This is a genomic window from Pseudomonas sp. GM79 (assembly GCF_000282495.1).
GTDB lineage: Bacteria > Pseudomonadota > Gammaproteobacteria > Pseudomonadales > Pseudomonadaceae > Aquipseudomonas.
In genome coordinates this window covers 1-56,343 of the sequence record NZ_AKJE01000057.1, presented here as the reverse complement: position 1 = coordinate 56,343, position 56,343 = coordinate 1, and the positions used below count along the sequence as shown (strand labels likewise).

45 protein-coding genes are annotated in these 56,343 nt (G+C 60.1%); 18 read left to right on the top strand and 27 right to left on the bottom strand.

The features are described from left to right. Nucleotides 1–77: 77 nt before the first annotated feature. Complete coding sequence (locus PMI36_RS13120) at nt 78–374, top strand: winged helix-turn-helix domain-containing protein (protein WP_007894945.1); 297 nt, start codon at nt 78–80, stop codon at nt 372–374. A gap of 126 nt (nt 375–500) precedes the next feature. Here the strand turns inward: PMI36_RS13120 and PMI36_RS13125 are convergent, their stop codons facing one another. Then, the gene (locus PMI36_RS13125) at nt 501–953 is read right to left on the bottom strand and encodes a GNAT family N-acetyltransferase (protein ID WP_008072553.1); all 453 of its coding nucleotides are present in this window, start codon (nt 951–953) and stop codon (nt 501–503) included. 259 nt (nt 954–1,212) lie between these two features. Between PMI36_RS13125 and PMI36_RS13130 the strand changes: the two genes are divergently transcribed. Continuing rightward, entirely contained in the window at nt 1,213–1,950 is a 738-nt protein-coding gene (locus tag PMI36_RS13130; RefSeq protein ID WP_008072552.1) for a substrate-binding periplasmic protein, read from the top strand. Nucleotides 1,951–2,100: 150 nt separating this feature from the next. On the opposite strand, the gene yccS is transcribed toward PMI36_RS13130, so the two are convergent. The 9 genes from yccS to betI all read right to left on the bottom strand — a co-directional run bounded on the left by yccS (nt 2,101) and on the right by betI (nt 16,101). Further along, nucleotides 2,101–4,284, bottom strand: coding sequence for a YccS family putative transporter (gene yccS / locus PMI36_RS13135; protein ID WP_008072551.1), 2,184 nt, complete (start codon nt 4,282–4,284; stop codon nt 2,101–2,103). Between the two features lie 264 nt (nt 4,285–4,548). Further along, nucleotides 4,549–5,727, bottom strand: coding sequence for an NAD(P)/FAD-dependent oxidoreductase (locus PMI36_RS13140; RefSeq protein WP_008072550.1), 1,179 nt, complete (start codon nt 5,725–5,727; stop codon nt 4,549–4,551). 159 nt (nt 5,728–5,886) lie between these two features. Then, nucleotides 5,887–7,224 carry an ATP-dependent RNA helicase DbpA gene (dbpA, locus tag PMI36_RS13145; protein WP_238542572.1) on the bottom strand — a complete coding sequence of 446 codons (1,338 nt, stop codon included), beginning with the start codon at nt 7,222–7,224 and terminating at the stop codon, nt 5,887–5,889. 133 nt (nt 7,225–7,357) lie between these two features. Then, nucleotides 7,358–8,785, bottom strand: a complete 1,428-nt coding sequence (gene mdtD, locus PMI36_RS13150) for a multidrug transporter subunit MdtD (protein WP_008072549.1) — start codon at nt 8,783–8,785, stop codon at nt 7,358–7,360. Between the two features lie 190 nt (nt 8,786–8,975). Continuing rightward, a complete protein-coding gene (locus PMI36_RS13155) occupies nt 8,976–10,325 on the bottom strand; it encodes a TldD/PmbA family protein (protein ID WP_008072548.1) in 1,350 nt (449 codons plus the stop codon). Next, a complete protein-coding gene (locus PMI36_RS13160; RefSeq protein WP_008072547.1) occupies nt 10,325–11,767 on the bottom strand; it encodes a TldD/PmbA family protein in 1,443 nt (480 codons plus the stop codon). Before PMI36_RS13160 ends, PMI36_RS13155 begins: the two co-directional genes overlap by 1 nt. 283 nt (nt 11,768–12,050) lie before the next feature. After that, nucleotides 12,051–13,754: a choline dehydrogenase gene (gene betA, locus PMI36_RS13165; RefSeq protein WP_007907490.1), complete on the bottom strand. Its 1,704-nt coding sequence runs from the start codon at nt 13,752–13,754 to the stop codon at nt 12,051–12,053. A gap of 170 nt (nt 13,755–13,924) precedes the next feature. Next, a complete protein-coding gene (gene betB, locus PMI36_RS13170; protein WP_008072546.1) occupies nt 13,925–15,397 on the bottom strand; it encodes a betaine-aldehyde dehydrogenase in 1,473 nt (490 codons plus the stop codon). Between the two features lie 110 nt (nt 15,398–15,507). Next, a complete protein-coding gene (gene betI, locus PMI36_RS13175) occupies nt 15,508–16,101 on the bottom strand; it encodes a transcriptional regulator BetI (RefSeq protein WP_008072545.1) in 594 nt (197 codons plus the stop codon). A gap of 379 nt (nt 16,102–16,480) precedes the next feature. Between betI and PMI36_RS13180 the strand changes: the two genes are divergently transcribed. Further along, complete coding sequence (locus tag PMI36_RS13180) at nt 16,481–18,430, top strand: BCCT family transporter (RefSeq protein ID WP_229768770.1); 1,950 nt, start codon at nt 16,481–16,483, stop codon at nt 18,428–18,430. Between the two features lie 212 nt (nt 18,431–18,642). Here the strand turns inward: PMI36_RS13180 and choV are convergent, their stop codons facing one another. From choV to PMI36_RS13195, 3 genes are all read right to left on the bottom strand, one after another. After that, the gene (choV, locus tag PMI36_RS13185; RefSeq protein WP_008072544.1) at nt 18,643–19,821 is read right to left on the bottom strand and encodes a choline ABC transporter ATP-binding protein; all 1,179 of its coding nucleotides are present in this window, start codon (nt 19,819–19,821) and stop codon (nt 18,643–18,645) included. Then, nucleotides 19,818–20,663: a choline ABC transporter permease subunit gene (gene choW / locus PMI36_RS13190; RefSeq protein WP_007907521.1), complete on the bottom strand. Its 846-nt coding sequence runs from the start codon at nt 20,661–20,663 to the stop codon at nt 19,818–19,820. The genes choV and choW overlap by 4 nt, the downstream gene beginning before the upstream one ends. A gap of 65 nt (nt 20,664–20,728) precedes the next feature. Beyond that, nucleotides 20,729–21,676 carry a choline ABC transporter substrate-binding protein gene (locus PMI36_RS13195; RefSeq protein WP_008072543.1) on the bottom strand — a complete coding sequence of 316 codons (948 nt, stop codon included), beginning with the start codon at nt 21,674–21,676 and terminating at the stop codon, nt 20,729–20,731. A 437-nt stretch (nt 21,677–22,113) separates the two neighbouring features. Here PMI36_RS13195 and PMI36_RS13200 point away from each other — a divergent pair, with 437 nt between their 5' ends. After that, entirely contained in the window at nt 22,114–23,490 is a 1,377-nt protein-coding gene (locus PMI36_RS13200) for an L-serine ammonia-lyase (RefSeq protein WP_008072542.1), read from the top strand. 533 nt (nt 23,491–24,023) lie between these two features. Continuing rightward, nucleotides 24,024–25,127 (top strand): GlxA family transcriptional regulator, encoded by a 1,104-nt coding sequence (locus PMI36_RS13205; protein ID WP_008072536.1) that lies wholly within the window; start codon nt 24,024–24,026, stop codon nt 25,125–25,127. Between the two features lie 105 nt (nt 25,128–25,232). Here the strand turns inward: PMI36_RS13205 and PMI36_RS13210 are convergent, their stop codons facing one another. From PMI36_RS13210 to PMI36_RS13235, 6 genes are all read right to left on the bottom strand, one after another. Beyond that, nucleotides 25,233–25,496, bottom strand: coding sequence for a hypothetical protein (locus PMI36_RS13210; RefSeq protein WP_007907528.1), 264 nt, complete (start codon nt 25,494–25,496; stop codon nt 25,233–25,235). 386 nt (nt 25,497–25,882) lie between these two features. Further along, a complete protein-coding gene (locus PMI36_RS13215; protein WP_008072525.1) occupies nt 25,883–27,046 on the bottom strand; it encodes a gamma-butyrobetaine dioxygenase in 1,164 nt (387 codons plus the stop codon). Between the two features lie 13 nt (nt 27,047–27,059). Then, nucleotides 27,060–27,536 carry a thioesterase family protein gene (locus tag PMI36_RS13220; protein WP_008072524.1) on the bottom strand — a complete coding sequence of 159 codons (477 nt, stop codon included), beginning with the start codon at nt 27,534–27,536 and terminating at the stop codon, nt 27,060–27,062. A gap of 164 nt (nt 27,537–27,700) precedes the next feature. Then, nucleotides 27,701–28,666, bottom strand: coding sequence for an L-carnitine dehydrogenase (locus PMI36_RS13225; RefSeq protein ID WP_008072523.1), 966 nt, complete (start codon nt 28,664–28,666; stop codon nt 27,701–27,703). A gap of 138 nt (nt 28,667–28,804) precedes the next feature. Continuing rightward, nucleotides 28,805–29,692, bottom strand: a complete 888-nt coding sequence (locus tag PMI36_RS13230) for a 3-keto-5-aminohexanoate cleavage protein (RefSeq protein WP_008072522.1) — start codon at nt 29,690–29,692, stop codon at nt 28,805–28,807. Between the two features lie 75 nt (nt 29,693–29,767). After that, nucleotides 29,768–30,712, bottom strand: coding sequence for a choline ABC transporter substrate-binding protein (locus PMI36_RS13235; RefSeq protein ID WP_008072521.1), 945 nt, complete (start codon nt 30,710–30,712; stop codon nt 29,768–29,770). 223 nt (nt 30,713–30,935) lie between these two features. Between PMI36_RS13235 and PMI36_RS13240 the strand changes: the two genes are divergently transcribed. Further along, nucleotides 30,936–31,895, top strand: coding sequence for a GlxA family transcriptional regulator (locus PMI36_RS13240; RefSeq protein ID WP_008072520.1), 960 nt, complete (start codon nt 30,936–30,938; stop codon nt 31,893–31,895). A gap of 137 nt (nt 31,896–32,032) precedes the next feature. Here PMI36_RS13240 and PMI36_RS13245 read toward each other — a convergent pair whose 3' ends face one another. The 4 genes from PMI36_RS13245 to PMI36_RS13260 all read right to left on the bottom strand — a co-directional run bounded on the left by PMI36_RS13245 (nt 32,033) and on the right by PMI36_RS13260 (nt 33,657). Beyond that, nucleotides 32,033–32,449: a DUF3010 family protein gene (locus tag PMI36_RS13245; protein WP_008072517.1), complete on the bottom strand. Its 417-nt coding sequence runs from the start codon at nt 32,447–32,449 to the stop codon at nt 32,033–32,035. Between the two features lie 32 nt (nt 32,450–32,481). Further along, the gene (locus tag PMI36_RS13250) at nt 32,482–32,805 is read right to left on the bottom strand and encodes a helix-turn-helix domain-containing protein (protein ID WP_007907539.1); all 324 of its coding nucleotides are present in this window, start codon (nt 32,803–32,805) and stop codon (nt 32,482–32,484) included. Next, on the bottom strand, nt 32,789–33,043 hold the full coding sequence (locus PMI36_RS13255; protein ID WP_008072515.1) for a type II toxin-antitoxin system RelE family toxin: 255 nt from the start codon (nt 33,041–33,043) through the stop codon (nt 32,789–32,791). The genes PMI36_RS13250 and PMI36_RS13255 overlap by 17 nt, the downstream gene beginning before the upstream one ends. A 212-nt stretch (nt 33,044–33,255) precedes the next feature. Beyond that, nucleotides 33,256–33,657, bottom strand: coding sequence for a lysozyme inhibitor LprI family protein (locus PMI36_RS13260; protein ID WP_008072513.1), 402 nt, complete (start codon nt 33,655–33,657; stop codon nt 33,256–33,258). A gap of 245 nt (nt 33,658–33,902) precedes the next feature. Between PMI36_RS13260 and PMI36_RS13265 the strand changes: the two genes are divergently transcribed. From PMI36_RS13265 to PMI36_RS13295, 7 genes are all read left to right on the top strand, one after another. Beyond that, complete coding sequence (locus PMI36_RS13265; RefSeq protein WP_007907542.1) at nt 33,903–34,880, top strand: dipeptidase; 978 nt, start codon at nt 33,903–33,905, stop codon at nt 34,878–34,880. Nucleotides 34,881–34,958: 78 nt separating this feature from the next. After that, nucleotides 34,959–35,489: a DUF5943 domain-containing protein gene (locus tag PMI36_RS13270; RefSeq protein WP_007907543.1), complete on the top strand. Its 531-nt coding sequence runs from the start codon at nt 34,959–34,961 to the stop codon at nt 35,487–35,489. Between the two features lie 15 nt (nt 35,490–35,504). Then, nucleotides 35,505–37,565 carry a dimethylglycine demethylation protein DgcA gene (dgcA, locus tag PMI36_RS13275; protein WP_008072498.1) on the top strand — a complete coding sequence of 687 codons (2,061 nt, stop codon included), beginning with the start codon at nt 35,505–35,507 and terminating at the stop codon, nt 37,563–37,565. A gap of 170 nt (nt 37,566–37,735) precedes the next feature. After that, nucleotides 37,736–39,685, top strand: coding sequence for a dimethylglycine demethylation protein DgcB (dgcB, locus tag PMI36_RS13280; RefSeq protein WP_008008116.1), 1,950 nt, complete (start codon nt 37,736–37,738; stop codon nt 39,683–39,685). Continuing rightward, on the top strand, nt 39,685–40,905 hold the full coding sequence (gene etfA / locus PMI36_RS13285; protein WP_008072488.1) for an electron transfer flavoprotein subunit alpha: 1,221 nt from the start codon (nt 39,685–39,687) through the stop codon (nt 40,903–40,905). Before dgcB ends, etfA begins: the two co-directional genes overlap by 1 nt. A gap of 15 nt (nt 40,906–40,920) precedes the next feature. Beyond that, nucleotides 40,921–41,691, top strand: a complete 771-nt coding sequence (gene etfB / locus PMI36_RS13290) for an electron transfer flavoprotein subunit beta (RefSeq protein ID WP_008072487.1) — start codon at nt 40,921–40,923, stop codon at nt 41,689–41,691. Between the two features lie 187 nt (nt 41,692–41,878). Next, complete coding sequence (locus tag PMI36_RS13295) at nt 41,879–42,445, top strand: GNAT family N-acetyltransferase (protein WP_008072486.1); 567 nt, start codon at nt 41,879–41,881, stop codon at nt 42,443–42,445. Between the two features lie 401 nt (nt 42,446–42,846). Here PMI36_RS13295 and PMI36_RS31480 read toward each other — a convergent pair whose 3' ends face one another. After that, a complete protein-coding gene (locus tag PMI36_RS31480; RefSeq protein ID WP_157214958.1) occupies nt 42,847–43,077 on the bottom strand; it encodes a hypothetical protein in 231 nt (76 codons plus the stop codon). A 501-nt stretch (nt 43,078–43,578) separates the two neighbouring features. On the opposite strand from PMI36_RS31480, the gene PMI36_RS13300 reads away from it, so the two are divergent. From PMI36_RS13300 to PMI36_RS13310, 3 genes are all read left to right on the top strand, one after another. Continuing rightward, nucleotides 43,579–47,037: a GMC oxidoreductase gene (locus PMI36_RS13300; RefSeq protein ID WP_008072485.1), complete on the top strand. Its 3,459-nt coding sequence runs from the start codon at nt 43,579–43,581 to the stop codon at nt 47,035–47,037. A 192-nt stretch (nt 47,038–47,229) separates the two neighbouring features. Continuing rightward, on the top strand, nt 47,230–49,098 hold the full coding sequence (locus tag PMI36_RS13305; protein WP_008072484.1) for a hypothetical protein: 1,869 nt from the start codon (nt 47,230–47,232) through the stop codon (nt 49,096–49,098). Nucleotides 49,099–49,124: 26 nt separating this feature from the next. Beyond that, nucleotides 49,125–50,369: a metallophosphoesterase family protein gene (locus PMI36_RS13310; protein ID WP_008072483.1), complete on the top strand. Its 1,245-nt coding sequence runs from the start codon at nt 49,125–49,127 to the stop codon at nt 50,367–50,369. A 123-nt stretch (nt 50,370–50,492) separates the two neighbouring features. Here PMI36_RS13310 and gbcA read toward each other — a convergent pair whose 3' ends face one another. Then, nucleotides 50,493–51,788, bottom strand: a complete 1,296-nt coding sequence (gene gbcA, locus PMI36_RS13315; RefSeq protein WP_032830499.1) for a glycine-betaine demethylase subunit GbcA — start codon at nt 51,786–51,788, stop codon at nt 50,493–50,495. A gap of 283 nt (nt 51,789–52,071) precedes the next feature. On the opposite strand from gbcA, the gene gbcB reads away from it, so the two are divergent. Next, a complete protein-coding gene (gbcB, locus tag PMI36_RS13320; protein ID WP_007907554.1) occupies nt 52,072–53,172 on the top strand; it encodes a glycine-betaine demethylase subunit GbcB in 1,101 nt (366 codons plus the stop codon). A gap of 105 nt (nt 53,173–53,277) precedes the next feature. Here gbcB and PMI36_RS13325 read toward each other — a convergent pair whose 3' ends face one another. After that, entirely contained in the window at nt 53,278–54,102 is an 825-nt protein-coding gene (locus PMI36_RS13325; RefSeq protein WP_008072481.1) for an SDR family oxidoreductase, read from the bottom strand. A gap of 204 nt (nt 54,103–54,306) precedes the next feature. Further along, complete coding sequence (locus PMI36_RS13330) at nt 54,307–55,347, bottom strand: threonine aldolase family protein (protein WP_008072479.1); 1,041 nt, start codon at nt 55,345–55,347, stop codon at nt 54,307–54,309. A 131-nt stretch (nt 55,348–55,478) separates the two neighbouring features. Here PMI36_RS13330 and PMI36_RS13335 point away from each other — a divergent pair, with 131 nt between their 5' ends. Further along, a complete protein-coding gene (locus PMI36_RS13335) occupies nt 55,479–56,195 on the top strand; it encodes a TraX family protein (protein ID WP_008072476.1) in 717 nt (238 codons plus the stop codon). Nucleotides 56,196–56,343 lie beyond the last annotated feature (148 nt).

Genomic DNA, 56,343 nt, shown 5'->3' with positions numbered 1-56,343 from the left:
GCCTTCGGCAGCTCCTACGCGCCTGCGGGCGCTGCCGAAGGCTGCGATCTTTTGATCTTCTAATAAGGAGCGCATGGATGGACGTGAGCAAGACCAAAAGCAGCTTCTACCGCCGGTTGTACGTGGCGTACCTGATCGATAGCGGATTGGCCAGCAGCGTCCCGGCGTTGACTGAAGTCACCGGCATGCCTCGGCGCACGGCCCAGGACACCATCGCGGCATTGGCGGATCTGGATATCGTTTGTGAATTCGAGCAGGAAGAAGGCGCGCGCAACCATGCGGGGCGCTATCGGATTCGCGAGTGGGGGGCGATTGATCGGGGGTGGATCGAGCGTAATCTGCGGCAGATCAAAGCGGTGTTGGAATATCCCTGAGATTTTGTGGGGTTGCGGCTGACGCCTTCGCGAGCAAGCCCGCTCCCACCCTGGATCGCCCGTGAATACAAAATAGGTGCATATCGCAGATCAAATGTGGGAGCGGGCTTGCTCGCGAAGAGGCCCTCAGGAACGACGCATCCCTATGTGCGGAATGTCATCCTCCAGGTATTCCTCACCCACCACCACAAACCCGTACCGCCCGTAGTACCCCTGCAAATGCGCCTGGGCCGAGAGGTAGACCGGCACTTCGGGCCAGCGTTTGGCGGCCTGTTTCAACGCCTGGCTCATTAATTCATGCCCAAGCCCGGTGCCGCGTGCAGCGGGAGCAATGATCACCCGGCCAATCACCACGTCACCGCCCTGTAGCTCCGGGTCGAGCAAGCGCAGGTAAGCCACCAGACGATCCCCGTCCCAGCCCATCAAATGGCAGGTGTCACCTTCCAGGTCCTGACCATCGATGTCCTGATAGACGCATTTCTGTTCGACGACGAACACTTCGGCGCGCAGCTGCAGAAGGGCATACAGCTGCTCTTTACCCAGATCGCTGTGGTGCTTGCAGACCCAATCGATTGTCATCTTCAGATTCCTTGAACAACGTTGCTCCGATACTAAGCGTCCTGAGGCGGGATGTCTTTATGGCAACGAAATCTGTGACAAGGGCCAAAATGCCATCATTCATTTCTCGCGAGATTGTCTTCTTTGTGTAATCTGCGATGCAGCGCTGTGCAATGTCGTCGATAAGCTAATGTTAGGACCTGGGTTTCGCCGCTAAAGGGGCCTTGGAGTTTTGGCTGAAAAACACGTCGGGCAGCCCGCCCGCTAAGGATTTTCTGGCATGCCGCGATTGCATCGAGCGTTTGCTTTGATTGGATTGCTGTTGCTGACACAGAGTGCGGCAGCGCAAAAACTGCGTCTGGTAGCCGATGCCTGGCCACCCTTTACCGACGCCACGCTGGTCAATGGCGGACTGGCCACGGACATTGTCAGTACTGCTCTGGCCCGGGCCGGTTATGCCAGTAATTTCGAACAGGTGCCATGGGCACGAGCCTTGTTTGGGGTGGGCGAGGGGCGTTACGACGTGCTGGTCAACGCTTGGTACACCGATGAGCGCACGAAGCTGGGGCAGTTTTCCGGCGAGTACCTGCTCAATCGCGTGCGCTTTCTCAAGCGCAAAGACACGCCGATCGAATTCAACAACTTGCAACAACTGCATACCTTCCCGATAGCGGTGGTACGTGGTTATGCCTATTCGCACGAGTTCGATGACGATGTGTCGTTGCAGAAAGTACCGGTGCATAGCTTCGCCATGGCCGTGCGCATGGTCGCGGCCGACCGGGTCAAGCTGACGCTGGAAGACGAGTTTGTCGCTCGGTATTACCTTTCTCGGGAGTCATCCAAAGTGCGCAATGCCGTGGAGTTTTTGCCCAAGCCGTTGAGCGAGAACAGCCTGCATATTCTGGTGAGCCTGAAGAACCCGCAGCATGAACAGATCGTTGCCGGGTTCGACCGTGAGATTGCGGCGATGAAGGCTGATGGGAGTTATGAGAAATTGCTCAAGCAGCATGGGATGTAAGTGCCGGGTATTGTGGTGTGGCCGATGACGCCTTCGCGAGCAAGCCCGCTCCCACATTAGATCTGCGGTGAACATTTATTTTGTGAACACCACAGATCAAATGTGGGAGCGGGCTTGCTCGCGAAGAGGCCGGCCCGGTCACTAAAAATCTCAAGCCTCGCTCGTATCCTTGATCAAATGCGCCGCCAACGTCCGCAACGGCCCCAGCTGCCGGCAAATCAACGCCAGTTGCGTCTGCACCAACCGCTGCCCTTCGTCGATCTCATCCGGCATTTGTTCCAGCCCATTGGCCAGCGCTTCTTCCTCATCACTCTGAATCGCAATCGGCTGTTTGCTCGCCAGGCCTTGGGCGATTTCGTCGAGGCTGGCAGCCAGGCTCACGCCGGCGCCGTCGATCAAATGCTCGCGCACCTCCGTTGGTAGTTGGGTTTCGCGGTGTGCCCCCAGCCCCGACAAATAGCTGAGCAAGGTATGCGACAGCACCAGGAAACGAAACCCGACGTCCGCTTCCTTACGAAAGTGCCCCGGCTCCATCAGCATATTGGCCAGCGTCGTCGACAACGCGGCATCGGCGTTGTGCGCGTTGCGCCGGGCCAGGCGATAAGCCAGGTCGTCGCTTTTGCCGGCGGCGTATTGCTGCATGATCTGGCGCAGGTAAATGCTGTTGCAGGTGAGGGTGTTGGCCAGCACTTTGTTCAGGCGTCGACCTTGCCAGTCCGGCAGGAACAGGAACACTGCCAGCCCAGCAATCAGACTGCCGAGCAAGGTATCGAACAGTCGCGGCAGAAGCAGTCCATAACCATCGCCCACCTGGTTGAAGCAGAACAGCACCATGAGCGTGATCGCGGCAGTCGCCAGGGTGTAGCGGGTGGTGCGGTTGGTAAAGAACACGACCCCGGCAACGATGGCGAAGCACGATTGCACCAACGGATTCGGAAACAGATCGAACAACGCCCAAGCCACAGTCAGGCCGATGGCGGTGCCGATAATCCGCTGCCCGAGTTTGCGGCGGGTGGCGCCGTAGTTTGGCTGACAGACAAACAGCGTGGTGAGGATGATCCAGTAGCCTTGCGACGGGTGGATCAAATGCACCATGCCGTAGCCGATGCTCAATGCCAGGGGCAGGCGCAGGGCATGGCGGAACAGCAGTGAGGTCGGCGTCAGCTGCGTGCGCAAGCGTATCCAGACATCCTTGAGGCTGCGTGGCGAACGGTCGAGCAAGCTGCTGTCGGTGGCGTCTGCGAGCGCATCGGGATTGCTGGCGTCGCTGAGCAGACGGTCGAGTGTGCCAAGGTTGGCGGCCAGCGCTCGCAACGAACGCAGCAGACCGCGCCAGGCCGGATTGCTCTGGATACGCAGGTGTTCGAGGGACGCGTGCAGGTCGCTCAGGGCCTCGGCGAAGCTTGCGTCGTAGGTGAACGGCTGGCGCATCTGGATCGATTCGGCCAATGCGCGGCAAGCCTTGCCTTGCTGGCGCAGCAGGCGCTGACAGCGGAACAGCACGTCGCTGTGGAAGAACGCTTCGGCCAGCGCGTTGTAGGGGTAGTGCGAGGAACTGGCGCGCTCGTGGATGTCCTGGGCGAGGAAGTACAGCTTCAGATAACGGCTGACTTTCACCCCCGGCCGACCGTCGCCGACCCGGTGCAGAATGATTTCCTTGGCGGCGTTCAGGGCTGCCACCACCCGACCATTCTGCTGGGCCAGTTCCAGGCGCTGCGCTTGCACGTCCATCTGCCGGATCGGTTCGAATAGCGACGATTTCAGCTTCAGGTAATAACCCAGTTCGCGGAACAACCGCGCCAGGCTTTGCTGCACCGGCTGGTTGGAAAACAGCGCCTGCCACAGCACCGAGAGCAAGCCGTACCAGGCCGCACCGGCCACCAGCAGCACCGGTTCGTGCCAGAAATCAGTGACCGCGCCACCGCGCTGGTCCACGCCGATCATGGTGTAGACCGACAGAATCAGTGTTGCCGAAGCAATCGCGCCATACCGTTCGCCCAGCGCACCGAGCATGGTCAGGCAGAAGCTGGCCAGGGCGAAGGCGATGATAAAAAGGACGGGGTAGGGGAAGAGCAGTTCGACGGACAGGGCCGCGACCATGAAACACACCAGCGTCACTGCGAGCGCGTTGAGGCGACCTTGCCAACTGTCGTCGGTTTCAGCCAGGGCGCTGGCGATGATCCCCAGGAACAACGGGATCAGCAGCCCCATTTCATCTTGATACCAACACAGCGCCATGCTGCCGGTCAGGGCGATGAATACCCGCACGCTGTAGCTGAACTTATCCAGCGCCCAGAGGCGGCGCAGAGACTGCCGAAATGTGGTCGATGACATGAAGTGCGAAGGCCTTCCGAGGCAATGACGCTAAATTGAGCCACTAATGACGCCGACGCAATGGCGCCGATCACATCTGACAGCAAAATCTGTTCCTTGGAGTACGAGGTATCTGTTGCCGATCACAAATTTTGTGGTTGGCAGAGAAACCTGTGGGAGCGGGTTTGCTCGCGAAGAGGTCGGTACATTCAACATCTATGTTGACTGTCAGGCCGCCTTCGCGAGCAAGCCCGCTCCCACATTTAATTTGTGTACACCCGTTAGTTAGGCGTACTGCGCGGCGGCGTAGCCTGAAGCCCAGGCCCACTGAAAGTTGAAACCACCCAAGTGCCCGGTAACGTCGAGCACTTCACCGATGAAATACAGCCCTGGGCTCTTCAGCGATTCCATGGTCTTGGACGACACTTCGCGCGTGTCGACGCCGCCCAGGGTCACTTCGGCAGTGCGGTAGCCTTCAGTGCCGGCCGGCACGACTTTCCAGTTCGCCAGTTTTTCGGCGATGCCTGCCAGTTCGGCGTGGGTGTACTGCTTCATCGGTTTGGAGGCGAACCAGTTGTCCGCCAGCAGATTGGCCATCTTCTTGGTGAAGATTTCACCGAGCAGGGTTTTCAACTCGCTGTTGGGACGTTCGGCCTGCTGCTGTTGCAGCCAGGTCGGCACGTCGTGATCCGGCATCAGATTGATTTCCACCGTGTCGCCGGATTCCCAGAACGACGAAATCTGCAAGATCGCCGGCCCACTGAGGCCGCGGTGAGTGAACAGGATGTTTTCGCGGAAACTCTGGTCGTTGCAGCTCACCAGGCAATCCACCGACGTACCGGACAGCTCGGTGCAAAGCTCCTTGAGCTGATCGGTGATGGTGAACGGCACGAGGCCGGCGCGGGTCGGCAGCAGGTCATGACCGAACTGTTTGGCCACTTGATAACCGAAACCGGTGGCACCGAGGGTCGGAATCGACAAACCGCCCGTGGCGATCACCAGGGATTCACACGTGATCTGGCCCAGCGTGGTATCCAGCAGATAACCGCTTTCAAGCTTCTCTATGGTCTGAATCGAGGTGTCCAGGTGCAGGCTGACGCCGACCTGATTGCATTCCTCGAGCAGCATTTCGAGGATGTCGCTGGATTTGTTATCGCAGAACAACTGGCCGAGTTTCTTCTCGTGGTACGGCACGCCGTGTTTGGCCACCAGACCGATGAAATCCCACTGGGTGTAGCGCGCCAGCGCGGATTTGCAGAAGTGCTCGTTCTGCGAGAGAAAATTGCCCGGTTCGGTGTACATGTTGGTGAAATTGCAGCGGCCACCGCCTGACATGAGGATTTTCTTGCCGGCCTTGTTCGCATGGTCAAGCAACATCACCTTGCGCCCGCGCCCGGCGGCGGTCAGCGCACACATCAACCCTGCGGCGCCAGCGCCAATGATCACGACTTCGGTAGAGCGCAAAACGGTGTCCTCACACAAATTTTAAATTCATCGGCAAACCAATGTGGGAGCGGGCTTGCTCGCGAAGGGGTCAGTACATTCAACATAGATGTTGTCTGTCAGTCCGCTTTCGCGAGCAAGCCCGCTCCCACATTTGATCTTTGTCAGCCAGACGATCGCTTACAAAATGCGCACGCGCAGCGAGCGGCCTTTGATTTTACCGTCGTTCAGGCGCTGCAAGGCTTGCTTGGCGATCCCGCGCTCCACGGCCACATAAGCCTGGAAGTCGAAAATCGCAATCTTGCCGACCTGGGCACCCGGGATGCCGGCATCGCCGGTCAGTGCGCCGAGAATGTCGCCCGGACGGACCTTGTCTTTTCGGCCTGCACCAATGCACAGCGTGCTCATCACAGGCAACAGCGGTGCGCCGCCCTGGGATTTGAGGTTGCTCAGTTGATCCCAGCTCAACGGCGACTTCTGCAGTTGCTCGATGGCTTGGGCGCGGTGGGCTTCGGACGGGGCGACCAGGCTGATCGCGATGCCTTTCTCCCCGGCGCGGCCAGTACGGCCGACACGGTGGATGTGGATTTCCGAGTCACGGGCCAGTTCGACGTTGATCACCATGTCCAGCATATCGATGTCCAGGCCGCGCGCGGCAACATCGGTGGCGACCAGTACCGAAGTACTGCGGTTGGCGAACATCGCCAATACCTGATCGCGGTCACGCTGTTCCAGGTCACCCTGCAGACCGACGGCGGAGATGCCTTTGGAGGTCAGGTGATCAACGGTTTCCTGAACCTGCTGCTTGGTGAAGCAGAAGGCCACGCAGGAAGCTGGGCGGAAATGCGCGAGGACTTTGACCACCGCGTCCATACGCTCTTCCGGGGAGATCTCGTAGAAGCGTTGCTCGATCTGCGTATCGTCGTGGAACGCCTCGGCCTTCACGATCTGAGGGGTGCGCATGAATTTCGACGCCAGTTGCTTGATGCCCACCGGGTACGTGGCGGAGAACAGCAGGGTCTGGCGGCGCTCCGGGGTCTGGGCGATGATTTCTTCGATGGAATCGTAGAAACCCATGTCGAGCATGCGGTCAGCTTCGTCGAGGATCAGCGTGTTCAGGCCATGGAGCACCAGCGAACCCTTGCGCAGGTGCTGCTGGATACGCCCCGGGGTGCCGACGATGATGTGCGCGCCGTGCTCCAGGGAGCCGATCTGCGGGCCGAAGGACACGCCGCCACACAGGGTCAGGACCTTGATGTTGTCTTCGGCGCGGGCCAGACGACGGATTTCCTTGGCGACCTGGTCAGCCAGCTCGCGAGTCGGGCAAATGACCAGCGCCTGGCAACCGAAGAAGCGCGGATTGATCGGGTTCAGCAGGCCGATACCGAAGGCGGCGGTCTTGCCGCTGCCGGTCTTGGCCTGGGCGATCAGGTCCATCCCCTTGAGGATCACCGGCAAGCTTTGCGCCTGGATCGGCGTCATCTGGGCATAACCGAGGGAGTCGAGGTTAGCCAGCATGGCGGCGGACAGCGGCAAAGTATTAAAAGCGGTGGCGATGGTGGTCACGGGACTGGCCTGCAAAACAAAATGTCGCGCAGTGTATCAGTCTCATGGCCATTCGCCTGAAGTTTCCGGACGAGAAGTCGTAGGGTCAGTGCTCGATATCGTGCTCGCGGCTGACCATCCGTCGGCCATCCTTGGGTGAAAGCTGCGAGAAGATCGTTGCAGCCAGCATCGCCATGATTCCGACCGTCACAAACGTCAGCTGGAACGCGCCCAGAACCGTGTCCACGCCGTCATTACCGATCTCTGCCGTGAAGCCACCGAGCAGGGCGCCGGCGCAGGCCACTCCGAGGCTCAGGGACAATTGCGCGACCACCGACAGCAAACTGTTGCCGCTGCTGGCGCTGGCGTCGTCGAGGTCGATCAGGGTGACGGTGTTCATCGCGGTGAACTGCAAGGAGTTGATCGCCCCCAGAATCGCCAACTGAGCCAGCAGCAGCCAATACGGCGTCTGCTCGCTGACCAGGCCCATGCTGGCCAGCATGATTCCCAGCGCCAGTGTGTTGCCGGTCAGCACGGTGCGGTAGCCGAAGCGTTCGATCAGCGGCCGCGCCACCGACTTGGCGACCATCGCGGCCGCGGCCAGGGGCAGCATGCTCATCCCTGCCTGTGACGGCGAATAACCCAGCGCCACTTGCAGCAGCAACGGCACCAGAAAGGGCAGGGCGCCGCTGCCGAGGCGAGCGAACAGGTTGCCGAGAATGCCCACGGCGAAGGTTCGGGTCTTGAACAGCGAGGGCGCAAACAACGGATTGTCGATGTGCCCGGCCCGCAGCCAATACGCCGCCAGACAGGCCATGCCGCCAAACAGCAGCAACATTACCCGCAAGTGCGGCAGGTGCAGTTCGCCGAGGCCTTCCATGGCGATGGTGATCAATACCATCGCCGCGCCGAACAGCAAAAAACCCAGGCTATCAAAGCGCGTGCGTTCGCTGCCGCGCAGGTCAGGGATGAATTTCCACACCGCGTAGCAACCGAGGACGCCCACCGGCAGGTTGATCAGGAAGATCCAGTGCCAGGTCAGGTATTGCACCATCCAGCCGCCCATGGTCGGGCCGATCAGCGGGCCGAGCAGGCCGGGAATGGTAATGAACCCCATGATCCGCACCAGCTCCGAGCGCGGATACGCGCGCAGCACCACCAAACGCCCGACCGGCAACATCAACGCACCACCGAGGCCCTGGATCACCCGCGCGCCGATGAGCATGCTCAGGGTGCTGGACAAGGCGCAAAGCAATGAGCCGAAGCTGAACAGGAGGATCGCGCCGAAGAAGATTTTCCGGGTGCCGAAGCGATCGGCGATCCAGCCGGAGGCGGGGATCAGTAAGGCGACGGTGAGCATGTAGGCGATGATGACGCCCTGCATGCGCAGCGGGTCTTCGGCCAGGTCCCGGGCCATGGCGGGGAGGGCGGTGTTGAGGATCGTCCCGTCGAGGGACTGCATGAAGAAGGCAATGGCCACAACCCACGGTACCCAGCGGGCGGTGACGGCGTCGAGAGGTGGGCGGTTGGGCATGGGACCTCTTGTGGGTTAATGCAGATTCATGGTCGACGTTGAACCCTGTGGCGAGGTAGCTTGCTCCCGTTCGGCTGCGCAGCAGTCGTAAGTCCGGCGAATGCGGTATGTCTGATAGAACGCGTTTGCCGATCTAGAGGGCCGCTTCGCAGCCCAGCGGGAGCAAGCTCCCTCGCCACAGGTTTTGTGTTTACAGCGTCAACGTAAGTCGGCTGACGAGCGCGCCCGGCAACAGTGCCGAAGCAGTCGCTCGCTGACTGTAGGTGCTGGCCGAAAGCAGCAATTCACGCTCCTCGGTCAACGCTTCCAGCTGCGAACCGAGCAGGCTGTAGACGCTGTCATCAAACCGCATGGTGCTGACCGGTGCCTGAATCTCGCCGTTCTCGACCCAGAAGGTCGCAAATCGCGTCATGCCGGTCAGGCGCGCCGCCGGTTGGTCCGAGTAGTTCAGGTACCACAGGTTACTGATGTAGAGCCCGGTGCCGAGGCGCTTGAGGATGTCCGCCTGCTCCAGATTGCCGCCTTGCATGACCAGCGCCGTCGGGTATTCATGGCTGCTCGCGCCGTTGGCAGTGAGGTCGTATTCGGCAGCGCTGCGGGAGTTGATCAGTCGGGCATTGGCCATGCCTTTGGCGATCAACCCCAGGTCATCGCGGGGATAACCTTCGTCGGAAAACGCCGGGCTCAAGGAACCGCTGACCTGCTCACTCAACCATACGTTGGGGCTGAAGCAGGCTTCGCTGGCGTAGAACTTCTGCAACGGGCTCTGTTTGCTGGCAATCGCCTGGGCCGAAAACCCGCCCCAGCTCAGCATGCCCATGATTTCTTCCAGCGCTGCCGGCGCCAGGTAGGCGCGGTATTCGCCGGGCGGCAGCGTGCGCAATGGCCGACCCAGAAACGCCAATTGCTCGCGGGCCTGCTGGAAGCGCCTGGCAAAGCCTTCGCTGCTCCAGTCGTGTCCGGCATAGCTGGCTTTCACCGCCTGACCGTTTTCATGAAACAGGCTGAAATCGAAGTTGAAGCTGTTGGCCTGATGCCAGCCGAACGCGCCCGAGGAACTGGCGAAACCGCGACTGATCGGCCCGGCGGCATAGAAACCGACCAGGTCCAGGCCCTCGGCAGCCTGGGTGATTTCAGCGACCACTTGCTCGGTGTCCGGCAGCGGATGCTCCTGCACGTTGTTGCTCTGCCAGTCGTTATGATTGAGCTGCAGGTACGGGTCCTGAGGCAACAGTGGCAAGGTTTCGCGCAACTGTTGCAGACCTTCGGCCAGACGCTGAAGATCAACTTCGTGGTCGCCCGACAGGGTGATATTCAGATCGGCATGACGACCCTCGTTAATCAATTTGAACCCGACACTCGCTTGCTGCACCTGCCCGGCCTGACGGACCTTGGCGTGGTTGAAACGCACGAAAGCCGACGACTCGGCGGCGTAGCTGAGGGTGAATTGCTCCGGTGTGCGCAGCGCATCGCGCAACCAGTTGACCAGGGTCTTGAACGACTCGGCCTGGCTATTTGAAGTGCTCGTGGCAGTACTCATCAGGCATCTCCCCCAAACACATCCACATTGCTGAACACACAGGCCGGCGACGCGTGACCGACGCGGATCACCTGGTTCGGTTCGCCCTTGCCGCAGTTCGGCGTGCCCAGCACTTTGACGGTGTTGGCATCGCCGACGGCGCTGAGGCTTTTCCAGAATTGTGCGGAAATCGCCCGGTAGTTCGGGTTCTTCACCACGCCTTTGAGTTCGCCGTTTTCGATCAACTGACCCCATTCGCAACCGAACTGGAATTTGTTGCGCGCGTCATCGATGGACCACGAACGGTTGGTGCTCATCAAAATGCCGTGCTCGATATTGCCGATCAACTGCTCCAGCGGCTGATCGCCGGGCTCGATGTTGAGGTTGGCCATGCGGTCGATTGGTGGACGGTTCCAGCCGCAGGCGCGGCTGTTGGCAACGCCATCCATGCCAGCACGGAATTGCGACAGCGCACCACCGAGCGGACGCAGCAACAAACCTTCTTTAATCAGGAATTGCTTGCTGGCAGCGCTGCCGTCGTCGTCATGGCCGTAGCTGGCGAGTTGCTCGGGGATGTCCGGGTCGAACGTGACGTTGAGCAGTTCGGAGCCGTATTGCAGGCTGCCGAAGTCTTCTGCCTTGACGAAACTGGTGCCGGCGTAATTGCGCTCATCGCCCAGGATGCGGTCCAGTTCCAGCGGGTGACCGATGGACTCGTGGATCTGCAGCATCATCTGGTCGGGCATCAGCAGCAAGTCGCGCGGGCCTTGCGGGGTGTTTGGCGCCAGGAGCAATTGCAGCGCCTGATCGGCGACTTTCGGGCCGGCACCGATCAGGCCGCAACGGCTGATCACATCAAAGCCGCCCTGCTGGCCGAAGTTCTCGCGGCCCAGGCTACGGGTCTGGCTGTCGCTGCCGTCGTAGGCGGTGACGTCCACGCTCGGGTAGACGAAACGCTGGGCCTGACGCAATTCGGCACCGGCACTGTTGAGGTAGATTTGCTCGACGTTGGTGATGCCGATGCTCGCCTGCCAGTTCACCAGTCGCTCGTCCTTGGGCACGGCGGCAGATTCGGCACCGAGCAACTGGTAGCAATCGCTCAGGGACGGGAAGGGCTGGTCGAAGTTGGGTGAGAAATAGTCGGCGCGGTCGCTGGAAACGGCTTGCTCGCGCAGGTCGAGCAGGGCGTGAGGCTTGAGTCGACGGGCTTGCTGCTCAGCTTTCTCCAGCGCGGCTTGCAGGCCGGATTGGGACAGGTCGTTGGTGGCGGCATAGGCTTCGACGCCGTTGACCCGAACGGTCAGCATCGCGCCTTCGTCGCGGCTCAGGCTCGGCGGTTCGGCGACGTTCTTGCGCACCGACAGGTACTGGCCGGACTCGCGCACATAACGCAGCGAAAAGAATTCAGCGCCCGTGCGCAAGGCAGCGAAGCGCTGCTTGAGCTGGGGGTGGAAATCGAACATTCGGGAACCTCCTTGGTATGGAGTTGCGATGTATCGGTATTGCGAGGGGATGAAACGTTTGCGTGGCGCTAGATTAGGCCTGCATGGGGGGAGGATCAAGGGCATAGCGGTGTAGGAAGGGGTTACGCCGGGTGAGTCAGGAAGTTATGTACTGTTTGGTGGGGCCCCTTCGCGAGCAAGCCCGCTCCCACATTGGATCGGTAGTGAACACAAATTTTGTGAACACCAGAGATCAAATGTGGGAGCGGGCTTGCTCGCGAAGGCCGCGCCTCGGTATTACGCCTTACTGAGCAGTCAGGCTCACATCCCGCAACGGCTTGCCACGCACCGGCGCATCGCCGGCCACGAAGTAGGCAGCCTTGCTACGCGGCAATGGCTTGCGACCGCGGATCTTGTCGGCGATTTTCTCGGCCATCATGATCGTTGGTGCGTTCAGGTTGCCGGTGGTGATGATCGGCATGATCGAGGCATCGACCACACGCAGAGCCTGCATGCCATGCACACGACCTTCGCCATCGACCACGGCCATCTCGTCGGTACCCATCTTGCACGAGCAGGACGGGTGGAACGCGGTTTCGGCGTGTTCGCGGATGAACTTGTCCAGCTGTTCATCGGTTTGCACGTCGATGCCCGGGCTGATTTCGCGGCCACGGAAGGCGTCCAGCGCTGGTTGCTGCATGATTTCACGGGTCAGGCGGATGCCATCGCGGAATTCCTGCCAGTCCTGCTCGGTGGCCATGTAGTTGAACAGGATGCTCGGGTACTCGCGCGGATCCTTGGACTTGGCCTGGATGCGACCACGGCTTGGCGAACGCATGGAGCCCATGTGCGCCTGGAAACCGTGCTCTTTCACACCGTTACTGCCGTTGTAGTTAATCGCCACCGGCAGGAAGTGGTACTGAATGTTCGGCCAATCGAATTCCGGACGGGTGCGGATGAAGCCGCCGGCTTCGAACTGGTTGCTGGCGCCGATACCGGTGCCGTTGAACAGCCACTCGGCACCGATGGCCGGCTGGTTGTGCAGCAGCAGCGACGGGTACAGCGAGACCGGTTGGGTGCACGCGTATTGCAGGTACAGCTCAAGGTGATCCTGCAGGTTTTCACCAACGCCTGGCAGGTCGTGGACCACCGGGATGTCGAGTTTCTTCAGCAGTTCGGCCGGGCCGACGCCGGAGCGTTGCAGAATCTGCGGCGAAGCGATGGCGCCGGAGCACAGCAGTACTTCTTTGCGGGCGCGGGCTTCAACGCGCTCTTCAGCGGCGCCGATCAGGTAACGCACGCCGACCGCACGCTTGCCTTCGAACAGGATCTTGTCGGTCAGGGCATGGGTGACGATGGTCAGGGTCGAACGCTTCTTGGCGACGTCCAGGTAGCCGCGAGCGGTGCTGGCGCGACGGCCGTTCGGCGTCACGGTGCGGTCCATCGGGCCGAAACCTTCTTGCTGGTAGCCGTTGAGGTCTTCGGTGCGTGGGTAACCGGCTTGCACGCCGGCTTCAACCATCGCGTGGAACAGCGGGTTGTTGCCGGCTTTCGGTGTGGTCACGCTGACCGGACCGTCGCCACCGTGGTAGTCGTTCGGGCCGATGTCACGGGTTTCCGCCTTGCGGAAATACGGCAGGCAGTCGAGGTAGGTCCAGTCTTCCAGACCGGGCAGTTTCGACCAGTTGTCGTAGTCCATGGCGTTACCACGGATGTAGCACATGCCGTTGATCAGCGAAGAACCACCCAGGCCCTTGCCGCGACCGCATTCCATCCGGCGACCGTCCATGTGTGGTTCTGGATCGGTTTCGTAGGCCCAGTTGTAGCGACGACCTTGCAGCGGGAACGCCAGGGCGGCCGGCATTTGCGTGCGGAAGTCGAGACGGTAATCCGGGCCGCCTGCTTCGAGCAGCAGGACGGTGACGCCTTCGTCTTCAGTCAGACGGGTCGCCAGGGTGTTACCGGCCGAGCCGGCACCGATGATGATGTAATCGAATTCTTGGGACATTGAATGCACCCTCTTTGAAGTTGGTCAGGTCGGCGAGTGCTTCGCACTCGATCGCGGGCAAGCCACGCTCCCACAGGGATCGGGGGCACCGCAGATTTGGCGAACGGCGCCAAACCTGTGGGAGCTGGCTTGCCTGCGATAGCGATCTCGCAGGCGAAGCAAATACCGCCTTAGAAAACCGAGGCGTAATCGCCCAGTTCGACCTGTACCGATTTGATGCGTGTGAAGTTGTTCAGCGAGCTGATGCCGTTCTCACGACCCACACCCGACTGCTTGTAGCCGCCGACCGGCATCTTGGCGTCGGACTCGCCCCAGGCGTTGATCCAGCAGATACCGGCTTCCAGTTGATGGATCACACGGTGAGCGCGGTTCAGGTCTTTGGTGACGACACCAGCGGCCAGGCCGAACTCGGTGTCGTTGGCGCGACGGATCACTTCTTCTTCGGTTTCGTACGTCAGGATGCTCATCACCGGGCCGAAGATTTCTTCGCGAACGATGGTCATCTCGTCGGTGCAGTCGGTGAACACGGTCGGTGCCACGAATGCGCCTTTGGCGAATTCGCCGTCGGTCAGACGATCGCCACCGCACAGCAGGCGGGCGCCTTCTTCCTTACCTTTGGCGATGTAACCCAGCACGCTTTCCATGTGGGCGAAGCTGACCAGCGGGCCGAAGTTGGTGTTTTCGTCTTGTGGGTTACCGACGCGAATGCGGGCAACGCGCTCAACGATCTTGGCTTCGAACGCAGCTTTCAGGTGGCTCGGCACGAACACGCGAGTGCCGTTGGTGCAGACCTGACCGGAGCTGTAGAAGTTGGCCATCATCGCGGTGTCGGCGGCGCGATCGAGGTCGGCGTCGTCGAAAATGATCAGCGGGGATTTGCCGCCCAGTTCCATGGTCACGTCTTTGAGCGACGAGGCGGAAGCGCTGGCCATCACCTTCTTGCCGGTGTCGGTGCCGCCGGTGAAGGAAATTTTTTCGATGCGTGGGTGCTCGGTCAGCCAGGTGCCGACTTCACGGCCACTGCCGGTCAGAACGTTGAACACGCCGGCTGGCAGGCCTGCTTCGGTGTAGATCTCGGCCAGTTTCAAGGTAGTCAGCGAGGTGACTTCGCTTGGCTTGAAGATCATCGCGTTACCGGCCGCCAGGGCTGGCGCGGATTTCCACAGGGCGATCTGGATCGGGTAGTTCCACGCGCCGATACCGGCCACGATGCCCAGCGGCTCGCGACGGGTGTAGACGAAAGAGGTGGTGCGCAGTGGAATCTGCTCGCCTTCGATGGCCGGTACCAGACCTGCGTAATATTCCAGCACGTCAGCGCCAGTGACGATGTCGACGTAACGGGTTTCGGAGTACGCCTTGCCGGTGTCCAGGGTTTCCAGGGCGGCCAGCTCATCGTTGCGCTCGCGCAGGATGTCGACGGCGCGACGCAGGATGCGCGAACGCTCCATGGCGGTCATTGCAGCCCAGATTTTCTGACCCTTTTCGGCGCTGACCACTGCACGCTCAACGTCTTCCTTGGTTGCACGTTGTACGGTTGCGAGGACTTCACCGTTAGCCGGGTTGATGGCTTCGAAGGTGGCGTCGCTGCTGGCGTCGGTGTAACCGCCGTCGATGTAGAGTTTTTGCAGTTCGAAACGGGCCATAGTGTCCTCGCAAGTGCATTAAGTGGTTGGCGTTGACCACTGGGCGTGCCGTGTAGCCTGGGCGACGCTGGTCAGTGGCGGTTCAGGGGCTGAGCGGTTTTATGTGTGCTCTAACTCACCTGCTTGGCCAGTTGGAAATCCATGTATTCGTAAGCGATCTGGTGCGCCTGCCCGGTGTCGAAAGCATCTCCCGACAGCGCGCCGCGCAACCACAAACCGTCGATGAGAGCTGCCAGACCTCGAGCTGCACTGCGCGCGTCATCGAGCGGCAATACACGGCGGAACTGGCAGCACAGGTTGGAATACAGACGGTGATCGTTGATCCGCTGCAACCTGTGCAAAGACGGGTGGTGCATGCTGGTGGCCCAGAAGGCCAGCCAGGTTTTCATTGCCGGGCCATTGACCTGGCTGGCGTCGAAGTTGCCTTCGATAATCACCTGAAGGTGAGCCCGTGGGCTGGTGTCCTCCAGCGCCTGACGGCGCGCGGTGACGTTCTCGCTGAGGACACTCATCAGATACTGCGCCGTGGCGGCGATCAGGCCGTTCTTGTCCTGAAAGTAGTGACTGATGATGCCATTCGAGACACCGGCCAAACGGGCGATCAGCGCAATGCTGGCGTCCCCCATGCCGACCTTGTCGACAGCCTGTAGCGTGGCTTCGATCAATTGCTGGCGGCGGATGGGTTGCATACCGACCTTGGGCATCTTGCACATCTCCTTAGGCCTTCCGGCGGACGTAAAACGTCTATCGGATTGAAGGCCAGTCTATTTTGTTTTGATTGAACGTTCAATCAACAAAGAATAAGATCTGCGACAATTCGTCGCTGCCTACAGGTTTTTCCTACACGTAGTTGGCGGAAAAACGACATCTGAAAATGCTCGAAACCCACACGCTCAGGCGTTCAGGGGTTTCGGGCTTTTTTCGGGCTGTCTTTATATCACCCGCTGGTCGGCTGCCAACTAACCGAATGGTCGGGTAACGCGTTGCCTTGTGTTTTTCTCTCGCACTGCCTGGAGCATCTGTGCCATGAGTTCTGCCTCTCTAATAAAGACCCCACCCGAGAAGGTGACGGTCAACGGTTGGGTGTTTTACACCTCTACCGCGTTGATTCTGCTATTGACCGCCATTCTGATCATCGCCCCGCAAGAGGCCGGCAGAATGCTCGGCATTGCCCAGGCCTGGTTGTCCCGCAGCTTCGGCTGGTACTACATGGTGGTGATCGCCGCCTACCTGGTTTTTGTGGTTGGCCTGGCGTTTTCGTCCTACGGCAAACTCAAGCTGGGCAGCAAGGACGACACCCCTGATTTCAGCTATGGCGCCTGGGCGGGGATGCTGTTCTCGTCGGGCATCGGCATCTCGCTGCTTTACTTTGGCGCTTCCGAGCCGCTGGACCACTATTTCAATCCGCCGGAAGGCGTGGCCGGCAGCAACCTTGCGGCCCGTCAGGCGGTGCAACTGACATTCCTGCATTGGGGCCTGCATGGCTGGGCGATCTACGCACTGGTCGGCCTGGCCGTGGCGTACTTTGCTTACCGTCATAACCAGCCGCTGGCGTTGCGGTCGGCGCTGTATCCGCTGGTCGGCGAGCGTTGGGTCAAAGGCGCCGCCGGTCATGCGGTGGACGGCTTCGGCATGTTCGTGACCCTGCTGGGGCTGGTGACGAACCTGGGGATCGGTTCGCTGCAAGTATCGTCGGGGCTGGAAAACCTGTTCGGCATGGAGCACAGCAACACCAACCTGCTGATCGTGATCATCGTGATGAGCACCGTGGCGACCATCGCCGCTGTGTCTGGCGTGGAAAACGGTATTCGCCGCCTGTCCAACCTGAACATCGTGTTGTTCAGCGGTCTGCTGATTTTCGTGCTGCTGTTCGGCCCGACCCTGCACCTGCTCAACGGCTTTGTGCAGAACATCGGCGACTACCTGAACGGCGTGGTGCTGAAGACGTTCGACCTCTATGTGTATGAAGGCGACAGTGAGAAGTCCGACCGCTGGTTGGGCCTGTGGACCCTGTTCTACTGGGCCTGGTGGATTTCCTGGGCCCCATTCGTCGGCATGTTCATCGCGCGTATTTCCCGTGGTCGCACGGTGCGTGAGTTGGTGGCCGGCGTGTTGCTGATTCCGCTGGGCTTCACCCTGGCATGGCTGTCGATCTTCGGTAACTCGGCCCTGGACCTGGTGATGAACCATGGGGCGGTGGAACTCGGGAAGACGGCGCTGGAACAGCCGTCGATGGCGATCTACCAGTTGCTTGAGCATTACCCGGCGTCGAAGATCGTGATCGGCGTGTCGATTTTTGTCGGCTTCGTGCTGTTCCTGACCCCGGCGGATTCCGGCGCGGTGATGATGGCCAACCTTTCCTGCAAGGGCGGCAATGTTGACGAAGATGCGCCGCACTGGCTGCGGATTTTCTGGTCGGCAGTGATCACCCTGGTGACCATCGGTCTGTTGTTCGCCGGTAACTTCGAAGCCATGCAAACCATGGTGGTGCTGGCGGGGCTGCCGTTCTCGGTGGTGCTGGTGTTCTTCATGTTTGGCTTGCACAAGGCCATGCGCCAGGACGTGCAAATCGAACAGGAGCAAGCGGAGCTGGCGGCGCGTGGTCGTCGTGGTTTCAGCGAGCGTCTGACCCAGCTGGATCTGCAACCGAACCAGTCGATCGTTCAGCGTTTCATGGACAAGCGCGTCAGCCCGGCGCTGGAAGACGCGGCTGTGCAATTGCGTGCTCAGGGCCTGGATGTGCAGACGTTGCTGGGCAAGGCCAAGCGCTGCATGGGCGTGCGGATCGAGATGGAAGAGGGCAACCCTTTTGTCTACGAAGTGAGCCTGGATGGTTATCTGGCGGCGGCGAGTGACACGGTGTCGGCCGAAAGTGCCGATGAACCGCGCGCACGTTACTACCGCGCCGAGGTGTACCTGCACAACGGCAGCCAGGATTACGACCTGATGGGCTTCACTCAGGATCAGATCACCCGTGATGTGCTCGATCAGTTTGAAAGCCATCGGCAGTTGCTTGGCCGGGTTTACAGCTAAGGAGTGAGTGGCGCGGTGTTCCAGTGACACCGCGTCATATTCTTCGCGAGCAAGCCCGCTCCCACAGGTAACCGAGTTCTATCAGGGACATGCGGTCGAATGTGGGAGCGGGCTTGCTCGCGAAGGGGCCATCAACCGCAAAGCTGCATGCCCCGATATCCCATAAACAAAAACGCCGCGATCTCTCGCGGCGTTTTTGTGTCTGCTGCTTCTTACCCCAGGTTCTTGCCGAGCAGCGCGTGGTACAGCTCGCTGTCACCGAGAATCCCGACAACCTTGTTGTTGTCGTGCAGCACCAGCTTATTGCCGGTCTGGTAACGAATCTGCAACGCATCGCGCATGCCGATATTGGAATCCACCAATGTTGGCCGACGGCCCAAACCTTCAACCGCTTGCCCTGGTATCCAGTTCTGCAGGTCCAGGCTCGAGCCGTTCTGGCGTGCGCCTTTGATGGTATTGCCTTCGGCCAGGTCCAGCCACGAATCGCCGCCAGGATCCAGGCACACCGAACCGTTGATGCGTTTGCAGTTGTCCAGGGTGCGCATCAGGCTGCGACCGCACAATACGTTCAGCGGGTTGGTGTGGGCGACGAAGGTGCGCACGTAATCGTCCGCAGGGTTGAGCACGATTTCTTCCGGTTTGCTGTACTGGATGATCCGGCCGTCTTTCATGATGGCGATACGGCTGCCGAGCTTCAGGGCCTCATCGAGGTCGTGACTCACGAAAACGATGGTCTTGCTCAGTTTGCGTTGCAGCTCCAGCAGTTCGTCTTGCAGACCTTGGCGAATCAGCGGGTCGAGGGCCGAGAACGGTTCGTCCATCAGCAGAATGTCGGCGTCCATCGCCAGCGCTCGGGCCAGGCCCACACGCTGTTGCATACCACCGGAGAGCTCATTGGGTTTCTTGTTGCGCCACTGGGTCAGGCCTACCAGTTCGAGTTTTTCATCGACCAGTTTTTTCCGTTCCTTCTCCGGCCGGCCCTGCATTTCCAGACCGAAGCTGATGTTCTCGCGCACCGTCAGCCAAGGCATCAGGGCGAACTTCTGGAACACCATCGCGATGCGCTTGGTGCGCATCATTTTCAGTTCCGCCGGCGTGCACGAGGCGATGTCGATCTGCTTGCCTTCGTGCTCGACGAACAACTTGCCACGGCTGACGGTGTTGAGGCCGTTGATGCAACGCAGCAGGCTGGACTTGCCGGAGCCGGACAGGCCCATCAGTACGCAGATTTCACCTTTTTCGATGTCCAGGCTGGCCTTTTCGACACCGACGATTTGCCCGGTCTTTTTCAGAATCTCGTTGCGGGTCATGCCCTGGTCGAGGAGTTTGAGCGCCTCGCGCGGGTCTTTGGAGAAGATCACGTCCACGTCTTCGAAGCGAATAATGCTCATGCGTCACCCCCTACTTTAGCGTCGGGTTGTTTGCAGATACGGTCGAGCATGATCGCCAGCAGTACGATCGCCAGGCCTGCTTCGAAGCCCAGGGCGATATCAGCAGTGTTCAGTGCGTTGACCACGGGTTTGCCCAGGCCATCGGCGCCCACCAGTGCCGCAATCACCACCATCGACAACGACAGCATGATGCACTGGGTGATACCGGCCGCGATGCTTGGCATGGCGTGGGGCAGTTCAATTCGCGAGAGCAGCTGACGGCGCGAGCAGCCAAAGGCCTTGCCGGCGTCCATCAGTTCGTCCGGAACATCGCGGATACCCAGGTAGGTCAGGCGGATGGGCGCGGCAATCGCGAACACCACCGTCGAGATCAGACCCGGGACCACACCCAGACCGAAGAGGGTCAGGGTAGGAATGAGGTACACGAAGGTCGGCACGGTCTGCATCAGATCGAGCACCGGCCGCATCACTGTGTAGAACATCGGTTTGTGCGCGGCGACGATGCCCAACGGCACGCCGATCAGCACGCACACCAGGGTGGCGAACAACACCTGGGCGAGGGTTTCCATGGTTTCCTGCCAGTACCCCAGATTGAGGATCAGCAGAAAGGAGGCAATGACGAAAACGGTCAGGCCCCATTTGCGTTGAATGAAGTGTGCCAGTAGCGCTATGAGGCCGATCAATGCCAGCGGGTTGAACCAGGTCAGCGCAAAAGTCACGCCGTGGATCATCGTTTCCAGTGACACGGCGATTGCGTCGAAGGTGCTGGCGCCGTTTTGCGTCAACCATTCAACGAAGCCCGCGATGTACTGGCCTAAAGGTATTTTCTGATCAATCAGCATGGTAGTGAACGTCCGCATGCAAGGGAATAAACAGCCCGGGCGAGCGAACTCGCCCGGCGTAAGCATTACTGCGCAAGCTTGGCTTTCACGGCCTCCAGGCCAGGTTTACCGTCAATGGTGGTCACGCCAGCAAGCCAGGTGTCGAGCACCTGTGGATTCTTTTTCAGCCAGGCCTTGGCGGCCGCGTCAGGCTTCATTTTGTCGTCCAGGACGTTGCCCATCAGCGTGCTTTCCATGTCGAGGGTAAACACCAGGTTTTTCAGCAGCTGACCCACGTTGCTGCATTCCTGTGCGTAACCCTTGCGGGTGTTGGTGTAGATGGTCGCCTGGCCGAAGTTCGGGCCGAAGTATTCGTCGCCGCCAGTCAGGTACTTCATCTTGAATCGTGTGTTCATCGGGTGCGGTTCCCAGCCCAGGAACACCACGGCGGTGTTGCGGCGCTGGGCGCGATCGACTTGCGAGAGCATGCCTGCCTCGCTGGACTCGACCACCTTGAAGCCGGCGTCTTTCAGGCCGAAGGCGTTCTTGTCGATCATGCTCTGGATCAGGCGGTTGCCGTCGTTACCCGGTTCGATGCCATAGATCTTGCCGTCGAGTTCTTTCTTGAACTTGGCGATGTCGGCGAAATCTTTCAGACCTTTGTTATACAACTCTTCGGGGACGGCGAGTGTGTATTTTGCGTTTTCCAGATTAGCGCGCAGGGTGTCCACGGTGCCGGCATCGCGGTAGGCCTTGATGTCGTTTTCCATGGTCGGCATCCAGTTACCGAGGAACACGTCCATATTCTTGCCGTCGGCCAGGGACTTGTAGGTCACCGGCACGGAAATCATCGTGGTCTTGGTCTTGTAGCCCAGGGCATCGAGAACGACGCTGGTGGTGGCGGTAGTGACGGTAATGTCCGTCCAGCCGACATCGGAGAAGTTTACGGTGCTGCATTGGGCCGGTTCTGCGGCTTGAGCCAGAAACGGCAGACTCAGCATGGCGGCCAACAACAACGACGGGGAACCTTTCATAAGGGGCGACTCCTTGGTGTTTTTTTTGGCAGTGTTCCGACTGGACCACCGCACTTATCTGTTGCGGTTGGATGGCGTTTTGGAGACAGCTCTACCACGGCGCCTTGCAATCGAGTCGATACGATCATGTACCAGTGAAAATCTGACGCCTACAGGGTGCGTCGTAACCAGTACAGGGATGGTCGCATCCAGTGTCGGTAACGTCGTTTACAGCTTTTTTCAGCCCGTTTTGCCCCGCTGATCCGCAAAAAAACGGCGAAAACACTGCGTAAGCGGCCTGCGGCGCTAGCGGGCATGAGTGCGTCGGTGTGAGACGTTGAGCGACATGACAAAAGCCTGATGATGCGGCCATCTCGGCGGATTGCAGCTTGAGCGTAGCAGCTCCGTCACTGGGCGCTTTTGCGCCTGGAGCAGGCACATCCAGGAGTTCAGCAGTAATGGCTATCAGCGTTTTCGACTTGTTCAAAATCGGCATCGGCCCTTCCAGTTCGCACACCGTGGGGCCCATGCGCGCCGCGGCGCTGTTCGTGCAAGGTTTGCGTGAACAGGGACTTTTGGAGCAGGTGCGGCGCGTTGAAGTTCAGCTTTATGGTTCGCTTTCGGCCACCGGCATCGGTCACGGCAGCGACAACGCGGTGATCATGGGGTTGATGGGCGAATGGCCGGATGCGATCGATCCGTCGCAAATCGGCATCCGCATCGCGGCCCTGCGTGAAACCGACACGCTATTGCTCGACGGTCGCTTGTCGGTCCCGTTCATCTGGGCCCGGGACATGCGCCTGATCGACGAGAATCTGCCGTTCCATCCCAATGCCATGACCCTGGTTGCCGAAGGCGATCACGGCGAGCTGCATCGCGACACCTACTATTCCATCGGCGGCGGTTTTGTCGTCGATGAGGCACAGGCTTCCAGCGGCGTGGTGGATCTGGATAGCACCGTGCTGCCTTACGACTTCTCCAGTGCCGTCGAGCTGCTCAGTCTCTGCAAGCAGCACAACCTGCGCGTTGCAGAGTTGATGATGGCCAACGAGAAAGTCTGGCGCAGCGAAGAGGAAATTCGCGCCGGCCTGATGAAACTCTGGCGGGCGATGCAAGATTGCGTGGAGCAAGGCCTCAAGCACGAAGGCATCTTGCCCGGTGGCCTGAATGTGCGTCGTCGCGCGGCCAAATTGCACCGCAGCCTGCAAGAGTTGAACAAGCCCAACGTGATCGGCTCGACCTTGAGCGCTATGGAGTGGGTCAACCTGTTCGCCCTGGCGGTCAACGAAGAAAACGCTGCGGGCGGGCGCATGGTTACGGCGCCGACCAACGGCGCGGCGGGGATCATTCCGGCGGTGTTGCACTACTTCATGAAGTTCAGCGAGGCAGTGACCGACGCCAACGTGGTCGATTACTTCCTCAGTGCCGCGGCGGTGGGGATTCTGTGCAAGAAAAACGCCTCGATCTCCGGTGCCGAAGTCGGTTGCCAGGGTGAAGTCGGTTCGGCCTGCGCCATGGCGGCGGCCGGGTTGGCGGAGATTCTCGGTGCCACACCGGAGCAACTGTGCAACGCGGCGGAAATCGGCCTGGAACATAACTTGGGCCTGACCTGCGACCCAGTGGGTGGCCTGGTGCAAGTGCCGTGCATCGAGCGCAATGCGATTGCCGCGGTGAAAGCGATCAACGCGGCGCAGATGGCGCTGCGGGGTGACGGTCAGCACTTTATCTCGCTGGACCGGGTGATCCGCACCATGCGTGATACCGGTGCCGACATGCACGACAAATATAAAGAGACATCGCGCGGTGGGTTAGCGGTTAGCGCGGTTGAGTGTTGAATCAGTAATACCGAGTCGCCTGCTTCGCGAGCAAGCCCGCTCCCACATTGGATTTGTGCACGACGCTGATTAAATGTGGGAGCGGGCTTGCTCGCGAAGGGGCCAGACCAGTCAAAACTGCGCACCAAGTGAACACCCGCACCAAAACCGCGCAACCTTTTAGCGCGTCGCAAACAGGTAAGCCTGTCTCCCCCAGTCAGGGATCCAATTCAAGCCTGACCGTCCGTCACCTGTGCTTGCGGTGACACTCTCCCCTGGAGCGTCGCAGCCCTGTTCCCACAAGTGCTACCGATTTGCTCACAGGCAACGGGGTAGCGGGTTTGCGGCCTCTAATGGCACTTATGACCTCTTATCTCTGCGCGCCATATCTAGACGCATCGCGACGTCGTTTTCAGGAGTTATTGAACACGCATTCAATTTTAGGCATGGCAATTGCTCTGTCATTACAAAGCCCGTCTCCCACGCGAGAACGATGGCAATAAAAAGAGCCTCCGCCTGAGGCCATCACCCGCTTTGTGTGAGGAGATACCGCGATGACGACGTTCAACTCCGGGGCCCAACCCCAGAACCGTGCGCCTCAATCCATCGGCTTTTTGCTGCTGGACAATTTCACGCTTATTTCTCTGGCCTCTGCAGTAGAACCTCTGCGCATGGCCAACCAATTGTCCGGCCGCGAGCTGTATCGCTGGACCACACTCACCGTCGATGGCGGTCAGGTCTGGGCCAGTGACGGACTGCAAATCACCCCCGACGCCTCCATGCACAAAGCGCCTCCCCTGGACACTGTCATTGTCTGCGGCGGCATCGGTATTCAGCGTACTGTTACCCGTGAACACGTGTCGTGGCTGCAAAGCCAGGCGCGTCAGCACCGTCGTCTCGGCGCGGTCTGCACCGGCAGCTGGGCCCTGGCTTGCGCGGGCCTGCTGGACGGTTTCGATTGCAGCGTGCACTGGGAATGCCTGGCGTCGATGCAGGAAGCTTTCCCGCGGGTGGCCATGAGCACCCGGCTGTTCACCCTCGACCGTAACCGTTTCACCAGCTCCGGCGGCACCGCGCCTCTGGACATGATGCTGCACCTGATCAGCCGCGATCACGGTCGTGAACTGTCGGCCGCGATCTCGGAAATGTTTGTCTACGAGCGCATCCGCAACGAGCAGGATCACCAGCGCGTGCCGCTCAAGCACATGCTCGGCACCAACCAGCCAAAGCTTCAGGAAATCGTGGCGTTGATGGAAGCCAACCTCGAAGAGCCGATCGACCTCGACGAACTGGCGGTGTACGTCGCTGTTTCGCGTCGTCAGCTGGAGCGGTTGTTCCAGAAATACCTGCACTGCTCGCCGTCGCGTTACTACCTGAAACTGCGCCTGATCCGCGCTCGGCAACTGCTCAAGCAAACGCCGATGTCGATCATCGAAGTGGCGTCGGTATGTGGTTTCGTGTCCACGCCGCACTTCTCCAAGTGCTACCGCGAATATTTCGGCATTCCGCCGCGTGACGAGCGCGTGGGTTCCAACACCACGCAACAAGTGGCGATGATGCCGCTGCCGCAAGCCTTGGTATTGTCGCCGTTGTCCGGGCCGCTGTCGGCGTTGAGTCAGGCGCGCAATGAGTCGACGTTTGCGAGCGTAAGGCTCTAAACCGAGGCGCTCCATTCGCGAGCAAGCCCGCTCCCACATTCGACCGAGCTCTCTCAGGGGAACGCGGTCGAATGTGGGAGCGGGCTTGCTCGCGAAGGCGATCTATCAGGCGCTACGGCTTTGCTGATACGCCGCCAACGCCGGCAGCAATTGCTTGTCGATCGCCTGGCGCACGGCCGGCAGGATGGTCGCGCTGCTGGTGTACATCTGCTTCACCATAGTGCGCAGCGTCATCGCCCGCTCATCGTTCAAGCCTCGCACGGCACACTCGCAAGCCTGCTCGGCTGTGGAGCCGCTCGGTACTTGAAAACCCAACGATTTTAGTTGGCCCAACAGGTCTTCCTGGTCAATCAAATCGGCGTGCATCATGACGCAATCCTTCTTCAGGGAACGGTGTCGTGGCTCGATTCTGGTAGGGGCTGGGGATGGCGGCAAGGACGATTTGTCGCAATGGCCGCATTGGCTATGAACATGTCGTTTTCGGCTAACTTGCCATGCATGGGAATGGGCACACTGGATTCAGCTGGCTTCACGAAGGTTTGGTCACCCTCGCGCAACAGCTCCTCAACAGTACCCTCCTCAGCTCCGATCCTGTCACGGCTTGATCGGGGTTTTTTTTGCCTGTGAATCAGTGAAGTGTGGTGTCTGTGCGGACGCCTTCGCGAGCAAGCCCGCTCCCACATTTGTCCGCGTCCTCCCAGGAGAATGCGGTCGAATGTGGGAGCGGGCTTGCTCGCGAAGAACGATGACGCGGTCTAGCGTTGCAACACCAAAATCCGCGACAGCAATTCATCCCGGTCGACATAACACCCCTGGAAATGCCGGGCGCCGGTAGCGGGGTCGAAAGCGTTGCGGGCGTGCAGGGTGCGGCGGTTATCGAAGCACCACAGCTCACCGGGTTTGAGCCGCGTCATCACCCGGAAGCGCGCCTCGCGGGTCATCGCAATGAAGCGACGGTAAGCGCGATACAGCTTGGGCATCTGCTCGACTGAAGCATCGAACGGCCCGCGCAGAAAGTTTGCCATACGGATTTCCGACACCTGCCCGAAAGCATCCAGGGCGATGATCGGCGCCAGGCAGCGGTAGTCGCTGTGGCGGTCCTTGTTGCGGAACTCCACGGGGATTTCACACAAGGCTTGAAATGCCTCGGGATCTTCCTGGCGCAAGGCTTGGGCGATGGCAAAACCGTCGACGAAAATGCTCTCGCCACCGTCGGCGTCATTGACCAGGCAATGCAGAAACTGCAGCCCCGGTTGCAGCTCCCGAGTGGGCAGATCGCTGTGCAGCGGCAGGTTGAAAGCGGTGTAGGCATTGCTGTCGGCGTCGGCCCTGGATTGCACGTTGAACAGCACGCCGAAATTGCTCTCGCGGATGAACGAAATCCGTTGGGCGATCAGCTTCAGCGAGCCCGGCTCAGTCGGTACGCCACGAACCTGGGTCAGGCCGATGTCGCGCACGGCCAGCAGCCATTGCAGCAAGGCATCGTTGTCGTCCATCAACGCTTGATAGTCGAACACCGGCAACTTCAGCTGGCTGTCCCACAGCTTGCTTTTCGGTTTGGCGGCCCGGCGTTCGGCGCGGGACTCGTCGTCATAGGCGTGAGCTCGCAGCCAGCCCGGGTCGAAGCGGCTGAGATGGCCGTCCTGCCAATCGACATACAGACAACCTTCGGCATCGATTCGAGCGCTGTCGGGGATCAGATTTTCCGCGACATCGACGATTTCCAGCACTTGCTCGCGAGTCACCGTGTAGACGCACTGCGGGCACGGGCAGTTGTCCCGTAGCCATTGATGATGAAAAGGGCTGACCCGACCGTCCGCCCACTGCACTTGAATTCGGTCCGCCAGGGTGTGCACGGCGGTCAACGCGCTGATCAACGGGAAGGTGCGGAAATCGGCAAAAGCGGCGGCGGTGTTCATGACGAGCTCCTTGTTATTTTTCGGGCGGTAAAGCGATCACTCGGCCGATGAAGGCGGGGGCGGGCAGGTCGGCTTGCTCGGCGACAATGGCTTGCAGCTTGTTCAAGGTTTCTTCGCTGAACGGTGCGGATCGCGGCCCGGCCAGGTCGACGTGCAGCAGCATTTGTTCATTGCCCGCCAGCTCCTTGTCACCGCCCACCAGATGCAGGCTGTGGTAGAGGTGCAGGCGCTTGCGGTCATGGCCGATGATCTGGGTATGCACCTCGACATCGGCATCGAGCTTCACTTCGTGCAGGTAGTTGAGGTGCAACTCGAGGGTGAACAGCGAATTGCCGCTGGCTTCGCGGTTGTTGCTGTCCATGCCCAGTCGATCCATCAGCGCGTCGGTGGCGTAGCTGAAAATCAGCAGATAGAAGGCATCGCGCAGGTGGCCGTTGTAGTCGACCCAGTCGGGGATGATTTTGGTTTGGTAGGTGGTGAGGGTGGGCATGGTGTAGGTTCCAACATGAGTGGTGACTGGACTGCCGTCTTCGCGAGCAAGCCCGCTCCCACAGGGGATCTGCTGGGTGACATAGATTGTATTCACACCTCAAATCACTGTGGGAGCGGGCTTGCTCGCGAAGGGGCCAGACCTGCTGGCCCATAAGCCTGGGGTTACTCGCTAAACGCCATTCCATGCTTCTCTTTGGTGGTCTTCACCGCCTCCAGCACTGCCAGCAAGCAATCATCACGATAGCGCTCCAGCGCCGAGATGCTGTGCTTGCCCAACTGCTCGCTGGTGCCATCCACCACATCATCAATCAATTTGTCGGTCAGCTCCGGTGCCGGCAGATAGGTCCAGGGCAACTGCAACGCTGGCCCGAACTGCGCCATGAAGTGCCGCATGCCTGCGTCGCCACCCGCCAGGGTGTAAGTCAGGAAAGTACCCATGAACGACCAGCGCAGGCCCGCGCCAAAACGAATCGCATCGTCGATTTCACCGGTGGTCGCCACACCGTCGTTAACCAGATGCAGCGCCTCACGCCACAGCGCTTCGAGCAAACGGTCGGCGATAAAACCGGGTACTTCCTTGCGCACATGCAGCGGGCGCATCCCTAAGGATTCATAGACTTTCATTGCCGCTTGAACCGCTTGCGGCGCGGTATTCTTGCCACCGACCACTTCCACCAACGGCAGCAGGTAAACCGGGTTGAACGGATGCCCGACCACGCAGCGTTCCGGGTGTGTCGAACTCTCGTAAAACTCGCTTGGCAACAGTCCCGAAGTGCTGGAGCCGATCAAGGCATTGGGCTTGGCCGCCGCGCTGATTTTGCTATGCAGTTCCAGTTTCAGGTCCAGTCGTTCGGGAGCACTTTCCTGAATGAAATCTGCGTCGCGAACGCATTCTTCGATAGTGGCGACAAAGCGCAGACGATCTTGCGACGCGCCGGGTGCCAGGCCTTGCTTCTCCAGCGCGCCCCAAGCATTGGCGACGCGCTTGCGCAGGGCCGCTTCGGCACCGGGCGCCGGATCCCAGGCCACTACGTCGAGGCCGTGGGCGAGGGCGCGGGACACCCAGCCGCTGCCGATGACACCGCTGCCCAGAGCGGCGAAGGTTTTGATATCAGTGATAAAGCTCATGGCGACGTCCTAAAGAGTTCGGTGATCCCTTGTGGGAGCGGGCTTGCTCGCGAAAGCGGAGTGTCAGTCGACAGAGATGTCGGATGTGACGGCCTCTTCGCGAGCAAGCCCGCTCCCACAGGTAAGGTGTAAGTTCGGTTAACCGCGCTGGGTCAGGCCCATTTTTGCCCGGCCTTCAGCCGGCGTCAGAACGCGGGCGCCGAGGCGGCTGAGGATTTCGCTGGCGCGTTCGACCAATTGGCCGTTGGTCGCCAATACGCCCTTGTCCAGCCACAGGTTGTCTTCCAGACCGACCCGCACGTTGCCACCCAGCAACACCGCTTGCGCCGCCATCGGCATCTGCATGCGACCGATGCCAAACCCGGCCCAGACCGCGTCGGCCGGCAGGTTGTCGACCATGGCTTTCATGGTGGTGGTGTCGGCCGGCGCGCCCCACGGGATGCCCAGGCACAGCTGGAACAACGGGTTATCCAGCAGGCCTTCCTTGATCATCTGCTTGGCGAACCACAGGTGGCCGGTGTCGAAGATTTCCAGCTCAGGCTTAACGCCCAGCTCTTGAATGCGTTTGGCACCAGCGCGTAGCTGGGCCGGGGTGGACACGTAAATGGTGTCGCCATCGCCAAAGTTCAGGGTGCCGCAATCGAGCGTGCAGATTTCCGGCAGCAGTTCTTCGACGTGGGCCAGACGGGTCAGCGGGCCGACCAGGTCGGTGTTCGGGCCGAACTCCATCGGGTTCTCGCCCGCGCCGATTTCCAGGTCACCGCCCATGCCGGCGGTGAGGTTGACGATGATGTCGACGTCGGCCTCGCGGATGCGCTCCATCACTTCGCGGTACAGCGCCACGTCACGGCTGAACTTGCCGGTTTGCGGGTCGCGAACGTGGCAGTGGACCACGGTGGCGCCAGCCTTGGCGGCTTCCACGGCGGCTGCGGCGATTTGTTTCGGGGTGACCGGCACGTGTGGGCTTCTGGCGGTCGTGTCGCCAGCACCGGTGAGTGCGCAGGTGATGATGACGTCGTGGTTCATTGGGTGGTTCCTTGCAGGCGTGATTAGTCAGGTTCGCAGCCCTGTCGGGCTGCGAATCGGTGGTTCAAATCAGGGTTATTTGCTGGTCAGCTTGAGGTTTTCAGCAGCCGGTTTGCCGTCGAAGGTGGTCACGCCTTCGAGCCAGCGTTGCTTGTCTTGCGGGTGATCTTTCAGCCATTGCTTGGCCGATTCGAAAGCGTCCTTGTGATCCAGCAATGGCTGCATCATCCGGCTCTCGTCTTCGGCGGTGTAGGTCAGGTTGCTCAGCAAACGACCAATGTTCGGGCATTGCTCGGCGTATTTCGGCGCGGTGACCGTCCAGACGGTGGCCATGCCTTCGTTCGGGCCGAGGGCGTCTTCGCTGCCAGTGAGATAAGTCATTTGCACGTTGACGTTCATCGGGTGCGGGGCCCAGCCGAAGAACACCACAGCTTCCTTGCGCCGCACGGCGCGATCCACCGCCGCAAGCATGCCGGCCTCGCTGGACTCGACCAGCTGGAACTTGCCCAGGCCAAACTGGTTCTTGGCGATCATCGCCTTGATCTGGGTGTTGGCGCCCGAGCCAGGCTCGATGCCGTAAATCTTGCCGCCCAGTTCTTTTTCGAATTTGGCGATGTCGGCGAAGGTTTTCAGGCCTTTGTCGGCGAGGTAAGTCGGGACGGCGAGGGTGGCGCGAGCATCCTTGAGGCTTGGCGCTTCAAGCACTTTGACCTGCTTGGCATCGACGAATGGGGTGATGGTCTGGGTCATCAGCGGGTTCCAGTAACCGAGGAACACGTCCAGGCGCTGGTCGCGAATGCCGGCGAAGATGATTTGCTGGGAGGCGCTGGTCTGTTTGGTGTTGTAGCCGAGGCCGTCGAGCAACACCTGGGTCATGGCGCTGGTGGCGATCACGTCGGTCCAGTTCACTACGCCCATGCGCACGTTCTGGCACGACGCGGGTTCGGCCGCCATGACGCTGGCGCTCAAGAAAGCGGTACCGCTGAGTGCAAGAACACAGCTGCTGATCAGTCGTTTCATGTCGGGTTCCTCGGCAGGTCGTTATTGTGGGTTCCGGTGTCTGATGCGCCGGTGATCTCAAGTTACGCAGCAAAGCCCCTGTAAAAACGCACTGCGGCGACCAGCTCTTGCACTGCAGCGACCTGAGCCCTTGAATGCTCGTTGCAAGTGGCGTATCAACGTCCACACGCTAACCGCCCTCTCGTTACCTGGCCTCTTTTTACCTGCTAAGCGAGTGCGCTCCATGTCCCAGGATTTCTACTTCTTGTTGATGCCGGGTTTCTCGGCGATCGGTTTCATCTCGGCGATCGAGCCGCTGCGGGTCGCCAATCGCTTTCGCGGCGAGCTGTATCGCTGGCATGTGTTGAGCGCCGATGGCGGGGCGGTGTTGGCCAGTAACGGCATGTCGGTCAACGCCGATGCAGCGCTGGAACCCCTGAAGAAAGGCGCTACCTTGCTGGTGGTCGCCGGTTTCGAGCCGCTGAAGTTCGCCACTCCGGCACTGGAGCACTGGTTGCGTCGTTTGGACATCGAAGGCGTGACCCTCGGCGCCATCGACACCGGCAGCTTCATCCTCGCTGAAGCCGGCCTGCTCGACGGCCACCGACTGACCCTGCACTGGGAAGCCATCGACGCCTTCAAGGAGTCTTATCCACAGCTGAGCGTCACCCAGGAGCTGTTCGAGATCGACCGTCGGCGCATCACCTCTGCCGGCGGCACGGCCTCCATCGACCTGATGCTCGACCTCATCGGCCAGGCCCACGGCCCGGAACTGGCGATCCAGGTCAGCGAACAATTCGTACTCGGGCGCATCCGTCCGCGCAAAGACCACCAGCGCATGGAAGTCGCCACGCGTTATGGCATCAGCAACAAGAAACTGGTGCAGGTGATCGGGGAGATGGAGCAGCACAGCGAGCCGCCGTTGAGCACGCTGGAATTGGCGGAGTCGATCAAAGTGACCCGGCGTCAGTTAGAGCGGTTGTTTCGCCTGCATCTGAACGACACTCCGAGCAATTTCTACCTGCGGTTAAGGCTGGAGAAGGCGCGGCAGTTGCTGCGTCAGACGAACATGAGTGTGTTGGAAGTGAGCATCGCGTGCGGGTTTGAATCGCCCTCGTATTTCACCCGAAGCTATCGGGCGAGATTCGAGCGCTGCCCGCGTGAAGACCGGCGACGGTTAGGGGATGGGCGGGAAGTGGTTTAAGCGCAGATTTCTAAAGGGCCGCAAAACCCCTGTGGGAGCGCGAAAGCGGTTGATCATTTAACATTGATGTCGACTGACACGCCGTCTTCGCGAGCAAGCCCGCTCCCACATTTGATCATTGTCGTTTGGGAGACGGGTTACTTCTTCATCAGCGCCGAGCACGCCGCCTTGTAAGCCTCATGCTGATACTTGTTCAGCGTCTCCGGCAATGCAAAATCGAACTTCTTGTTCTGCGCATTGATGGTCTGCGGCGACAGCAGCGTCACCTCGCAATTTTCCAGCAGCTGGAAAATCCCCTCAATCTTGAATGTAGTCGGCCCACCGGCGAACTCGCCTTTCTTGCTGCGCTTCTTGATCGCGATCCGGTCGATGGAGTTCTCACGAACAAACGACGCCACCTGAGCGGCGAAGACTTTGACGTTGGCGGCTTCGTCGTCCTCGTCGAGGGCGATTTTCTTGGTAGCGAGGGCGACGTGACTGAGCGCCAGACCGTCGAGGGAGGCCACGGCGATGATCGCTTCGCTGCCTTTGATTTCGATGCCGCAGATTTTCATTTCAATCCCTTTTCCTGATGCTGGCGTTCAGCTTACAACTCTAGTTGGTTGGCGGTGATGCCAAAAGCTGCGGCAATTTTTTCACGGGTTGCCTTGCGGGGCTTGGAGACCGTTTCTTGCTGGGCGAAAGCCGGTTGGGAAATGCCCATGCGCTTGGCAACTTCATCCTGCGTAAGGTTCAGGTGTTCGCGCCAGGCGCGAATGGGCGTCGCGCCATCGACGATGCGACTGACCACTTCGTGGGGGATCAGATCGGGCTCGATCTTCTGTGCCACATACTGCGCGTAGGGAATGACCACGAACGCCGGTTTTCCCTCCGCGTCGTTGATGATTTGAATCTCAGTAGGTGCGTTCATCGCGTTTTTTGACCTCTTGAATACTGACCACTTTGATCGCGCCATCCCAGTCGAACATAACCCGATAACTACCGACTCTCAGTCGATAGGCGTAGTCCTGACCGACCAGTGCTTTGACGTTGCCTACATCAGGCATGCCAGCTAGCGCCGTGATGGCATCACGAACCTGGATCTGATGAACGGAATGCAATTTCAAGAGCTGCTTAACGGCCTTTCGAGTCCAGTGAATGCTGTTCATGGAGAATATAAGTCTTTTATAAGATTTTGCGAATCTTTACTTATATTTTTCAGGTGGCCAACAAACGAAATTTGTCGGGATGTTGCTCGAAAATAGCTGCTTTAACCCTTACCCAGTGGGAGTTGTAGGTTTGCTCGGTGAAACCTGTGGGAAAGGTCTTGATTGAAGGTAAAAGCTGGTAGGGCTACCAGCTTTCGACGGACGATTCAGGATCACTCCTGCCCAATCGACTCCAAAAACTCCGACCGCTCGTCACTCATGCGCGCCACGCAATCATTCTGCGCAATGGTGAACGCTTTGCTACCGCTCGTCGCCGGGAACGCTTCCACTGCACAGTCCGCGTCGCGGGTTTTCAGCCATTGCTGTTGCGCGGTCTTGATTTTGGCGGTGATGTCGGTCAGTTGCGCCTGGTTCTTGCCGTAGAGCGTCTGCATGCGCTCGCTCAGACTTTTGTAGTTTTCGTTCAGCAGCTGTTCGGCGGTGGTTCTGCTGTAGGCCGAGCATTCCAGGGTCTGGACTTCGTTTTCGACGGCGTCGCAGGGGTTGTCGTCGGCCTCTTCAGCTGCTTGTACGCCAGTCGCCATCAGTGCCAAAGCCAGGAAGATCGATTTCATTGCGCCGCCGCCCCTTAATCCAGTCATGCATTCAGTAAAACATCCAGTGCGGCGAATTCTGGCCCAAGCGGGCGGCGTTGGATAGGTAGGCAATGACGCCTGTCGACGACCCTTTGTCGCGGATTGACGCTTTCGGCAAACCCCCTGTCGTTTTTGCACCCGGCTACCCCCGCACCGAGGCATATGCTGGCCCCAAAGCGCCGGCACACGATTCGGCGCATGAATCGCTAATAGGGGACAGCCTGATGAGCCCAGCCGAATTGCACGCCGACAGCATCGTTATCGACGGGCTGATTATTGCCAAGTGGAACCGCGAGCTGTTTGAAGACATGCGCAAGGGCGGTCTGACCGCGGCCAACTGCACCGTGTCGGTGTGGGAGGGCTTCCAGGCCACTGTCAACAACATCGCCGCCAGCCAGAAGCTGATCCGCGAGAACAGCGACCTGGTGATTCCGGTGCGCACCACTGCCGATATCCGCAAGGCCAAGGAGCAGGGCAAGACCGGCATCCTCTTTGGCTTCCAGAATGCTCACGCGTTTGAAGACCAGATTGGCTACGTCGAGGTCTTCAAGCAGCTCGGCGTCGGTATCGTGCAGATGTGCTACAACACCCAGAACCTGGTGGGTACCGGTTGCTACGAACGCGACGGCGGCCTGTCGGGTTTCGGTCGTGAAATCGTCGCTGAAATGAACCGCGTCGGCGTCATGTGCGACCTGTCCCACGTCGGTTCGAAGACCTCCGAAGAAGTCATCCTCGAATCCAAGAAGCCGGTTTGCTACTCCCATTGCCTGCCGTCGGGTCTGAAAGTACACCCGCGCAACAAATCCGATGAAGAACTGAAGTTCATCGCCGATCACGGCGGTTTCGTGGGTGTGACCATGTTCGCGCCATTCCTGGCCAAGGGCATCGATTCGACCATCGACGACTACGCCGAAGCGATCGAATACACCATGAACATCGTCGGCGAAGACGCCATCGGCATCGGCACCGACTTCACCCAGGGCCATGGCCAGGACTTCTTCGAATACCTGACCCATGACAAGGGCTACGCCCGCCGTCTGACCAGCTTCGGCAAGATCATCAACCCGCTGGGCATCCGCACCGTGGGCGAGTTCCCGAACCTGACCGAGACCCTGCTCAAACGCGGCCATTCCGAGCGTGTGGTGCGCAAGATCATGGGCGAGAACTGGGTGAATGTCCTCAAGGACGTCTGGGGCGAATAAGCCACCGCATTTCTGAATCCTTTCCCCCGGCCGTCCGTGCCGGGGGCAACACAACGAATTTTCTGGAGTTAAGTTTCCATGGCCAAGATCGCCCCGCAATTGCCAATCGAAGTCGACAGCGAAACCGGTGTCTGGACCTCCGACGCCCTGCCGATGCTGTATGTGCCGCGTCACTTTTTCGTCAACAACCACATGGGCATCGAGGAAGTGCTGGGCGCCGACGCTTACGCCGAAATCCTCTACAAGGCCGGCTACAAGTCCGCCTGGCACTGGTGTGAAAAAGAAGCTGAATGCCATGGCCTGGAAGGCGTTGCAGTGTTCGAGCACTACATGAAGCGTCTGTCGCAACGCGGCTGGGGCCTGTTCAAGATTCAGGACATCGACCTCGACAAAGGCACCGCCAGCGTCAAGCTCGAACACTCCGCATTTGTCTATGTGTACGGCAAGGTCGGGCGTAAGGTCGACTACATGTTCACTGGCTGGTTCGCCGGCGCCATGGACCAGATTCTTCAGGCCCGTGGCAGCTCGATCCGCACCGTTGCAGAACAGGTTTACGGTGGCTCCGAAGAAGGCCACGACGACGGTTTGTTCACCGTCAAGCCGTTGTAAGTCGAGGAACCCGCCATGGCTTTCGAAGCAATGTTTCAACCGATTCAAATCGGCAAACTGACCATCCGCAACCGCGTGCTCAGCACCGCGCACGCGGAGGTCTACGCCACCGACGGCGGCATGACCACCGACCGGTACGTCAAGTATTACGAAGAGAAAGCCAAGGGCGGGATCGGCCTGGCGATTTGCGGCGGTTCCTCCAGCGTGGCCATCGACAGCCCGCAAGGCTGGTGGAAGTCGGTCAACCTGGCCGACGACCGGATCATTCCGCACTTCCAGAACCTGGCCGATGCCATGCACAAGCATGGCGCCAAGATCATGATCCAGATTACCCACATGGGCCGACGCTCGCGCTGGGACGGCGAGCATTGGCCAACCCTGTTGTCGCCGTCGGGCATCCGCGAGCCGGTGCACCGCGCGACCTGCAAAACCATCGAGCCGGAAGAAATCTGGCGGGTGATCGGCAACTACGCAAGCGCAGCCGCGCGGGCCAAGGCCGGTGGCCTGGACGGCGTCGAGCTGTCTGCCGTGCACCAGCACATGATCGACCAGTTCTGGAGCCCGCGGGTCAACAAGCGTACCGACGAATGGGGCGGCAGTTTCGAAAACCGCATGCGTTTCGGCCTGGAAGTGATCAAGGCTGTGCGCAAGGAAGTCGGTCCGGACTTCTGCGTCGGCATTCGTCTGTGCGGTGACGAGTTCCACCCGGATGGCTTGTCCCACGAAGACATGAAGCAGATCGCCAAGTACTACGACGACACCGGCATGATCGACTTCATCGGCGTCGTGGGCTCGGGTTGCGACACCCACAACACCCTGGCCAACGTTATCCCGAACATGAGTTATCCACCGGAGCCATTCCTGCACTTGGCCGCCGGTATCAAAGAAGTGGTGAAGGCTCCGGTTTTGCACGCGCAGAACATCAAGGATCCGAACCAGGCGACCCGTATTCTGGAAGGCGGTTACGTCGACATGGTCGGCATGACCCGCGCCCACATCGCCGACCCGCATTTGATCGCCAAGATCAAGATGGGCCAGGTCGACCAGATCAAACAATGCGTCGGCGCCAACTACTGCATCGACCGTCAGTACCAGGGCCTGGACGTCTTGTGCATCCAGAACGCCGCAACCTCCCGTGAATACATGGGCGTGCCGCACATCATCGAGAAATCGACCGGTGTGAAGCGCAAAGTCGTGGTGGTCGGTGCCGGTCCTGCCGGGATGGAAGCGGCTCGTGTGTCGGCCGAACGTGGCCACGACGTGACCCTGTTCGAGAAGAAAGAATTCATCGGCGGGCAGATCACTACCGCGTCGAAAGCTCCGCAGCGGGACCAGATCGCTGGCATCACTCGCTGGTTCCAGCTGGAACTGGCGCGTTTGAAAGTCGATCTGCGCCTGGGCGTGGCGGCGGATGCAGCGACCATTCTCGACCTGCGTCCAGACGTGGTGGTGCTCGCTGTCGGCGGTCATCCGTTCCTTGAGCAGAACGAACATTGGGGCGCGGCTGAAGGCCTGGTGGTCAGCAGTTGGGACATCCTCGACGGCAAGGTTGCGCCGGGCAAGAACGTGCTGGTGTACGACACCATTTGCGAGTTCACCGGGATGTCGGTTGCCGACTTCCTTGCCGACAAGGGCAGCCAGGTCGAGATCGTCACCGACGACATCAAGCCGGGTGTGGCTATCGGCGGTACGTCGTTCCCGACTTACTACCGCAGCATGTACCCCAAAGAAGTGATCATGACCGGCGACATGATGCTGGAGAAGGTCTACCGCGAAGGCGACAAGCTGGTGGCGGTCCTGGAAAACGAATACACCGGCGCCAAAGAGGAGCGGGTGGTGGACCAGGTGGTCGTTGAAAACGGCGTGCGTCCGGACGAAGAAATCTACTACGCGCTGAAGGAAGGCTCGCGCAACAAAGGCCAGATGGACATCGAAGCTTTGTTCGCGATCAAACCGCAGCCTTCGTTGAGCCAAGCAGGCGACGGTTACTTGCTGTTCCGTATCGGCGACTGCGTGGCCCAGCGCAACACCCACGCGGCGATCTATGACGCGTTGCGGTTGTGCAAGGATTTCTAAGAGCTTGTGGATAACCCTGTGGGAGCGGGCTTGCTCGCGAATGCAATCTGTCAGTCGACATTAATATCGACTGACCCACCGCTTTCGCGAGCAAGCCCGCTCCCACAGGAATCGAGCAAGGCATCCAGGTAGTTTGGCCTGCAAGACCCTGCGGTCTTTGGGAGCTCCACATGTTGAACACCCTTCTTCCAATCCTGTTGTTCGCTGCCTTGGGCCTGGCTGTCCTGGGCGCGTTGCGGCGGGTGGCTATGTGGCGTCAGGGCCGGGCTTCGAAAGTCGACCTGATCGGCGGTCTGTTCGCCATGCCCAAACGCTACATGGTCGATTTGCACCACGTCGTCGCGCGGGACAAATACATTGCCAACACCCACGTTGCCACGGCCGGTGGTGCGGTGGCGTCCATTGTGCTGGCGATTCTGGTGCATGGTTTTGGCCTGCATAACCGCATCCTCGGTTATGCACTGCTGCTGATGTCGGCGGTGATGTTTGTTGGCGCGATCTTTATGTTCCTGCGCCGTCGCAACCCACCGGCCCGCTTGTCCAAAGGCCCGTGGATGCGCCTGCCGAAAAGCCTGATGGCGTTCTCGGCATCGTTCTTCCTGCTGACCCTGCCGGTCGCCGGCATCCTTCCGGAAAACTTCGGTGGCTGGGTGGTCGCTGCGATCCTCGGCGTCGGGGTGCTCTGGGGCGTTAGCGAACTGTTCTTCGGCATGACCTGGGGCGGGCCGATGAAGCACGCCTTTGCCGGCGCACTGCACCTGGCCTGGCACCGTCGCGCCGAACGCTTTGGCGGCGGTCGTTCCACCGGCTTGAAGCCGCTGGATCTGAATGACCCGAACGCGCCGCTCGGTGTGGAAAAACCCAAGGATTTCACCTGGAACCAACTGCTCGGCTTCGACGCCTGCGTGCAGTGCGGTAAATGCGAAGCGGCGTGCCCGGCCTTCGCTGCGGGTCAGCCGCTGAACCCGAAAAAGCTGATTCAGGACATGGTCGTTGGTTTGGCTGGCGGTACTGACGCCAAGTTCGCTGGTAGCCCTTATCCGGGCAAAGCCATTGGCGAACACGGTGGCAATCCGCATCAACCGATCGTCAACGGTCTGGTGGACGCTGAAACCCTGTGGTCCTGCACCACTTGCCGTGCCTGCGTCGAGGAATGCCCGATGATGATCGAGCACGTCGACGCCATCGTCGACATGCGCCGCCATCTGACCCTGGAAAAAGGCGCGACCCCGAACAAGGGTGCCGAAGTCCTGGAAAACCTGATCGCCACCGACAACCCTGGCGGCTTCGCGCCGGGCGGGCGGATGAACTGGGCGGCGGATTTGAACCTGAACCTGCTGAGCGAGAAGAAATCCACCGACGTGCTGTTCTGGGTCGGTGACGGTGCCTTCGACATGCGCAACCAGCGCACCCTGCGTGCCTTCGTCAAAGTGCTGAAAGCGGCCAAGGTCGACTTCGCGGTACTTGGGCTTGAAGAGCGCGACAGCGGTGACGTGGCCCGGCGTCTGGGCGATGAAGCGACCTTCCAGCTGTTGGCCAAACGCAACATCCAGACTTTGGCCAAATACAGCTTCAACCGCATCGTCACCTGCGACCCGCACAGCTTCCACGTGCTGAAAAACGAGTACGGCGCCTTCGACGGCAACTACCTCGTGCAGCACCACAGCACTTACATGGCAGAGATCATTGGCGAAGGCGCACTGAATCTCGGTCAGCACAAAGGCAGCAGCGTGACCTATCACGACCCGTGCTACCTCGGCCGCTACAACGGCGAGTACGAGGCGCCGCGCGAAGTACTGCGCGCCCTGGGTATCGAGATCAAGGAAATGCAACGCTCCGGTTTCCGTTCACGCTGCTGCGGCGGCGGTGGCGGTGCACCGATCACCGACATTCCGGGCAAGCAGCGGATTCCCGACATGCGCATGGAAGACATCCGCGAAACCGGCGCCGAACTGGTGGCCGTGGGTTGCCCACAGTGCACCGCGATGCTCGAAGGCGTGGTCGAACCGCGTCCACTAATCAAGGACATCGCCGAACTGGTGGCCGACGCCTTGCTCGAAGACGCCGCGCCGGGAAAGCCTTCGGCACCGGCCAAACGTGAACCTGCGGAGGTGCATTGATGAGCGACATTATCCGCCGCGACCCACGCGCCGAATGGATCGCCCGCAACCGTCTGCACCCGCTGCACGCGGCCATGCAACCGGCGCAACACAGCTGGATGGGGCCTAACGGAGTCATCCGCAAGAACCCCCACGGGATCGGTTTTATCGGCCCCAACGGCATCAAGCGGATCGACCGCAGCGGCGCTCAACAGGGCGGGGCGACCAAACGCTCGGCCGCGGTTGAAGTGCAATTGCCGCTGCATCAAGTGCCGCAACCTGCGTTCTACATCAGCGTGGTGCCGGACATGGTCGGCGGCCGCTTGAGCAGCCACGACCGCGACTTGCTCGGCTTGGCTCATCAGTTGGCCGGCAAGGACGGCGCGGTACTGGCCGTAGTCTTCGGCGAGCACAAGGAAAACGCCTTCGCCACGGCGGGCGTTGACCGCTTGCTGGTACTGGAAGGCGACGAATTCAGCGGTTATGCACCGGAGCAACGCGTCCAGGGCCTGCGGGCTGTGGATAACCAGTTCAACCCTCGTCACTGGTTGCTGCCGGACAGCCGCAGCGGTGGTGGCGAACTGGGTCGACGCTTTGCCGCGGCACTGGGCGAACGCCCGGCCACGCGGGTCTGGCAGGTCAAGGATCAGGAGTGCATCGGCCGTGCCGGTGCTGGTTTGCAGGATCTTGCACGTCCGGTCGCCCGCTTGATTCTGGCCGCCGCCGAATGCGCCGAACCGGTCAGCGAAACCCGTCACGAAGCCTTGCCAGTGGAGTTATCCACAGCAGTCGCCCGCAGCCTGTCGCGGATCGAAGATCTGGGCGCGGTGGCGGTGGACCCGGCGGCGATTCCGATGGCCGAAGCCGAATTCATCTTCTCTGGCGGCAACGGGGTCAAGGACTGGGGACTTTTCCACAGGACGGCCGAGGCGTTGGGCGCGACCGAAGGTGCATCGCGCGTGGCGGTGGACGATGGCTTCATGGCGCGCGACCGTCAGGTCGGTGCGTCCGGCACTTGGGTCACGGCACGGGTTTACGTGGCGGTGGGCATTTCCGGGGCGATCCAGCACCTGCAAGGCATCGGTGCCTGCGACAAGGTAGTGGCGATCAACCTCGATCCGGGTTGCGACATGATCAAACGGGCCGACCTGTCGGTGATCGGTGAGAGCGCCGAGATTCTTCAAGCCTTGATCGATGCGGTAGAGGCTTACCGCACTGAAGCCAAGCGCGATGCGGCTTAAGGGAAGGAAAGGGTTATGAGCACGAAAATCATCAGCCTGGTGTCCATCGGCGCCCACCCGACCTCCGGCCGGCCACGCCGCGCCGAGCAGGATGCACGAGCAGTTGAACTGGGCCTGCAACTGGCTGGGGATAACCTGCAAGTGCTGCATGCCGGTGACGTCGCGGAACCTGCATTGCGCGCTTATCTGGGCATGGGCCTGGAACAATTGCATGTGCTGGAGCAACCGGAAGGCGCCGATGCGCTGCCAGCGCTGACCGCTTATCTTCGCGATGCCGGGGCTCAGGTGGTGCTGACCGGCAGCCAGGCGGAAACCGGCGAAGGCTCGGGCATGTTGCCGTTCCTGCTGGCCGAAAGCCTCGGCTGGCCGCTGGTGGTGGGTTTGGCGCAGGTTGAATCCATCGACGGTGGTTCGGCGCTGGTACTGCAGGCCTTGCCTCGCGGGCAGCGTCGTCGGCTGAAAGTACGCCTGCCGTTTCTGGCGACTGTGGATAACGCAGCGCCCAAGCCTCGGCAGAGTGCCTACGGTCCGGCGCGGCGCGGGGTATTGCAGGCGGATGAAGTCGAAGTGATCGACGACGAACTGCTGGCGGTGGCCACGCTGCAACCGGCTAAACCACGGCCAAAACGCTTGAAAGTGATCAAGGCCAAGAGCGGTGCAGACCGCATGAAAGCCGCGACAGCCAAGGCCAGTGGCGGAGGCGGGCAAGTGCTCAAGGGTGTGACCGCGCAGGCGGGTGCAGACGCCATCCTCAAGTTGCTGATTGAAGAAGGCGTGGTCCGCTAAACCTGGACAAACACAATACCTGTGGGAGCGGGCTTGCTCGCGAAAGCGGTGTGTCAGTCAACGATGACGTTGAAGCTGATGACCCCTTCGCGAGCAAGCCCGCTCCCACAGAGTGCTCGTGCCGAACAGATGAAATACCGGAAACGCAGAACCTGAAAATCATCTCATCGAAGTTTATGGGGAAATAATGGCTGTTGAATTTCGTCCGGCATTGCGCTCGGATGCGCGCGAGATCGCCCGTTTGTTCCAGATTTCATCAGAGGGTGCTTCGGATTACATCTGGAGCCAGCTGGCGGAGCCCGGGCAGGATCTGCTGGAAGTGGGTGCCGCTCGTTACGCCCGTGAAGATGTCGATTTTTCCTATCAGAACTGCCTGATCGCGCAGGCCGAGGGAGAGGTCATCGGCATGCTGCACAGCTACGTGATGCGCCACGATCCCCAGGCCGCTCCCGTGACCGACCCGGTCTTGGCGCCGTATGCCACCATGGAAATTCCCGACACCCTTTATATTTCGAGCCTGGCCCTGCATGAGGGCTGGCGCAATCAGGGCTTGGGCAAACAGTTCCTCGCCTACGCCTACGACCGTGCCAACCGGTTGGGGCTCAACGGCTTGAGCTTGATCGACTACGCGGCGAACACTGGCGCCCGGCGGTTTTATGAGCGTCATGGCTTCCGGATCGTCGATACCTGCCAGATCACGCCCCACCCAATGATTCGGGTTACGGGTGAGGCTTATTTGATGTATCGGCCTTAAGGCTGAGCCCTGTTCGTGTGGGAGCGGGCTTGCTCGCGAAGGGGTCATCCGCTTCAACATCATCGTTGACTGACACACCGCTTTCGCGAGCAAGCCCGCTCCCACAAGGGGTCTATGTCGATCATGGATTGTGTGCACACCAACAAGCTGTGGTTACCCACAATCCCTGTTAGCGCTTCTGTGGATAACATGTTCGCGCCTCGCTACACCCCATGCCAATCAAGCCCTGCAGCCCTCCGTACAAAAAACAACCAGCCTAACCCATGGTTTTTTCGAGCTTTTTCCACAGAGTAACGTTGCTCACACGCCGATACTTGCCCCCAATCTCTGTTGGCGCTTCTGTGGATAAGATGTTCGCTGTCCGCTACAGGCTATATAAACCGTGGCTTTCAGTGAGTTGATCAAATAATGTTCAATTCGCGCTTTTCCCTCGTTAATCCTTCCGCAAACCCCGAATTCTCACGGCTTTCAGCAGTTTTCCACAGAGCCTGCAAAGTTGCCCCCAAAGTCTGTTGGTGCTTCTGTGGATAAGGTGTTCGCCATCCTCTGCACGTCATATAAACCGTACCCTGCAGACCTTTGATCAAAAAACGATCAACGCTTGCATAAAACTCTGCTTCTGGATAAGTCACGGTTTTTCTTGGTTTTTTGTGAATATATTTGGCGCGTCATCCACAGTTGTCCCCAATAGCTGTGGGTGGAGATGTGGATAACTTGTTCGCTGAACCCTGCGAGCCACGGTCTGTATAGGCCCGAACGCGATAGATCAGATTTCATACAGGTCTAAGGCGCTGCCTTGACTTCGATCTGTCGCCTGTCTTCACTTTCACGGCATAAGGACAGCCGTCTCTTATCCACATCTGGTTCAGGGAGAACGCGTGATGGATAGCCAGCGATATCGCTCGCACCCAAGCCCCTGCATGACCTGTGTTCCAAAACCTGCCTCCTTGCTGCGTAAACGAATTCATCGTCGCGCCGCCAATCAGCGCGCTCGCCTATAGCGCCTGAGCCTTTTATCCATGCCAAAACGCAGCTGCCATTGAGGCCCGACCGTGCCCGGTGACCAGGTGTTCGTTCATCTATCGATTGCAGGCAACCACAGAGTTGCCCATCTGCCTGAGAGGAAATGAGTCATGACACGGATTGCCACGCCCATCAGCGACATCAAGGAACATTACGACGTGATCGTCATCGGCTCCGGCTACGGTGGCGGGATCGCGGCGTCGCGCCTGTCCCGGGCCGGCAAGCGGGTGTGCCTGCTGGAGCGGGGCCGGGAAATCCAGCCGGGCGAATACCCCAATACGATGCTGGCGGCCACCGAAGAGCTGCAAGTCCACGACCCGGACGGGCACATCGGTTCGCGCACCGGGTTGTTCGACCTGCACGTCAACGCCCAGCAGAACGTGGTGGTCGGTTGTGGCCTGGGCGGCACATCCTTGATCAACGCCAACGTCGCGCTGGAGCCGGAGCCCGGTGTGTTCGACGATCCGCGCTGGCCGCTGGCGGTACGTGAGCATCGCGACACCTTGCTCAAGGATGGGTACGCCCGGGCTCGGGAGATGCTCAAGCCCAATCCCTACCCGAAAACTGCTCCGACCTTGCCCAAACTCGAGGCTAACCAGAAGTCCGCCGACTACCTCAAGCAAGGTGCGCATTTCTACAAGCCGCCGATCAACGTGACCTTCGACAAACTGCCGAACAATCTCAACCACGTCGGCGTCGAGCAGCTGCCGTGTAACCACTGCGGCGACTGCGTGTCGGGCTGTAACAACAAGGCCAAGAACACCACGCTGATGAATTACCTGCCCGATGCCTGGAACCACGGCGCAGAGATTTTCTGCCAGGCCGAGGTGCGGCATCTGGAGCGCGACGCCGACGGCGACGGCTGGATCGTACACTTCCAATACCTGGACAGCGGCCGCGAGAAATTCTCCGCGCCGACGCTGTTCGTCAAGGCTGACATTGTCGTGGTGTCGGCCGGCACCCTGGGCTCTACCGAAATCCTCCTGCGCTCCCGGGACAAAGGCTTGTCGACGTCCAATCAGCTCGGCGAGAACATGAGCGGCAACGGTGACATTCTCGGCTTTGGCCACAACTGCGACCAAGCGATCAACGGCATCGGTTTTGGCGCGCATCCGGCCAGTGAAATGAAACCGGTCGGCCCGTGTATCACCTCGATCATCGACATGCGCACCGAAGGCGACTGGCGCAGCCGCATGGTCATCGAAGAAGGCTCGATCCCCGGCGCGCTAGGCCGTCCGATGGTGCCGAGCATGGCCGCGTTCGCCGGGTTGATCGGCAAGCCCACCGACGACAGTTTCACCGGCAAGCTCAAGTACGCAGAGCGTGAAGCCGAAAGCTTCCTGCGTGGCCCGTATCACGGCGCCCTGCACAACATGCAGACCTACCTGATCATGAGCCACGACGACGGCAAGGGGCGCATGGTGCTCGACAGTAAGGATCAACTGCGCATCGACTGGCCGGGCGTCGGCGAGCAGGAAAACGTCAAACTCGGCAACGAGCGGCTGCACCAGAGCACCAAGGCATTGGGCGGGATCTGGGTGGAGAATCCGATCTGGACCGAGCTGCTCAAACACAGCATCGTTTCCGTTCACCCGTTGGGCGGTTGCGTGATGGGCGAGGACGCGGAGCAGGGCGTGGTCAACCACAAGGGGCAGGTATTCAGCAGCGCCAGTGGCACCAATGTCTATGCCGGGTTGTACGTGGCCGACGGCGCGGTGATTCCGACTTCCCTGGCGGTCAATCCGCTGCTGACCATCTCCGCCGTGAGCGAGCGCAACATGGGCCTGCTGGCGGCCGATCGCGGCTGGCACATCGACTACACGCTGCCCTCGGCACCGCGCAAACAGGTGGCGCCACCGACCCTCGGCGTGCAGTTCACCGAAACCATGAAGGGCTATTTCTCCAAAGACTTCACTCAGCCTCAAGGCACCGATCTCAAACTCTACGAAGCGGCGGCCAAACGCGGTGAGTCGGAGAACTCGCCGATCGAGTTCACCCTGACCATCACCGCCAACGACCTCAACCGCATGATCAAGGAGCCGGAACACGCTGCGACGCTGGTCGGCACGCTCAATGCGCCAGGTCTGTCGCCGGAACCGCTGACCGCCAGCAATGGCGTGTTCAACCTGTTCGAGGAATATCAGGAACAGGTCGGCGTGCGGCACATGAATTACGACATGAAACTGACCGCCGAGGACGGCAGCGATTATTACTTCAGCGCGTTCAAGACCGTGCCCGAAGACAATGGCGTGCTTAACGTCTGGCACGACACCAGCACCCTCTACGTGACGCTGTATCGCGGGCCGGACAAAACCGGTGAGGTGATTGGCTCGGGTGTGATGCACATTCAACCGGCCGATTTTGCCAAGCAGATGACCACCATGAAGGTGCTTAACGCGCGCAACGAACGCGAGCGCATCGAAGGGTTGGCGCGGTTCGGCAAGTTCTTCGCCGGCATCTTGTGGGAGAGCTACGGCGGGGTGTTCGCTGGCGACATCTACTTCAACCCCGATGCACCGCCGCGGCAGAAACGCCCATTGGATGCACCGATCCCGAGCGTGCAGTTCTTCCAGACCGAAGACAACGTTCAGCTACGCCTGACCCGCTATCAGGGTGGCAGCAAAGGGCCGGTGATGCTGGTGCATGGCTTGGGGGTGGGTTCGAATATTTTCTCCACCGACACCATCCAGACCAACCTGCTGGAGTTCTTGTGCAAGCACGAGTACGACGTCTGGCTGCTGGATTTCCGGGTCAGCATTCTGATACCGGCCAGCAAGCACGAATGGAACGGCGATCAGATTGCGCAGTACGACTTCAAGGCTGCCATCGCGCAGATCCAGCAGGCGACCAAGGCGGCGGACGTGCAATGCGTGGTGCATTGCTACGGCGCGACGACTTTCTTCATGTCGCTGCTGGCCGGGTTACAGGGCGTGCGTTCAGTGGTGTGTTCGCAGATCGCCGCGGATACGGTGGTCGCCACGGCAACGGGGCTCAAGGCCGGTCTGCACCTTCCGGGGATGCTCGACGCCATCGGCATCAAATCCCTCACCGCGTATGCCGACAACAAGGAGAGCTGGTTCAACAAACTCTACGACAAGGCCCTCAACGTCTACGCCCGCATCGAGGCCCAGGGCTACTGCACCAACCCGGTATGCCATCGCATCACCTTCATGTACGCGTCGCTGTACCGCCACGACACGCTCAACGAGACCCTGCATGACAACCTGCATGAGCTGTTCGGCGAATCGAACATGCAGACCTTCGAGCACTTGGCGCTGATCCTGCGCAAAGGCCATCTGGTGGACTTCAAGGGGCAGGACGTCTACATGCCGCACTTCGACCGGCTGACCATGCCGATCTGCTTCATCAGCGGCGAAGACAACCAGTGCTACCTGCCGGAAAGCACGCTCAAGACCTATGAGCGCGTGTGCAAAGCCCATGGACCGGAGCGCTACAGCCGGCATGTGGTGCCGGGTTACGGGCATATCGACTGCATGTTCGGCAAGAATGCAGTGATCGATGTGTACCCGATCATCCTGCAGCACCTGGAGAAAACCGCCCTCGGTTGACACTGCTTACCTGTGGCGAGGGAGCTTGCTCCCGCTGGGCTGCGAAGCAGCCCCAAAGCCTAAAGACGCGATCTATCAGATGCACTGCGTTTTCTGGATTTACGACTGCTTCGCAGCCGAGCGGGAGCAAGCTCCCTCGCCACAAAAGCCGTGTGCTGACTTGGGATTGGTGACAAAAAGGAAATGGATGCCATGGACAGTTACATCCGCTGGTTTCAACGCTTCATCTGGATAGGCATCGTGATGAACATGGTCTTCGCGATTCCGGCGCTGTTCGCGCCGGCGTTGCTGACCTCGATGCTCGGGATGCCACCGCAACTCTCCGATCCATGGCTGGAAAACGCCGGGATGCTACTGGTGGGGATCAGCCTGTTCTACATGCCGTCTGGCTTCAACGCACCACGATATGTCGTGCATTCATGGCTGTGTGTGTTGTCGCGACTGGTCGCCGTGGCGTTCTGGATCTACCTGATCAACACCAGCAACCAGGCTCAAGTGTTCGTGCCGATGCTGCTGGGCGATCTGAGCATGTTCCTGATCCTCGGGGTTCTGCTGTACCTGGGCAGCGCGCCGGCCAATCGGCCCCTGGCGTTGCTTCGCGACGGCTGGCTTGAGTGGCGCGCAGCGTGGGCGCGACGCTGGCAGCGGCACAGCTTCAAGGTCGCCACGCTGGTCGTGGTGCTGGCGCTGGGGTTTATCGGCTACGAAACCTGGTACCAGATGCTGCGGGTGGTGCCGGCAGAGCAATACGCCTCCGATGAGGATCACTACAAGTACGGCGCCATCGGCCTGGGCATCGAGGCGCGGATTCCCTATTACCTGTTCGCCGTGCTGCCGCAGATGTGCCCGGATAAGCTGCCGAAACCCGGCGGCTACGAAGTTTTCGGTTTCCTCTACGAGAACGGCAAGGACCTGCCGATCGGCATGGCCAAGCGGCAGATCGGTTACCCGACTGTGGAGCCCAACTGCGCCCTGTGCCACACCGGTTCCTACCGGGCCAATAGCGGCGACGTCGCCATCCCGGTGGCCACCGCGCCGGCCAATACCCTGCAACTGCAGGCCTTCCAATGGTTCGCCTACAACTGCGCCAGCGACCCGACATTCACCCCCGACGCGGTGATGACGGCGATCAACAGCAAGTTCCAGCTCGGGTTCTTCGAGCGGTTGTACAACCGCTACGTGATCATTCCGATGGCCACGAGCGCGCTGGTCAAGCAGAAACAGGCCTATGCCTGGCAACGCCTGCGCGCCCCACAAGGGCCGGGACGCACCGACACCTTCAACCCGACGAAAATGGTGGTGTTCGGCTTCCCGGATGACTCGACCATTGGCACCGTCGACTTGCCGCAAGTGTGGAACCAGAAGCCTCGGGAGTCGCTGTACCTGCACTGGGACGGTAACAACAACGACATCCATGAGCGCAACTACGCGGCAGCCATGGCCGTGGGCGCGACGCCGGAGTCAGTGCTGCCGGCCAGTTTCAACCGGGTGACCAACTGGTTGCTGGGCCACAAGGCGCCGGCATGGCCGTTCGCGCTGGATCAGGCCAAAGTCGCGCGGGGCAGACCGGTCTGGGAAAACAACTGCGCCGGTTGCCATGATTTCGGCCGCACCGACACCGGTCAGGTCACCACCAGCATTGATGAACTGGGCACCGATCCCCATCGGCTGAACTCGTTCACCAATGGTTTGGTGACGGCTTTCCATGGCTTCAAGAAATCGCCGTTCGACTTTGGCGCCTATCGCAAGACCCAGAGCTACAGCAACACACCCACCGACGGCGTCTGGTTGCGCGCGCCGTACTTGCACAACGGTTCGGTGCCGACCCTGTGGGACTTGCTGCAACCACCGGAAAAGAGACCGCTGGTGTTCTTTACCGGCTCCGATGTGTACGACCAGGACAAAGTCGGCTTCGTCACCAGTGGCCAGCAGATGAAGGCCTCGGCGGACTTCAAGTACGACACCCGTCTGGAGGGCAACCACAACGGCGGCCACCTGTACGGCACGCAGCTGTCGGAACTCGATAAGCGGGCGCTCATCGAGTTCATGAAAACCCTGTGATTCCACTACGGATGGAGGAAAGCGACATGTCATTGGTCAGTCATTGGGAACACGAGTACGACAAGGTCAAGCTACGCGTACATGGCTTGTTCACCCGTTTGGAAATGGCCTGGAAAAAGCTCGTCAGCGAGCTTGAACCGGAGGAGTACCAGGCTATTGTCGCGCTGCTGCAGCGGGGTCACGATCAGGCGCAATACGTGCTCAAGCACGGTGATATGCCGGACGATCAGCCGAGTGTGCCGTGGGAGTTGGCGCATGGCTTGTCGATCCTGCACATCGGTAACGCCAGCCCCTTGCCGCAATCGGTAGACGAACTGCAAACCCGAGTGCTCAAGGACGGCAGCCTGCTCGGTTGTCGCAAATGGGAGCTGCTGGATCTGTTGTGGAGCGAGGCATTGCTCAAGTGGATCGAGAACCTGCGGCATCACGCGCCGTTCGCCACCACCCCGGCGTTGATGCGCATGGACAGTGACGTGACCCTTGCCATCGCCGGCGACTGGGGCACCGGGCCGTTCGATAGCCACGCCCCGGCGGTCTCAGTCGCCAACCAGATGCAACTGGCCCAGGCCGATTTCACTATTCACCTGGGGGACGTGTACTACGCCGGCACCCGCTCTCAGGAAGACGTCGACATGGTCGGCTGGCCCATGGGCAAGCACGGCTCGTTCACCCTCAACTCCAACCACGAGATGTACAGCGGCGCCCATGGCTATTTCAAGGAACTGGCCAAGCGTTTTCCGGCGCAGCAGGGCACCAGTTATTTTGCGTTGTACAACGATGACTGGCTGGTGATCGGGCTCGACACGGCTTACGCCTCCGATGCGATCAACCTGTACATGGACGGTGCACTGAACAAGCAGCAGATCGACTGGATGAAAGACTTGCCCCAGCGCAAGAAGATCATGGTGCTCAGTCATCACCAGGGTTTCGACATTACCGGGCACAACAAGACGGCGCTGTATCAACCGGTGTGCGATGCCTTGGGCCGCGAGCCGGATTATTGGTATTGGGGGCATTTGCACAACGGCATCTGCTACGCCGCTCAAGGCGGGTTGCATGCGCGCTGCGCCGGGCATGGGGCGATTCCCTACGGCAATGCCAGTGAGCTGAACGGGCATGCGCGGGTGCTGTGGTCGGAAACCCAAAATGCGCGGGATGAGGCGTACCCGGATCGGGTGTTGAACGGTTATGTGAAGGTGCGGCTGGTGGGGGAGAACATCGAAGAGACGTTTATTGGGGAGGATGGGTCGGTGCGGTGGTCTTCAAGTTGATTGGGTGAATGTGCGACCGCTTTCGCGAGCAAGCCCGCTCCCACAGTTGACCGAGTCGTTCACAGGTTTTGTGTACGCCACCGATCTAATGTGGGAGCGGGCTTGCTCGCGAAGCTCTTGATCTTATCCCTGAACCGGAACCCCTTTGAGGTACGGCGCAGGCTCGGCCCCAAGGTTGTTCAGCAACCGCTCGCTGTACCAATCCACGAAGTTCACCACGCCAAACTCATAGGTCTTGGAGTAAGGCCCTGGCTGGTAGGCGGTGGAGTTGATCCCGCGCTGGTTTTCTTCGGCCAGGCGACGGTCCTGGTCGTTGGTCGCATCCCAGACCTGGCGCATGCGCTCCACGTCGTAGTCCACGCCTTCGACCGCGTCCTTGTGCACGATCCACTTGGTGGTGACCATGGTTTCCTGAGCGCTGATCGGCCACACGGTGAACACGATGATGTGGTCGCCCATGCAGTGGTTCCACGAGTGTGGCAGGTGCAGGATGCGCATCGAACCCAGGTCCGGGTTCTTGATGCGGCCCATGAGTTTGGCGCAGCCCTGTTTGCCGTCCATGGTCATCGACACGGTGCCCTTGAGCAGCGGCATGCGCACGATGCGGTTACGCAGGCCGAAACTGGCGTGGGCGTAAGGGATCTTCTCGGCTTCCCAGGCAGCGGCCGAAGCAGCGACGTGGTCCTTGAAGGCCTGGTCGGCACGCGGGTCGGTGACGTCGTCCCATTCCAGCAGGGTTTTCAACAGTTCCGGGTGCGAGGCGTTGCAGTGGTAGCACTCGCGGTTGTTTTCCAGCACCAGTTTCCAGTTGGCTTTCTCCATCAAGGTGGTGGTAATCGCCACCTTGGTGTTCTCCATGTCGTACGGTTCCATGTAATGGTTCAGCGTCGACAGGAAGTCATCAATGGCCGGCGGGTTTTCCGACAGGCTGATGAAGATGTAGCCGCCAGCGGTTTTCACGTTCACCGGCTTGAGGCCGTACTGCTTCATGTCGAAGTCGGCGCCCATCTCGGTGCCGGCGAACAGCAGGCGACCGTCCAGCTCATACGTCCACTGGTGGTAGTGGCAGACCAGTTTGGCGACTTTGCCTTTTTCGCTGGTGCACAGCCGTGAACCGCGGTGACGGCAGACGTTGTGGAACGCATGGACCACGCCATCGGCGCCACGAATCACGATGATCGGGTTCTTGCCGACTTGCAGGGTCAGGTAGTTACCCTTGGTCGGGATCTCGCAGGTCATGCCGGCGATCAACCACTCTTTCTGGAAGATTTCCTGCATGTCGATATCAAACAGCCGCTCGTCAGAGTAAAACGGCTGCGGCAGCGAGAAAGTGCGCTCGCGCTCTTGCAGCATCTGTGCGGTGGCCTTGCGTGCGGGTTCCAGTGGATCGCCCAGGCTCAGGGTAGTGGTGACGTCCATCATTTAATCCTCAAGGCCATTCTGTGTGGCCGGCGAAAGTGGCTAATCAGGTTTGCTACGCAAGGTGTAAAGATTGTGTCTTGGTATGGGGCGAGTGTGGGGCCGGCGCTCGCCAGAACCTTATCCATGGGCGACATGGCCAAATCTGTTCCCGACGCGCAACCCCCGGTAATTGGGGGCTGGTCGCGATAAGTATGTGAATGTCGCAGATAGGTAAATGGAGGAGCTGCGCTATACGCAGAATCGCCAACATAAAGGCCGGTAGTCGGCCGTGGAGAACAGCATGTCCAACAGCTTCCTGAATCCGGTAACCACCCAGACCTGGGCCAATGGTCGACACATCGTCCGTTGCGTCAAAGTCATCCAGGAAACCTGGGATGTGCGCACCTTCTGCTTTATGGCCGACCAGCCGATCCTGTTCTTCTTCAAGCCGGGGCAGTTCGTCACCCTGGAGCTGGAAATCGACGGCGTGCCGATCATGCGCTCCTACACCATTTCCAGCTCGCCGTCGGTGCCGTACAGCTTTTCGGTGACCATCAAGCGCGTGCCGGGGGGCAAGGTGTCCAACTGGCTGCACGACACCCTGCATGAAGGCCAGGAGCTGGCGGTGCACGGGCCTGTCGGGCTGTTCAACGCCATGGACTTCCCTGCGCCGAAAGTGCTCTACCTCAGCGGCGGCGTCGGTATTACGCCGTGCATGTCCATGGCCCGTTGGTTCTACGACACCAACGGCAATGTCGACATGGTGTTTATCCACAGCGCCCGTTCACCGAAAGACATCATTTACCACCGCGAACTCGAACACATGGCGTCGCGGATCGATAACTTCAGCCTGCACCTGATCTGCGAGAAGCATGGTCTGGGCGAGCCGTGGGCCGGTTATCGCGGTTACCTGAACCACAAGATGCTCGAACTGATGGCGCCGGACTTCCTCGACCGTGAAGTCTTCTGCTGCGGCCCGACCCCGTACATGAACGCGGTCAAGCGCATGCTTGAGACGGCGGGTTTCGACATGAAGCGTTATCACGAGGAATCCTTCGGCGCGACGCCGCCGGAAGCCCGTGCCGACGCGGTGGAGCAAGCCGAACAAGCGGCGGATGCTCCGGAAGTCGACGCGGCGGATCTGCATCAGGTGGAATTCACCGCTTCCGGCAAGAGCATTCGTGTTGCACCGGGTGAAACCGTGCATGCGGCGGCGGCCAAGCTTGGCTTGCTGATCCCGAAAGCCTGCGGGATGGGGATTTGCGGGACCTGCAAGGTGATGAAGCTGGGGGGCGAGGTCGAAATGGACCACAACGGCGGGATTACCGAGGAAGACGAGGCCGAAGGGTTCATCCTGTCGTGCTGCAGCGTTCCGAAGGGCGACGTGCGGATCGAGTTCTGAACCTGTGGGAGCGGGCTTGCTCGCGAAGGCGGCGGCACAGTCAACATTGATGTTGCCTGACACACCGCTTTCGCGAGCAAGCCCGCTCCCACAATGGTTGGTATTTCAGTCCACAAACAGGTCTGGCATCAGCTTGTCTTTGGTGTCGGGCTCAAAGCGGTAATGATCGAATTCGGTCACGCCATGCTCCCGCAGAATCTCCTCATCAATCAGCAACCGCCCGGTAATGCTGCGGCCACTGCTGCTCAGAATCGCGTGAGCCGCATCCGCCATAATCGCCGGCGTGCGCGCATGCTTGAACGACTCGCGTGACCCCAGCTGAAACTCGATGGCGGCAGTGGCGATCATGGTCTGCGGCCACAGGGAATTGACGCTGATGCCGTAGGAGGCGAATTCCTCGCTCATGCCCAGGGTCAGCATACTCATGCCGTACTTGGTCACGGTGTACGGGCTGTACTGGGCGAACCACTTGGTGGCCAAGTTCAGCGGCGGCGACAGGTTGAGGATGTGGCCGCCAGTTTTTTTCAGATAGGGCAGGGCAGCCTGACTGCACAGCAGCACCGCGCGGGTGTTGATCTGGTGCATCAGGTCGAAGCGCTTGAGTTCGATGTGTTGCACCCCGGTCAGCTTGATCGCCCCGGCATTGTTGATCAGCGCATCGATGCCGCCGAAATGCTCACTGGCATCGACCATGGCCTGGCGCACGGCAATTTCATCACGCACATCCACCTGCAAGGCCAGTGCCTTGCCACCCGCGGCTTCGACTTCCGCCGCCACGCTGAAAATGGTGCCAGGCAGTTTGGGATGAGGGGCGGCACTTTTGGCGGCAATCACGATGTTGGCCCCGTCCTTGGCTGCCCGCAGCGCAATTTCACGCCCAATGCCACGGCTGGCGCCGGTGATAAACAGGGTTTTGCCTTGTAATGACATGCGTACGCTCCTGATTGTTGTTATCTGAGCGGATCGAAACAGCTCGCCAGTCAATGTAGACGAAGTCTTGTTGGAGGGCAGTCAGTTAAGGCGCGGAACCTGTGGGAGCGGGCTTGCTCGCGAAGGCGGTGTACCAGGCGGCATTGATGTCGACTGACACTCCCTCTTCGCGAGCAAGCCCGCTCCCACAAAAGCTGGTGGGCGTCAGCCTGCCATTACTTGTCGAATATCCGCCGCCAATTCGCGCACGCGTTCTTCTTCGGTGTCCCACGAGCACATGAAGCGTGCGCCGCCGTTGCCGATGAAGGTGTAGAAGCGCCAGCCCTTGGCGGTCAGTGCGGCGATTGCCGGTTCCGACAGTTGCAGGAATACGCCGTTGGCCTGCACCGGGAACATCAGCTCCACGCCAGGAATATCGCTCACCAGTTCGGCCAGCAGCTGCGCGCAGTGGTTGGCGTGGCGGGCGTATTTGAGCCAGGCGTCGTTTTCCAGGATCCCGACCCACGGTGCGGAGAGGAAGCGCATCTTCGACGCCAGTTGCCCGGCCTGTTTGCAGCGGTAGTCGAAATCTTCGGCCAGTTTGTGGTTGAAGAACAGGATCGCTTCGCCCACCGCCATGCCGTTTTTCGTGCCGCCGAAGCACAAGACATCGACCCCGGCCTTCCAGGTCAGGTCTGCCGGTGAGCAGCCAAGAAATGCGCAAGCATTGGAGAAGCGTGCGCCGTCCATGTGCAGGTTCAGGCCCAGTTCTTTGCAGGTGACGCTGATGGCGCGGATTTCTTGCGGGGTGTACACGCTGCCGACTTCGGTGGCCTGGGTCAGGGTCACTACGCGGGGTTTGGGGTAGTGGATGTCCTGGCGCTTGAGGGCGATTTCGCGGATCGACTCCGGCGTCAGCTTGCCGTTTTCGGTGCGGGCGATGAGCAGCTTGGAGCCGTTGGAGAAAAACTCCGGCGCGCCGCATTCGTCGGTTTCGACGTGGGCGGTTTCCGAGCAGATCACGCTGTGGTAACTCTGGCACAGTGATGACAGGGCCAACGAGTTGGCCGCGGTGCCGTTGAAGGCGAAGAACACTTCGCAGTCGGTTTCGAACAGTTTGCGGAATTGATCGGACGCGCGTGCGGTCCACTCATCGTCGCCATAAGCGCGCTGGTGGCCGTGGTTGGCCTGTTCCATGGCAGCCCAGGCTTCAGGGCAGATACCGGAATAGTTGTCGCTGGCGAATTGTTGGCTCTTATCGGTCATGGCCGGCTTCCGTGGTCGAGGCTCTTATGGTGAAGAGCATCGTGGTCAATGATGGTGCGCACTTTACCGAAGATCGTCCGGGGAGCACACGGGATGTTGCTGTCAGAAAAATACACGGTTGACGGGCAATTATGCACATGACTCAACGGGATGGGGCGCTGGATCTGCTCAAGTGGCTGGCGCTGCTGAGCATGGTGCTCGATCACCTGCGATATGTCGGTTATTCCGTCGATATTCTGTATGTCCCGGGTAGATTGGCGTTCCCGTGGTTTTGTTTGGCGATGGCGGCAAATCTGTCGCGGGCACAGGCAGTAACGACCGACGGCCAATGGCGCTACCTCGGTTGGTTATCGCTGTTTAGCGCCCTGAGCGAAATTCCCTACCGGATGTACATTCCTGATCATTACACCTTAAACGTGTTGCCCACGTTGGTTCTGGGTTTGTTGGTCGCCCGCGGCTGGCAGCACAGGCTGCTTCAGCCGCGACTATTGGCGGCGGGTGCCTTGTTACTGGCGGCGCTGTTCCCGGAACGACTGATGTTCGGATTCTTCGGCGTGCTGTTGCCGCTGGCGATGTTGCTGGTGATTAACCGCCCCTGGTATCTCAGTCTGCTGGCGGGGCTGGTCTGCCTGGCGGCCAATCAATGGCAAGTGCTGTATTACGCCGTGCGACTTCACAGCAGTGCAGCCATCCTCGGCATTGCCGCTTGTCTGATTGCGCCTCTGTTGGGCCTGCTGCTATTGCGACATGCCCAAGGCGTCCAACCACCACCGATGCGCCGTTGGGCGTATGCGCTCTATCCCGCGCATTTCCTCGTGCTTCTGGCTTTGCGCCAACTCATTGCCTGACCCCTGTAGGAGCTGCCGAAGGCTGCGATCTTTTGATCTTCTAAAGAGCAAAGTCAAAAGATCGCAGCCTTCGGCAGCTCCTACAGGGGCGCGCAAAACCTTGTGGGAGCGGGCTTGCTCGCGAATGCGCCGGGCCAGTCAACATCAG

What these genes read in the sequence shown, in the direction of transcription:
- PMI36_RS13120 (WP_007894945.1), top strand. Translation starts at nt 78, where the DNA reads ATGGACGTGAGCAAGACCAAAAGCAGCTTCTACCGCCGGTTGTACGTG.
- PMI36_RS13125 (WP_008072553.1), bottom strand. Translation starts at nt 953, where the DNA reads ATGACAATCGATTGGGTCTGCAAGCACCACAGCGATCTGGGTAAAGAG.
- PMI36_RS13130 (WP_008072552.1), top strand. Translation starts at nt 1,213, where the DNA reads ATGCCGCGATTGCATCGAGCGTTTGCTTTGATTGGATTGCTGTTGCTG.
- yccS (WP_008072551.1), bottom strand. Translation starts at nt 4,284, where the DNA reads ATGTCATCGACCACATTTCGGCAGTCTCTGCGCCGCCTCTGGGCGCTG.
- dbpA (WP_238542572.1), bottom strand. Translation starts at nt 7,224, where the DNA reads ATGCTGGCTAACCTCGACTCCCTCGGTTATGCCCAGATGACGCCGATC.
- mdtD (WP_008072549.1), bottom strand. Translation starts at nt 8,785, where the DNA reads ATGCCCAACCGCCCACCTCTCGACGCCGTCACCGCCCGCTGGGTACCG.
- PMI36_RS13155 (WP_008072548.1), bottom strand. Translation starts at nt 10,325, where the DNA reads ATGAGTACTGCCACGAGCACTTCAAATAGCCAGGCCGAGTCGTTCAAG.
- PMI36_RS13160 (WP_008072547.1), bottom strand. Translation starts at nt 11,767, where the DNA reads ATGTTCGATTTCCACCCCCAGCTCAAGCAGCGCTTCGCTGCCTTGCGC.
- betA (WP_007907490.1), bottom strand. Translation starts at nt 13,754, where the DNA reads ATGTCCCAAGAATTCGATTACATCATCATCGGTGCCGGCTCGGCCGGT.
- betB (WP_008072546.1), bottom strand. Translation starts at nt 15,397, where the DNA reads ATGGCCCGTTTCGAACTGCAAAAACTCTACATCGACGGCGGTTACACC.
- betI (WP_008072545.1), bottom strand. Translation starts at nt 16,101, where the DNA reads ATGCCCAAGGTCGGTATGCAACCCATCCGCCGCCAGCAATTGATCGAA.
- choV (WP_008072544.1), bottom strand. Translation starts at nt 19,821, where the DNA reads ATGAGCATTATTCGCTTCGAAGACGTGGACGTGATCTTCTCCAAAGAC.
- choW (WP_007907521.1), bottom strand. Translation starts at nt 20,663, where the DNA reads ATGCTGATTGATCAGAAAATACCTTTAGGCCAGTACATCGCGGGCTTC.
- PMI36_RS13195 (WP_008072543.1), bottom strand. Translation starts at nt 21,676, where the DNA reads ATGAAAGGTTCCCCGTCGTTGTTGTTGGCCGCCATGCTGAGTCTGCCG.
- PMI36_RS13200 (WP_008072542.1), top strand. Translation starts at nt 22,114, where the DNA reads ATGGCTATCAGCGTTTTCGACTTGTTCAAAATCGGCATCGGCCCTTCC.
- PMI36_RS13205 (WP_008072536.1), top strand. Translation starts at nt 24,024, where the DNA reads ATGACGACGTTCAACTCCGGGGCCCAACCCCAGAACCGTGCGCCTCAA.
- PMI36_RS13210 (WP_007907528.1), bottom strand. Translation starts at nt 25,496, where the DNA reads ATGATGCACGCCGATTTGATTGACCAGGAAGACCTGTTGGGCCAACTA.
- PMI36_RS13215 (WP_008072525.1), bottom strand. Translation starts at nt 27,046, where the DNA reads ATGAACACCGCCGCCGCTTTTGCCGATTTCCGCACCTTCCCGTTGATC.
- PMI36_RS13220 (WP_008072524.1), bottom strand. Translation starts at nt 27,536, where the DNA reads ATGCCCACCCTCACCACCTACCAAACCAAAATCATCCCCGACTGGGTC.
- PMI36_RS13225 (WP_008072523.1), bottom strand. Translation starts at nt 28,666, where the DNA reads ATGAGCTTTATCACTGATATCAAAACCTTCGCCGCTCTGGGCAGCGGT.
- PMI36_RS13230 (WP_008072522.1), bottom strand. Translation starts at nt 29,692, where the DNA reads ATGAACCACGACGTCATCATCACCTGCGCACTCACCGGTGCTGGCGAC.
- PMI36_RS13235 (WP_008072521.1), bottom strand. Translation starts at nt 30,712, where the DNA reads ATGAAACGACTGATCAGCAGCTGTGTTCTTGCACTCAGCGGTACCGCT.
- PMI36_RS13240 (WP_008072520.1), top strand. Translation starts at nt 30,936, where the DNA reads ATGTCCCAGGATTTCTACTTCTTGTTGATGCCGGGTTTCTCGGCGATC.
- PMI36_RS13245 (WP_008072517.1), bottom strand. Translation starts at nt 32,449, where the DNA reads ATGAAAATCTGCGGCATCGAAATCAAAGGCAGCGAAGCGATCATCGCC.
- PMI36_RS13250 (WP_007907539.1), bottom strand. Translation starts at nt 32,805, where the DNA reads ATGAACGCACCTACTGAGATTCAAATCATCAACGACGCGGAGGGAAAA.
- PMI36_RS13255 (WP_008072515.1), bottom strand. Translation starts at nt 33,043, where the DNA reads ATGAACAGCATTCACTGGACTCGAAAGGCCGTTAAGCAGCTCTTGAAA.
- PMI36_RS13260 (WP_008072513.1), bottom strand. Translation starts at nt 33,657, where the DNA reads ATGAAATCGATCTTCCTGGCTTTGGCACTGATGGCGACTGGCGTACAA.
- PMI36_RS13265 (WP_007907542.1), top strand. Translation starts at nt 33,903, where the DNA reads ATGAGCCCAGCCGAATTGCACGCCGACAGCATCGTTATCGACGGGCTG.
- PMI36_RS13270 (WP_007907543.1), top strand. Translation starts at nt 34,959, where the DNA reads ATGGCCAAGATCGCCCCGCAATTGCCAATCGAAGTCGACAGCGAAACC.
- dgcA (WP_008072498.1), top strand. Translation starts at nt 35,505, where the DNA reads ATGGCTTTCGAAGCAATGTTTCAACCGATTCAAATCGGCAAACTGACC.
- dgcB (WP_008008116.1), top strand. Translation starts at nt 37,736, where the DNA reads ATGTTGAACACCCTTCTTCCAATCCTGTTGTTCGCTGCCTTGGGCCTG.
- etfA (WP_008072488.1), top strand. Translation starts at nt 39,685, where the DNA reads ATGAGCGACATTATCCGCCGCGACCCACGCGCCGAATGGATCGCCCGC.
- etfB (WP_008072487.1), top strand. Translation starts at nt 40,921, where the DNA reads ATGAGCACGAAAATCATCAGCCTGGTGTCCATCGGCGCCCACCCGACC.
- PMI36_RS13295 (WP_008072486.1), top strand. Translation starts at nt 41,879, where the DNA reads ATGGCTGTTGAATTTCGTCCGGCATTGCGCTCGGATGCGCGCGAGATC.
- PMI36_RS13300 (WP_008072485.1), top strand. Translation starts at nt 43,579, where the DNA reads ATGACACGGATTGCCACGCCCATCAGCGACATCAAGGAACATTACGAC.
- PMI36_RS13305 (WP_008072484.1), top strand. Translation starts at nt 47,230, where the DNA reads ATGGACAGTTACATCCGCTGGTTTCAACGCTTCATCTGGATAGGCATC.
- PMI36_RS13310 (WP_008072483.1), top strand. Translation starts at nt 49,125, where the DNA reads ATGTCATTGGTCAGTCATTGGGAACACGAGTACGACAAGGTCAAGCTA.
- gbcA (WP_032830499.1), bottom strand. Translation starts at nt 51,788, where the DNA reads ATGGACGTCACCACTACCCTGAGCCTGGGCGATCCACTGGAACCCGCA.
- gbcB (WP_007907554.1), top strand. Translation starts at nt 52,072, where the DNA reads ATGTCCAACAGCTTCCTGAATCCGGTAACCACCCAGACCTGGGCCAAT.
- PMI36_RS13325 (WP_008072481.1), bottom strand. Translation starts at nt 54,102, where the DNA reads ATGTCATTACAAGGCAAAACCCTGTTTATCACCGGCGCCAGCCGTGGC.
- PMI36_RS13330 (WP_008072479.1), bottom strand. Translation starts at nt 55,347, where the DNA reads ATGACCGATAAGAGCCAACAATTCGCCAGCGACAACTATTCCGGTATC.
- PMI36_RS13335 (WP_008072476.1), top strand. Translation starts at nt 55,479, where the DNA reads ATGCACATGACTCAACGGGATGGGGCGCTGGATCTGCTCAAGTGGCTG.